Origin of the sequence: Pseudomonas syringae group sp. 26L6 (genome assembly GCF_032587815.1) — a bacterium.
In the GTDB taxonomy this organism is placed as follows: domain Bacteria; phylum Pseudomonadota; class Gammaproteobacteria; order Pseudomonadales; family Pseudomonadaceae; genus Aquipseudomonas; species Aquipseudomonas amygdali.
Genome location: NZ_JAWHPJ010000030.1, coordinates 1 through 57,671, shown reverse-complemented (window position 1 = coordinate 57,671; position 57,671 = coordinate 1). Strand labels below are relative to the sequence as shown.

48 protein-coding genes and 1 pseudogene are annotated in these 57,671 nt (G+C 57.9%); 30 read left to right on the top strand and 19 right to left on the bottom strand.

Annotated elements, in window-relative coordinates; translation table 11 throughout:
• Positions 1-22: 22 nt before the first annotated feature.
• From rnr to RYA97_RS15495, 8 genes are all read left to right on the top strand, one after another.
• Positions 23-2,656, top strand: a complete 2,634-nt coding sequence (rnr, locus tag RYA97_RS15530) for a ribonuclease R (protein ID WP_057405094.1) — start codon at positions 23-25, stop codon at positions 2,654-2,656.
• A complete protein-coding gene (gene rlmB, locus RYA97_RS15525) occupies positions 2,653-3,414 on the top strand; it encodes a 23S rRNA (guanosine(2251)-2'-O)-methyltransferase RlmB (RefSeq protein ID WP_004666402.1) in 762 nt (253 codons plus the stop codon). Before rnr ends, rlmB begins: the two co-directional genes overlap by 4 nt.
• 213 nt (positions 3,415-3,627) lie before the next feature.
• Positions 3,628-4,053 (top strand): 30S ribosomal protein S6, encoded by a 426-nt coding sequence (rpsF, locus tag RYA97_RS15520; RefSeq protein ID WP_002551828.1) that lies wholly within the window; start codon positions 3,628-3,630, stop codon positions 4,051-4,053.
• A gap of 28 nt (positions 4,054-4,081) precedes the next feature.
• Positions 4,082-4,312, top strand: coding sequence for a 30S ribosomal protein S18 (gene rpsR / locus RYA97_RS15515; RefSeq protein WP_002551829.1), 231 nt, complete (start codon positions 4,082-4,084; stop codon positions 4,310-4,312).
• Between the two features lie 39 nt (positions 4,313-4,351).
• Positions 4,352-5,248, top strand: coding sequence for a hypothetical protein (locus tag RYA97_RS15510; RefSeq protein WP_004666401.1), 897 nt, complete (start codon positions 4,352-4,354; stop codon positions 5,246-5,248).
• A gap of 19 nt (positions 5,249-5,267) precedes the next feature.
• Entirely contained in the window at positions 5,268-5,714 is a 447-nt protein-coding gene (gene rplI / locus RYA97_RS15505) for a 50S ribosomal protein L9 (protein ID WP_002551831.1), read from the top strand.
• A 123-nt stretch (positions 5,715-5,837) separates the two neighbouring features.
• Positions 5,838-7,232: a replicative DNA helicase gene (gene dnaB, locus RYA97_RS15500; RefSeq protein ID WP_002551832.1), complete on the top strand. Its 1,395-nt coding sequence runs from the start codon at positions 5,838-5,840 to the stop codon at positions 7,230-7,232.
• Positions 7,233-7,339: 107 nt separating this feature from the next.
• Complete coding sequence (locus tag RYA97_RS15495) at positions 7,340-9,655, top strand: YgiQ family radical SAM protein (RefSeq protein WP_002551833.1); 2,316 nt, start codon at positions 7,340-7,342, stop codon at positions 9,653-9,655.
• Positions 9,656-9,706: 51 nt separating this feature from the next.
• Here RYA97_RS15495 and RYA97_RS15490 read toward each other — a convergent pair whose 3' ends face one another.
• Positions 9,707-12,451, bottom strand: coding sequence for an MFS transporter (locus RYA97_RS15490; RefSeq protein ID WP_316892659.1), 2,745 nt, complete (start codon positions 12,449-12,451; stop codon positions 9,707-9,709).
• Positions 12,452-12,724: 273 nt separating this feature from the next.
• Here RYA97_RS15490 and RYA97_RS15485 point away from each other — a divergent pair, with 273 nt between their 5' ends.
• The 4 genes from RYA97_RS15485 (at position 12,725) to azu (ending at position 20,081) form a co-directional block, all read left to right on the top strand.
• A complete protein-coding gene (locus RYA97_RS15485) occupies positions 12,725-16,003 on the top strand; it encodes a transglutaminase family protein (RefSeq protein ID WP_316892658.1) in 3,279 nt (1,092 codons plus the stop codon).
• Between the two features lie 89 nt (positions 16,004-16,092).
• A complete protein-coding gene (locus RYA97_RS15480) occupies positions 16,093-18,588 on the top strand; it encodes a circularly permuted type 2 ATP-grasp protein (RefSeq protein ID WP_044295550.1) in 2,496 nt (831 codons plus the stop codon).
• Positions 18,588-19,481 carry a transglutaminase N-terminal domain-containing protein gene (locus tag RYA97_RS15475; protein WP_004666395.1) on the top strand — a complete coding sequence of 298 codons (894 nt, stop codon included), beginning with the start codon at positions 18,588-18,590 and terminating at the stop codon, positions 19,479-19,481. Before RYA97_RS15480 ends, RYA97_RS15475 begins: the two co-directional genes overlap by 1 nt.
• 153 nt (positions 19,482-19,634) lie before the next feature.
• Positions 19,635-20,081 carry an azurin gene (azu, locus tag RYA97_RS15470; protein WP_005731138.1) on the top strand — a complete coding sequence of 149 codons (447 nt, stop codon included), beginning with the start codon at positions 19,635-19,637 and terminating at the stop codon, positions 20,079-20,081.
• Positions 20,082-20,439: 358 nt separating this feature from the next.
• Here the strand turns inward: azu and nadE are convergent, their stop codons facing one another.
• From nadE to RYA97_RS15455, 3 genes are all read right to left on the bottom strand, one after another.
• Positions 20,440-21,267, bottom strand: a complete 828-nt coding sequence (gene nadE / locus RYA97_RS15465; protein WP_316892657.1) for an ammonia-dependent NAD(+) synthetase — start codon at positions 21,265-21,267, stop codon at positions 20,440-20,442.
• A gap of 26 nt (positions 21,268-21,293) precedes the next feature.
• A complete protein-coding gene (pncB, locus tag RYA97_RS15460) occupies positions 21,294-22,517 on the bottom strand; it encodes a nicotinate phosphoribosyltransferase (protein WP_316892656.1) in 1,224 nt (407 codons plus the stop codon).
• Between the two features lie 99 nt (positions 22,518-22,616).
• Positions 22,617-23,522: a LysR substrate-binding domain-containing protein gene (locus RYA97_RS15455; RefSeq protein ID WP_004654659.1), complete on the bottom strand. Its 906-nt coding sequence runs from the start codon at positions 23,520-23,522 to the stop codon at positions 22,617-22,619.
• A gap of 505 nt (positions 23,523-24,027) precedes the next feature.
• Here RYA97_RS15455 and RYA97_RS15450 point away from each other — a divergent pair.
• The 6 genes from RYA97_RS15450 to RYA97_RS15425 all read left to right on the top strand — a co-directional run bounded on the left by RYA97_RS15450 (position 24,028) and on the right by RYA97_RS15425 (position 30,625).
• Entirely contained in the window at positions 24,028-25,164 is a 1,137-nt protein-coding gene (locus RYA97_RS15450) for a branched-chain amino acid ABC transporter substrate-binding protein (RefSeq protein WP_054077141.1), read from the top strand.
• A gap of 161 nt (positions 25,165-25,325) precedes the next feature.
• Positions 25,326-26,240, top strand: coding sequence for an ABC transporter permease subunit (locus tag RYA97_RS15445; RefSeq protein WP_002551844.1), 915 nt, complete (start codon positions 25,326-25,328; stop codon positions 26,238-26,240).
• Between the two features lie 2 nt (positions 26,241-26,242).
• Positions 26,243-27,556 carry a high-affinity branched-chain amino acid ABC transporter permease LivM gene (gene livM, locus RYA97_RS15440; protein WP_005742973.1) on the top strand — a complete coding sequence of 438 codons (1,314 nt, stop codon included), beginning with the start codon at positions 26,243-26,245 and terminating at the stop codon, positions 27,554-27,556.
• On the top strand, positions 27,553-28,428 hold the full coding sequence (locus RYA97_RS15435; RefSeq protein WP_004654666.1) for an ABC transporter ATP-binding protein: 876 nt from the start codon (positions 27,553-27,555) through the stop codon (positions 28,426-28,428). Before livM ends, RYA97_RS15435 begins: the two co-directional genes overlap by 4 nt.
• Positions 28,425-29,141, top strand: coding sequence for an ABC transporter ATP-binding protein (locus tag RYA97_RS15430; RefSeq protein WP_003376368.1), 717 nt, complete (start codon positions 28,425-28,427; stop codon positions 29,139-29,141). Before RYA97_RS15435 ends, RYA97_RS15430 begins: the two co-directional genes overlap by 4 nt.
• Positions 29,142-29,860: 719 nt before the next feature.
• On the top strand, positions 29,861-30,625 hold the full coding sequence (locus RYA97_RS15425) for an SDR family oxidoreductase (RefSeq protein ID WP_005742971.1): 765 nt from the start codon (positions 29,861-29,863) through the stop codon (positions 30,623-30,625).
• 42 nt (positions 30,626-30,667) lie between these two features.
• Here RYA97_RS15425 and RYA97_RS15420 read toward each other — a convergent pair whose 3' ends face one another.
• From RYA97_RS15420 to yghU, 7 genes are all read right to left on the bottom strand, one after another.
• Entirely contained in the window at positions 30,668-31,882 is a 1,215-nt protein-coding gene (locus tag RYA97_RS15420; RefSeq protein WP_005778915.1) for an AGE family epimerase/isomerase, read from the bottom strand.
• Positions 31,883-31,954: 72 nt separating this feature from the next.
• Positions 31,955-33,847 carry a 1-deoxy-D-xylulose-5-phosphate synthase gene (dxs, locus tag RYA97_RS15415; RefSeq protein WP_010193554.1) on the bottom strand — a complete coding sequence of 631 codons (1,893 nt, stop codon included), beginning with the start codon at positions 33,845-33,847 and terminating at the stop codon, positions 31,955-31,957.
• A gap of 160 nt (positions 33,848-34,007) precedes the next feature.
• Positions 34,008-34,895, bottom strand: coding sequence for a polyprenyl synthetase family protein (locus RYA97_RS15410; protein WP_002551851.1), 888 nt, complete (start codon positions 34,893-34,895; stop codon positions 34,008-34,010).
• The gene (locus RYA97_RS15405; RefSeq protein ID WP_002551852.1) at positions 34,892-35,137 is read right to left on the bottom strand and encodes an exodeoxyribonuclease VII small subunit; all 246 of its coding nucleotides are present in this window, start codon (positions 35,135-35,137) and stop codon (positions 34,892-34,894) included. Before RYA97_RS15405 ends, RYA97_RS15410 begins: the two co-directional genes overlap by 4 nt.
• 102 nt (positions 35,138-35,239) lie before the next feature.
• Positions 35,240-36,406, bottom strand: coding sequence for a cystathionine beta-lyase (gene metC, locus RYA97_RS15400; RefSeq protein WP_005752806.1), 1,167 nt, complete (start codon positions 36,404-36,406; stop codon positions 35,240-35,242).
• Positions 36,407-36,491: 85 nt separating this feature from the next.
• Entirely contained in the window at positions 36,492-37,508 is a 1,017-nt protein-coding gene (locus RYA97_RS15395) for a YhcG family protein (RefSeq protein ID WP_005778919.1), read from the bottom strand.
• A 200-nt stretch (positions 37,509-37,708) separates the two neighbouring features.
• Positions 37,709-38,551, bottom strand: a complete 843-nt coding sequence (gene yghU, locus RYA97_RS15390) for a glutathione-dependent disulfide-bond oxidoreductase (RefSeq protein WP_005752809.1) — start codon at positions 38,549-38,551, stop codon at positions 37,709-37,711.
• A gap of 312 nt (positions 38,552-38,863) precedes the next feature.
• Here yghU and RYA97_RS15385 point away from each other — a divergent pair, with 312 nt between their 5' ends.
• The 12 genes from RYA97_RS15385 to RYA97_RS15330 all read left to right on the top strand — a co-directional run bounded on the left by RYA97_RS15385 (position 38,864) and on the right by RYA97_RS15330 (position 50,259).
• The gene (locus tag RYA97_RS15385) at positions 38,864-39,640 is read left to right on the top strand and encodes an ABC transporter permease (RefSeq protein ID WP_005742965.1); all 777 of its coding nucleotides are present in this window, start codon (positions 38,864-38,866) and stop codon (positions 39,638-39,640) included.
• Positions 39,637-40,341, top strand: coding sequence for an ABC transporter ATP-binding protein (locus tag RYA97_RS15380; protein WP_005742963.1), 705 nt, complete (start codon positions 39,637-39,639; stop codon positions 40,339-40,341). The genes RYA97_RS15385 and RYA97_RS15380 overlap by 4 nt, the downstream gene beginning before the upstream one ends.
• Positions 40,342-40,400: 59 nt before the next feature.
• Positions 40,401-41,162: a glycosyltransferase family 2 protein gene (locus RYA97_RS15375; protein ID WP_005778922.1), complete on the top strand. Its 762-nt coding sequence runs from the start codon at positions 40,401-40,403 to the stop codon at positions 41,160-41,162.
• 1 nt (position 41,163) lies between these two features.
• Entirely contained in the window at positions 41,164-41,778 is a 615-nt protein-coding gene (locus RYA97_RS15370) for a hypothetical protein (protein WP_005778924.1), read from the top strand.
• Positions 41,779-41,785: 7 nt separating this feature from the next.
• Positions 41,786-42,424, top strand: coding sequence for an HAD family hydrolase (locus tag RYA97_RS15365; RefSeq protein WP_002551860.1), 639 nt, complete (start codon positions 41,786-41,788; stop codon positions 42,422-42,424).
• Positions 42,421-43,152, top strand: a complete 732-nt coding sequence (locus tag RYA97_RS15360; protein WP_005742960.1) for a glycosyltransferase family 2 protein — start codon at positions 42,421-42,423, stop codon at positions 43,150-43,152. The genes RYA97_RS15365 and RYA97_RS15360 overlap by 4 nt, the downstream gene beginning before the upstream one ends.
• Positions 43,149-43,469, top strand: coding sequence for a hypothetical protein (locus RYA97_RS15355; RefSeq protein WP_002551862.1), 321 nt, complete (start codon positions 43,149-43,151; stop codon positions 43,467-43,469). The genes RYA97_RS15360 and RYA97_RS15355 overlap by 4 nt, the downstream gene beginning before the upstream one ends.
• A 3-nt stretch (positions 43,470-43,472) precedes the next feature.
• Positions 43,473-45,248: a hypothetical protein gene (locus RYA97_RS15350; protein WP_010193538.1), complete on the top strand. Its 1,776-nt coding sequence runs from the start codon at positions 43,473-43,475 to the stop codon at positions 45,246-45,248.
• Positions 45,245-45,850: a hypothetical protein gene (locus tag RYA97_RS15345; RefSeq protein ID WP_005742958.1), complete on the top strand. Its 606-nt coding sequence runs from the start codon at positions 45,245-45,247 to the stop codon at positions 45,848-45,850. The genes RYA97_RS15350 and RYA97_RS15345 overlap by 4 nt, the downstream gene beginning before the upstream one ends.
• Positions 45,851-45,892: 42 nt before the next feature.
• On the top strand, positions 45,893-46,936 hold the full coding sequence (locus RYA97_RS15340) for a WavE lipopolysaccharide synthesis family protein (protein ID WP_054077152.1): 1,044 nt from the start codon (positions 45,893-45,895) through the stop codon (positions 46,934-46,936).
• Positions 46,937-47,128: 192 nt separating this feature from the next.
• On the top strand, positions 47,129-49,408 hold the full coding sequence (locus RYA97_RS15335; protein WP_316892662.1) for an autotransporter outer membrane beta-barrel domain-containing protein: 2,280 nt from the start codon (positions 47,129-47,131) through the stop codon (positions 49,406-49,408).
• Positions 49,408-50,259 carry an alpha/beta hydrolase gene (locus RYA97_RS15330; protein ID WP_316892653.1) on the top strand — a complete coding sequence of 284 codons (852 nt, stop codon included), beginning with the start codon at positions 49,408-49,410 and terminating at the stop codon, positions 50,257-50,259. The genes RYA97_RS15335 and RYA97_RS15330 overlap by 1 nt, the downstream gene beginning before the upstream one ends.
• A gap of 92 nt (positions 50,260-50,351) precedes the next feature.
• Here the strand turns inward: RYA97_RS15330 and RYA97_RS15325 are convergent, their stop codons facing one another.
• The 8 genes and pseudogenes from RYA97_RS15325 to RYA97_RS15290 all read right to left on the bottom strand — a co-directional run bounded on the left by RYA97_RS15325 (position 50,352) and on the right by RYA97_RS15290 (position 57,176).
• Positions 50,352-50,594: a helix-turn-helix transcriptional regulator gene (locus tag RYA97_RS15325; RefSeq protein WP_316892651.1), complete on the bottom strand. Its 243-nt coding sequence runs from the start codon at positions 50,592-50,594 to the stop codon at positions 50,352-50,354.
• Between the two features lie 407 nt (positions 50,595-51,001).
• Positions 51,002-51,733 (bottom strand): helix-turn-helix transcriptional regulator, encoded by a 732-nt coding sequence (locus tag RYA97_RS15320; RefSeq protein WP_057402869.1) that lies wholly within the window; start codon positions 51,731-51,733, stop codon positions 51,002-51,004.
• Positions 51,734-52,090: 357 nt separating this feature from the next.
• Positions 52,091-52,618 carry an inorganic diphosphatase gene (gene ppa, locus RYA97_RS15315; protein WP_002551870.1) on the bottom strand — a complete coding sequence of 176 codons (528 nt, stop codon included), beginning with the start codon at positions 52,616-52,618 and terminating at the stop codon, positions 52,091-52,093.
• A 110-nt stretch (positions 52,619-52,728) separates the two neighbouring features.
• Positions 52,729-53,538, bottom strand: a pseudogene (locus tag RYA97_RS15310) (zinc-dependent peptidase).
• Positions 53,539-53,541: 3 nt separating this feature from the next.
• Positions 53,542-54,189, bottom strand: a complete 648-nt coding sequence (locus RYA97_RS15305) for a DedA family protein (RefSeq protein ID WP_011169678.1) — start codon at positions 54,187-54,189, stop codon at positions 53,542-53,544.
• Between the two features lie 190 nt (positions 54,190-54,379).
• The gene (locus RYA97_RS15300; protein ID WP_193600963.1) at positions 54,380-54,838 is read right to left on the bottom strand and encodes a GNAT family N-acetyltransferase; all 459 of its coding nucleotides are present in this window, start codon (positions 54,836-54,838) and stop codon (positions 54,380-54,382) included.
• An 83-nt stretch (positions 54,839-54,921) separates the two neighbouring features.
• On the bottom strand, positions 54,922-55,785 hold the full coding sequence (gene eutC, locus RYA97_RS15295) for an ethanolamine ammonia-lyase subunit EutC (RefSeq protein ID WP_316892648.1): 864 nt from the start codon (positions 55,783-55,785) through the stop codon (positions 54,922-54,924).
• Positions 55,782-57,176, bottom strand: a complete 1,395-nt coding sequence (locus RYA97_RS15290; RefSeq protein WP_316892646.1) for an ethanolamine ammonia-lyase subunit EutB — start codon at positions 57,174-57,176, stop codon at positions 55,782-55,784. The genes eutC and RYA97_RS15290 overlap by 4 nt, the downstream gene beginning before the upstream one ends.
• Positions 57,177-57,671 lie beyond the last annotated feature (495 nt).

Sequence of the window (57,671 nt, the reverse complement as noted above, 5' to 3'; positions counted from 1 at the left end):
TATACAAGGTGAAAACTATCTAATGGCCGATTGGCAGTCCCTCGATCCCGAGGCCGCTCGTGAAGCGGAAAAATACGAAAACCCTATTCCCAGCCGTGAGCTGATCTTGCAGCACCTTGCCGAGCGCGGTTCGCCGGCCAGTCGCGAGCAACTGGTCGAAGAATTCGGCCTGACCACCGAAGATCAATTCGAGGCCCTGCGCCGTCGCCTTCGCGCGATGGAGCGCGACGCCCAGTTGATCTATACCCGTCGTGGCACTTATGCACCGGTAGACAAGCTTGACCTTATCCTGGGTCGCATCTCCGGGCACCGTGACGGTTTCGGCTTTCTGGTTCCAGATGACGGTTCCGATGACCTGTTCATGAGCCCGGCGCAGATGCGTCTGGTGTTCGACGGTGACCGGGCGCTGGCGCGCGTTTCCGGCCTTGACCGTCGCGGTCGTCGCGAAGGCGTTATTGTCGAAGTGATCTCGCGTGCTCACGAAACCATCGTTGGTCGCTACTTCGAAGAGAGCGGCATTGGTTTTGTTGTACCCGATAACCCAAAAATCCAGCAGGAAGTGCTGGTAACACCGGGCCGCAACAATAATGCGAAGATCGGCCAGTTCGTCGAGGTGAAAATCACCCACTGGCCAACGCCGCGCTTCCAGCCGCAGGGTGATGTGGTCGAAGTGGTCGGCAACTACATGGCGCCGGGCATGGAGATCGATGTTGCGCTACGCACTTACGATATTCCGCACGTGTGGCCCGAGGCTGTACTCAAGGAAGCTGCGAAGCTCAAGCCGGAAGTCGAAGAGAAGGACAAGGAAAACCGCGTAGACCTGCGCCACCTGCCGTTCGTGACCATCGATGGCGAAGACGCTCGCGACTTCGATGATGCGGTTTATTGCGAAGCCAAGCCGGGCAAGCTGCGCTTGTTCTCCGGTGGCTGGAAGCTCTACGTGGCCATTGCCGACGTATCGAGCTACGTGAAAATCGGCTCGGCGCTGGATGCTGAATCCCAGGTTCGCGGTAACTCGGTGTACTTCCCCGAGCGCGTCGTGCCCATGCTGCCTGAGCAATTGTCCAACGGCCTGTGCTCGCTGAACCCACACGTTGATCGTCTGGCCATGGTTTGCGAGATGACCATCTCCAAGACCGGCGAGATGACTGACTACGTATTCTACGAAGGCATCATCCACTCCCACGCTCGCCTGACCTACAACAAGGTCAGCACGATCCTGGAACAGCCGAAAACGGCTGAAGCCAAAAGCCTTCGCGGCGAATACGGCGACGTGGTTCCGCACCTCAAGCAGCTTTACGCCATGTACAAGGTGTTGCTGGGTGCGCGTCATGTGCGCGGTGCGATCGATTTCGAAACTCAGGAAACCCGGATCATCTTCGGTTCCGAGCGCAAGATTGCCGAAATCCGTCCGACCACTCGCAACGATGCTCACAAGCTGATCGAAGAGTGCATGCTGGCCGCCAACGTGGCCACCGCGCAGTTCTTGAAGAAGCACGAAATTCCCGCGTTGTACCGCGTCCATGATGGTCCGCCGCCAGAGCGTCTGGAAAAACTGCGTGCATTCCTGGGTGAGCTGGGTCTGACGCTGCACAAAGGCAAGGAAGGCCCGACACCGAAGGATTATCAGGCGCTGCTTGAAACCGTTCGTGACCGCCCGGATTACCACCTGATTCAGACCGTCATGCTGCGTTCGTTGAGCCAGGCCGTTTACAGCTCGGACAACAACGGCCACTTCGGTCTGAATTACGAAGCGTATACGCACTTCACCTCGCCGATCCGTCGTTATCCGGATCTGCTGACGCACCGTGCTATTCGCAGCGTTATCCGCTCCAAGCAGGATACTCCACACGTACGTCGTGCCGGTGCTGCAACGATTCCGAAGGCGCGTATCTACCCGTACGACGACGCGCTGCTCGATCAGTTGGGCGAACAATGCTCGATGAGCGAGCGCCGTGCCGACGAGGCTACGCGCGACGTGGTCAACTGGCTCAAGTGCGAGTACATGAAAGATCGCGTGGGCGAGTCATTCCCGGGCGTGATCACGGCGGTAACCGGCTTTGGCCTGTTCGTCGAGCTGACTGACATCTACGTCGAAGGTCTGGTCCACGTCACGGCTCTGCCGGGTGATTACTACCATTTCGACCCCCTGCATCACCGCCTTGCCGGCGAGCGTACCGGACGTAATTTCCGTCTGGGCGACAGCGTCGAAGTGCGCGTCATGCGTGTTGATCTGGATGAGCGCAAGATCGACTTCGAGATTTCCGAAACCGCAGCGGCTGCAACGCCGGCTGGTCGCAAGCGTCGTGGTCATGACACTGCGCCGCCTGCCGCCACGACAACGACGGAAAAGGAAAAGGCGCCTGCCAAGTCCGGTCGCCGTAGCGCTTCTTCCAAGGAGAGCAGTACCGAAGCGTATCGCCCGAGCGATGCGGCGGCGAAAAACGCAGAAGTGCGTAAAAGCCGCGAGCTGAAAAAAGCCCTTCTGGCAGACGCGAAGGGTGGTAGCAAGGCGTCGTCGGGAAAGTCTGACAGGTCGGGCTCTGCTCCTTCGTCGAGCAAGCCGGCCAGTAAACACCGTAAAGGTCCGTCAAAATCGGGCTCCGCGCCAACCGCGAAAAGCGGTGGCGCTCGTAAACCCAAGGCCAAGTCATGAGTCAGCTGGAAAAAATCTACGGCGTTCACGCCGTAGAAGCGTTACTTCGTCATCACCCGAAACGCGTCAAGCACATCTGGCTGGCCGAGGGTCGTAACGACCCTCGCGTACAGACGCTGGTGGCGCTGGCGGGTGAGAATCGCGTGACCATCGGTCAGGCGGAGCGTCGCGAAATGGATGCCTGGGTCGAAGGCGTGCATCAGGGTGTGGTTGCCGATGTGAGTCCGAGTCAGGTCTGGGGCGAGGCAATGCTCGACGAGCTACTCGACCGCAGCGAAGGTTCTCCGTTGCTGCTGGTGCTTGATGGCGTGACCGATCCGCACAACCTCGGCGCCTGTCTGCGTACCGCCGATGCGGCAGGTGCACTGGCCGTGATCGTGCCCAAGGACAAGTCTGCGACCTTGACGCCAGCTGTGCGAAAAGTCGCCTGCGGTGCGGCCGAAGTCATCCCGCTGGTGGCTGTGACCAATCTGGCGCGCACGCTGGAAAAGCTTCAGCAGCGCGGCTTGTGGGTTGTCGGTACGGCAGGCGAGGCCGAGGTCGAGTTGTATCAACAGGATCTGACCGGCCCGACCATCATCATCATGGGCGCGGAAGGCAAGGGCATGCGTCGCCTGACCCGCGAGCACTGCGATTATCTGGTACGTCTGCCGATGGCGGGCAGTGTCAGCAGTCTGAACGTGTCGGTCGCGACCGGCGTGTGTCTGTTTGAAGCGCTGCGTCAGCGCAGTGTCAAGGCTGCCGGCAAAAAGGCCTGATTTCGGCGCCTGGCCAGAGTGAGCAGGTCGCGCCATGCGATCTGCTCATTAATTCACCAATTGCCTTGCGCCTCCCTCGACCCTTCTCTACAATTGCGCCCCTTGCTGTCACGGCAGGCGCGCATGTGCCTGTCCCTGAGCAAGACCAACAGTGTCATTCACTCCTTGTCTGACCGCTTTTGAGCGGCAGGCTACAACCCGTAAGGAGCATTCATGCGTCATTACGAAATTATCTTTTTGGTCCACCCGGATCAAAGCGAGCAAGTCGGCGGCATGGTAGAGCGTTACACCAAGCTGATCGAAGAAGACGGCGGCAAAATCCACCGTCTGGAAGATTGGGGCCGTCGTCAACTGGCTTACGCAATCAACAATGTTCACAAGGCTCACTACGTGATGCTGAACGTTGAGTGCACTGGCAAGGCTCTGGCCGAGCTGGAAGACAACTTCCGTTACAACGATGCTGTGATCCGTAACCTGGTCATCCGTCGCGACGAAGCCGTAACTGGCCAGTCCGAGATGCTCAAGGCTGAAGAGAACCGCAGTGAGCGCCGTGAGCGTCGTGACCGTCCTGAGCACTCCGACAGCGCCGATGGCGATGACGGCGACAACAGCGACGTTAGCGATAACGCTGACGAGTAATCCACGGACCTTTTGAGGAGCCAATTACATGGCACGTTTCTTCCGTCGTCGTAAATTCTGCCGCTTCACCGCTGAAGACGTCAAAGAGATCGATTACAAAGATCTCAACACTCTGAAAGCCTACGTATCCGAGACCGGCAAAATCGTTCCAAGCCGTATCACTGGTACCAAAGCACGTTATCAGCGTCAGCTGGCCACCGCTATCAAGCGTGCCCGCTTCCTGGCCCTGCTGGCCTACACCGACAGCCACGGCCGCTGAGACCAGGTAGTCGACAAAACGTAACAAAGGATAGAAAGCATGCGTGCCCTGGCTGAATTCATCATGCGCGGCCGTATGCAGGCCACTCTCGTAGTGGCTGGATGTGCGGCATTGCCGCTGTTGTTCTGGTTGAGTGCTGCCGCAGGGTGCCTTGTGCTTCTGCGACGCGGGTTCAGTGATGCCGTTGGTGTCCTGTCCTGGGCTCTGCTGCCGGCTTTGGTCTGGTGGTATTTCGGCGAACCTCGTACAGCCATGGTGCTGGCCGGTTCGCTGAGTTTGGCAATGGTTTTGCGTGCCAGCGAGTCCTGGGTCCGCGTGCTGCTGGTCAGCGTGGCGTTGGGCGTGGTGTATGCAGTAATTCTGGGCACGGTTTTTCGCGAACCTCTGGAAGCAATGTCGCAGGAGCTGCAAAAGCATCTGCCGACAATGCTGGCCGGGCTCTACGAGCAGTTGAACGTAGAAGAGCGAGCGCGTCTGGGAGCACTGATTGCACCCGTCCTGAATGGCCTGATAGCGGCTGTGCTGCAAATCGTCAGTGTGCTGTGCCTGATTCTTGGGCGGTACTGGCAAGCGATGTTGTACAACCCTGGTGGTTTCGGGCGTGAATTTCGCGCTGTGAAACTCCCGCTGGTGCCTGCGTTGGCGCTGTTGGTGTGCATGCTGGTGGGGCCGAATTTCGGTCCGCAGATAGCAATGCTTACACCGCTTTGCAGCGTACCGCTGGTGTTTGCGGGGCTGGCTCTGATCCACGGCCTGGTTGCTGAAAAGCGGCTTTCCCGGTTCTGGCTGGTAGGGATGTACATAACGCTGCTGGTGTTCATGCAACTGATCTATCCGTTGCTCGTGGTAATTGCCATTGTCGACAGCCTGATTGATTTTCGCGGTCGCCGGAGTTCGAAAGATTCCGGCAATGGTCCTGCGAACGGTGAAGGTTAAAAGTTAAGAGGATTTCCACATGCAACTGATCCTTCTGGAAAAAGTCGCCAACCTGGGCAACCTGGGCGACAAAGTAAACGTTAAGGCCGGCTACGGTCGTAACTATCTGCTGCCTTACGGCAAAGCAACCGCTGCAACCGCTGCCAACGTGGCTGCGTTTGAAGAGCGTCGTGCAGAGCTGGAAAAACTGGCTGCAGACAAGAAAGCATCTGCCGAAACTCGCGCTGCCCAACTGGCTGAGCTGGAAGTGACTATCACTGCCACCGCTGGTGACGAAGGCAAGCTGTTCGGTTCGATCGGTACGCACGACATCGCTGATGCACTGACCGCCTCCGGCGTTGAAGTTGCAAAAAGCGAAGTTCGTCTGCCGAACGGCACTATCCGCAACGTTGGCGAATACGACGTAGCCGTGCACCTGCACAGCGACGTAGAAGCGACCGTACGCGTTGTCGTAGTGGCTGCTTAAGCAATACGTAATCGTCTGGCGGCATTGCTGCCAGAGGATTAACATCGGGCACGATCCTGTTCACAGGTCGTGCCCTTTGTCTTTGTGCCATCCCCATTCTGCAAACCTCGAATTGAAGTGGCCATGAACGATATTTCCACCCCCGAGCAATACGATCTGCAAACCGCTGCCCTGAAGGTGCCGCCACATTCCATCGAGGCCGAACAGGCCGTGCTCGGTGGTTTGATGCTGGATAACAACGCCTGGGAGCGGGTGCTTGATCAAGTTTCCGATGGTGATTTCTATCGACATGACCACCGCCTGATTTTCCGCGCCATCGCTCGTTTGGCCGATCAGAACAGCCCGATTGACGTGGTCACCCTGGCTGAGCAACTGGACAAGGAAGGGCAGACCTCACAAGTAGGCGGCCTGGGCTACCTCAGTGAGTTGGCGAAAAACACGCCTTCTGTCGCCAACATCAAGGCCTACGCGCAGATTGTGCGGGCCCGTGCCACATTGCGGCAATTGATCGGCATCAGCACCGAAATCGCCGACAGTGCGTTCAACCCGGAAGGCCGCACCGCCGAAGAAATTCTTGACGAGGCTGAGCGGCAGATCTTCCAGATCGCCGAAGCACGCCCCAAGACTGGCGGCCCGGTCAGCGTCAACGACCTGCTGACCAAGGCCATCGACCGTATCGATACCTTGTTCAACAGTGATAACGCCATTACCGGCCTGTCCACCGGGTATACCGACCTCGACGAAAAGACCAGCGGAATGCAGCCCGCCGACCTTATTATCGTTGCCGGACGTCCGTCGATGGGTAAAACCACGTTTGCCATGAACCTTGTCGAGAACGCGGTGCTGCGCAGTGACAAGGTGGTTCTGGTCTACTCGCTGGAGATGCCAGGTGAGTCGCTGATCATGCGTATGTTGTCGTCACTGGGGCGTATCGACCAGACCAAGGTGCGCGCGGGTCAGCTCGACGATGATGACTGGCCGCGGCTGACGTCTGCGGTCAATCTGCTCAATGATCGCAAGCTGTTCATCGACGATACGGCCGGTATCAGCCCGTCCGAAATGCGTGCGCGTACACGGCGGATCGTACGTGAGCACGGCGATATCGCCATGATCATGATCGACTATCTGCAATTGATGCAGATTCCCGGATCGAGCGGTGACAACCGGACCAACGAAATTTCCGAGATTTCGCGCTCGCTGAAAGCGCTGGCCAAGGAATTCAACTGCCCGGTCATTGCCCTGTCGCAGCTCAACCGCTCCCTGGAGCAGCGGCCGAACAAGCGTCCGATCAACTCCGACCTTCGGGAATCCGGAGCGATCGAGCAGGACGCCGACGTGATCATGTTCGTCTACCGGGACGAGGTGTATCACCCGGAAACCGAGCATAAAGGCATTGCCGAGATCATCATCGGCAAGCAGCGTAACGGGCCGATCGGCACCACGCGCCTCGCATTCATCGGCAAATACACGCGTTTCGAGAACCTGGCACCGGGCAGTTACAACTTCGACGACGATTGACCCGAGGTCAGGCCCATCAAATCCGACCACTGTCGTCGGGTTTGATCAAAAAATGTGCTATATTCCGCGCCCGCGATTTTTCCAACGTGCAAACGTAGGTCCTGAACATGCAAGCAGCCAAGCCGTTATTTGACTATCCCAAGTACTGGGCCGAATGTTTCGGACCAGCACCTTTCCTGCCCATGAGCCGGGAAGAGATGGATCTGCTTGGCTGGGATTCCTGCGACATCATCATCGTTACCGGTGATGCGTACGTCGATCACCCGTCTTTCGGCATGGCGATCATCGGCCGTCTGCTTGAGTCCCAGGGCTTTCGGGTCGGGATCATTGCGCAGCCAAACTGGCAGTCCAAAGACGATTTCATGAAGCTCGGCGAGCCGAACCTGTTCTTCGGTGTCGCTGCAGGCAACATGGACTCGATGATCAACCGCTATACCGCGGACAAGAAAATTCGCTCCGATGACGCTTATACCCCTGGCGGCATGGCCGGCAAGCGTCCGGATCGCGCAAGTCTGGTCTACAGCCAGCGCTGCAAGGAAGCTTACAAGCATGTGCCTATCGTGCTGGGCGGCATCGAAGCTTCCCTGCGTCGTATTGCCCACTATGACTATTGGCAGGACAAGGTTCGCAACTCGATCCTGATCGATGCCTGCGCCGACATCCTGCTGTACGGCAACGCCGAGCGTGCGATTGTCGAAGTCGCTCAGCGCCTGTCCTACGGCCACAAGATCGAAGACATCACCGATGTGCGCGGCACCGCGTTCATTCGTCGCGACACGCCGCAGGGCTGGTACGAAGTCGATTCCACGCGTATTGACCGTCCGGGCAAGGTCGACAAGATCATCAACCCGTACGTCAACACCCAGGACACGCAGGCCTGCGCCATCGAGCAGGAAAAAGGCAACGTCGAGGACCCCAACGAAGCCAAGGTGGTGCAGATTCTTGCCAGCCCACGCATGACCCGGGACAAGACGGTCATCCGCTTGCCATCGGTGGAAAAAGTCCGCAACGACGCCGTGCTGTATGCCCACGCCAACCGCGTCCTGCACCTTGAAACCAACCCGGGCAACGCCCGTGCGTTGGTGCAGAAGCATGGAGAGGTCGACGTCTGGTTCAACCCGCCGCCCATTCCGATGACCACTGAAGAAATGGACTACGTGTTTGGCATGCCTTACGCGCGCGTCCCGCACCCTGCGTACGGCAAGGAAAAGATCCCTGCGTACGACATGATCCGTTTCTCGGTAAATATCATGCGCGGCTGCTTCGGCGGCTGCACCTTCTGCTCTATCACCGAGCACGAAGGGCGGATCATTCAGAACCGCTCCGAAGAGTCGATCATTCGCGAAATCGAAGAGATCCGCGACAAGGTGCCGGGCTTTACGGGCGTGATTTCCGACCTGGGCGGGCCGACCGCGAACATGTACCGCATCGCCTGCAAAAGCCCGGAGATCGAATCGGCCTGCCGTAAGCCGTCCTGCGTGTTCCCTGGTATCTGCCCGAACCTGAACACCGATCACTCATCGCTGATTCAGCTGTATCGCAGCGCCCGCGCCCTGCCGGGCGTGAAGAAAATCCTGATCGCCTCTGGCCTGCGCTACGACCTGGCGGTCGAGTCGCCGGAGTATGTCAAAGAGCTGGTAACGCACCACGTGGGTGGTTACCTGAAGATCGCCCCGGAACACACCGAGGAAGGTCCGCTCAACCAGATGATGAAGCCGGGCATTGGCAGCTACGACAAGTTCAAGCGCATGTTCGAGAAGTACACCAAGGAAGCCGGCAAGGAGCAGTACCTGATTCCTTACTTCATCGCCGCACACCCGGGCACCACCGATGAAGACATGATGAACCTGGCGCTGTGGCTCAAGGGCAATGGCTTCCGCGCGGATCAGGTGCAGGCTTTCTACCCGTCGCCAATGGCCACTGCCACGGCCATGTACCACTCCGGCAAGAACCCTTTGCGCAAGGTCACCTACAAGAGCGACGCAGTCACGATTGTGAAGAGTGAAGCGCAGCGTCGTCTGCACAAGGCCTTCCTGCGCTATCACGACCCTAAAGGCTGGCCGATGTTGCGCGAGGCCCTTGAACGCATGGGCCGTGCCGATCTGATCGGGCCTGGCAAGGATCAACTGATTCCGTTGCATCAGCCGGCGACCGACAGCTATCAAAGTGCGCGCCGCAAGAACTCGACGCCAGCCGGCAGCCACAAGGTTGCCAAGAACGCGAAGACTACGCTGATCCAGACCCAGCATACTGGCCTGCCACCGCGTGGCAGCGATGGCAGCAAGCCGTGGGACAAACGCGAAGAGGCCAAGGCCGCCGCAATGGCGCGCAACAAGCAGGCCGCCAAGGAGCGCATGGATGCAGCCAAGGGTGGCAAGGGCAAAGGCGGCAAGCCAGCCCGCAAGCCTGTAGTGCCTCGCTGATAGCTATGGGCCGCAGGTACGCTTGTACCTGCGGCTCGGCTGTTCTTCAGGTCAGGTAGCCTTTTGCTCTTCAGCTTGAGGCTCCTGCGTGCCCATACTGGCGGCCAGTCTGCGACTGTAACCCTTACCTACGCGTATCGCCAAAAACTTCCAGGTGACGTGCTTCACGACGAATTGCGAGACGCCAGTCAATACTTTCCCCGTCACGTCAGGGGCTGGCCGGATATTGATCGAGGTGGTACCTCTGAGCGTAATGCGCGTTTTCATGAGCAATTTCGAAACATGAACTTTGCCAACTCGGGCTATCAGCTTTTTGCCTAAACGCGTGGCGACCTTTGCAGTGCCTGCAAGCAGCTTTCCGGCGAAGCCACCGTACGGAATCATGTAGACCGACAGCCCTAGTGCTCCTGCCCTCATGCGGTTTTTCTCTCCGGACAGGAGGCTTTTGAATTCGGGCCAGGGCGTCAGAGATATCAGGATATTGGTTATCTCTTCGATAGCCCCGGGCGCGCTTTTGTCCTTTTCTATTTTGGTAATGCCTTTGCATTGTGCATAAAGGTCATCCTCATTAACGTAGAACAACTGGCTGCAGACAATACTGGCAATGCCGGTACAGCGTTTTGAAAACGTGGTTATGGGCATATGCAGGGCTGTCTCAGTGTTCGATGGGCCGAATGGCTCGCCAACAATTTCTGCAATCATGGTGGCGGTCGCGCCATCACGCGGTTCATCGCCGCGCAGGTAGGCGTTTTGATCAAACGGCAATGTTCTTCCCTTATTGACAATCACCGGCGTCGGGATTGTGGATGTAATCGTCCAGAACTCGATCCCGGGTACACCATTCTCGATAAGCGCCTTCAGATCAGGGCGATAACGCACCCTCATCAACAGCGGGAAAACTTCGTAGAACCTTGTTTTGCCTTCGTAGACAGCCTCAATGATAAAACCGGCGCGGCCTCGCAGTGGTTCTCGATGCTTCTCGCTTTCTGCAACAGCCATCAGGTCTTGGGTCGATAGTCTGAGCGAGTAGAGTGATACGGAACCATTTTCGATGGCCAGGCGATGCTTGAAAGGCAGTTGAGTCAGCAACTTTTTAATGATTGTCGCGTAAGCCTTGCGGGCATCAGCCAGATAAGCCTGAAACTCATGCTCGAATTGTTGATTGATGTCTGGCAGCGCCTTGTACAGCAACTGCATTTCACGGTTTATGGGAAGTAGGCCTTCCGTGCTGTCGCGCCCCGGCAGTCTCCAGTCATCAATGTTTTCACCGGCCATGTAGACCTCCAGCAACGACGACGAATCGTGTTTTATGCCGTAAGCGTTATAGGGCAGATTGGATGCTGAGAGGGTGCCTTTATGATCGCGATAGACGGGCGTATGGCTTTTCCGTAGCACCGCCAGCCTGGGGCGTAGATCAATGGGCGGGAATGGATAATCTTCCTGCTTAAGTATCTGTTGAATTGCAGGCGTCCTTCGCGCTTCTGTCATGGCGACGATGGCCATCGCCTTGCGTTCTGGCGCTGTGCGAACCAGTGCATTCACAGCTTCAAGTGATTCGGTTTCGGATTCTTCGAACGCGCTGACTGCCTGTGCTATCTCTTGTTCGGAATAAGGCAGGTTGCCCTGAATACGGATATGACCGTTGGCCTGCGCCCATGCCAGAAGGATGGGCAGGCGGGTTGTGAGATAGGCTGCCTGCTGTTCTTCGGTGTCCATCTTTTTGTTGAAGATCACTGGCAGTTCGATCAGGTCGTCAAAGCTCATCCAGCGTGAAGAACCAAACTCGATGGCTTCCGCAAGGGTGACCCCATGCTGAAAATTGACCCACACTTCAGTACAACCATATGGCAGATCGTCGGGAACACCGTTGACCAGCCATTCAGGGCAGTTCTCCAGTGCCAGTATGAAGCGTACGAGTATTGCTTCGTTGATCGACGCCGCCTTGCCCGTGTTGATCAGGTGGCTGTGCATATCGTTCAGGATGTCAGCGTGGCTACGCCCCAGGTTTTCTGTTCTGGAGAATGTGTAGCCGGCAATTTCTCCAGGCTTTCGATCCTCAGGTTGCTGAAGATCGCTGCTGATGGCATGCCATAAAATCCGGTCCATGAGTGTCATCAGGGACGCGGACGTTTCTCCCTCAGGCCGATCAAGTTGTGCCAGCAGCGTTTGTCCCAATGCCCTTGCCGGTCCGGATCTGAGAACCCGGGCCATAACCGCCACTGGGGAGTCCTGAACATGTGCCAGTGGACAGGAGGCAATGATTTCAGCACCCAGCTTGCTTAGCAGCGTGCCACCTTCGTTGCCCAAGTACTCGGTGCAGGCTCGTTTCAGGTCCTGCAGATTTTTCGGTGTCAGCATGGCCTTGATGTCGAACTGATCAATAAGCCCCAATTCCTGACTGGCGCGAAGTTCTGCCAGCGTATTGAGCAGGGTTTTGATTGCCGTTTTGTCAGGCGATGGTGGAAGCGACAACCCGTAGTTGTAGCTCAGCATCAATGCCAGGCTGACGCTGCCATCGCTGTCTATCTGAAACGGCAACTCCTGCTTTTCGGCTTGGAGCGGTGCAGGCAGAGCCGCTTTCTCAGCGCAGTATTCGCCGAATCCGGACGCTGGATCTGGCTTGATTCGAATGTCTTCAAGGCTGATAGGGGCATTGCTGCTCTGCATTACCGCAAGCAATGCTTTTCGTGTCGTCTCGTAGTCAGCACTTTCGGCCGGATCCATGAGGTCGATGTGAGCGTCGACAGCCGGGGTCGGTTCTGAAAGCGGTTGTTGCGCGGGATTTAGCTGTGTCATTACAAGTGCTCCGATAATGGTTAATCATTGGAGGACGATGTAATCAGGCATCAATCTGTCTGTGGCACTAAGTAAATATTGCGTGCGGGTCCAACCTTATTGCCCTGTGCGCCCCGTTTCCGTGCGACCCTTGCACCTTCAGTTCAGGCGAGCACAATTTTGGTGCTGCGCCTGATCGGGCGGGGAATGTCACTCTCGTTGGCGCACGACTTTGACCGGATGGCATAAGTCTTGCGCGGCTCAATTACCGTTCAGGCTCGCAGGAGGCACGCCGTGTCGATTCATATTGCCTTGCACCATGTCACGCACTATCGCTACGAACGCGCGGTCGAACTGGGTCCTCAGATCGTTCGCCTGCGCCCGGCCGCTCACAGCCGCACGCGCGTACTGTCGTATTCGCTGAAAGTCCTGCCCGAAAACCACTTCATCAACTGGCAGCAGGATCCTCAAGGTAATTACCTGGCGCGTCTGGTCTTCCCGGAAAAGACCAGGGAATTTCGCGTCGAGGTCGATCTGGTCGCCGAGATGGCGGTGTTCAATCCGTTCGATTTCTTTCTGGAGCCTTACGCCGAAAACATCCCCTTCAACTATGCCAGCGAAGAACAGCGCGAGCTGGCGCCGTACCTGGAAAAACTGCCGCTGACCCCAAGATTTCAGGCGTATCTGGACAGCATCAGTCGCGAGCCGATACCCGCCATCGACTTTCTGGTGGGCCTCAACCAGCGCCTGAGTCAGGACGTCGCTTACCTGATCCGTATGGAACCGGGTGTGCAGACCCCGGAATTCACCCTGGAAAACGCTTCAGGCTCTTGCCGTGACTCCGCGTGGCTGCTGGTGCAGCTGTTGCGCCATCTGGGTATGGCGGCGCGATTTGTATCGGGCTATCTCATCCAGCTCAAGGCCGATGTCGAGGCGCTGGACGGGCCGTCGGGCACTGATGTCGACTTCACCGACCTGCATGCCTGGTGCGAGGTCTATCTGCCGGGTGCTGGCTGGGTCGGTCTGGATGCTACTTCCGGCCTCTTTGCAGGCGAAGGGCATATTCCGCTGGCGTGCAGCCCGGAGCCGTCTTCCGCAGCGCCGATCAGCGGTCTGGTCGAGCCGTGCGAAACCGATTTCAGCCACGAAATGTCGGTCGAGCGCATCTGGGAGGCCCCGCGGGTCACCAAGCCGTACACCGAAGAGCAATGGCAGGACATTCAGTCCCTCGGCCGACAGATCGACGCGGACCTGACGCGTGACGACGTGCGCCTGACCATGGGCGGCGAACCGACGTTCGTGTCCATCGATGATCGCGACGGTGCCGAATGGAACACGGCTGCGCTGGGGCCTCGCAAGCGCGAGCTGTCTGCCGAGCTGTTTCAGCGCATGCGCGCGCATTACGCGCCACTGGGGATCGTGCATTTTGGCCAGGGCAAATGGTATCCGGGCGAACAGTTGCCACGCTGGTCACTGAACTGTTTCTGGCGCAAGGATGGCAAACCGGTCTGGCGCAACAATGCGCTGATAGCCGATGAAACCCAGGATTACGGCGCTACCGCCGAGCTGGCCGGGCGCTTTCTGGCCAGCGTTGCCGAGCGTCTGAAACTACCGGCCCGTTTCGTTTTTCCGGCTTACGAAGACAATTTCTACTACCTGTGGCGCGAAGGCGCATTGCCGGTCAACGTGACTGCCGAAGACTCGCGGCTGGGTGATGAGCTGGAGCGCGCGCGTCTGCGCAAGGTCTTCGCTCAGGGGCTGGACAAGATGATTGGTCAGGTCCTGCCGTTGGCCCGTAATGCAGGCGGCGATAGCTGGCAGAGTGGCCGCTGGTACTTGCGTGACGAACACTGCCGTCTGGTGCCGGGTGATTCCGCGCTGGGCTATCGCCTGCCATTGGCCTCGCAACCCTGGGTCAAGGCGGCGGAGTACCCGTTCATTCATCCGACCGATCATAACCAGGACTTCCCGGAGCTTGCCGACAGCGACTCGCTGACCTCGGCGCTCAAGTCCACAGATATCGACGCCGAACGCTCACCGAAAATCGATGAGTCGGCCGACTGGCTGACTCGTACGGCGCTGTGTGCCGAAGCGCGCGACGGGCGTCTGTATCTGTTTATGCCGCCACTGCAAAAGCTTGAGGAATACCTTGAACTGGTGGCCGTGATCGAAGCGACCGCTGAAGAACTGCAATGCCCGATTCTGCTGGAAGGCTACGAGCCACCGAGCGATCCGCGTCTGTGTAACTTCCGCATTACCCCGGACCCTGGTGTGATCGAGGTCAACGTGCAGCCGTCCGCCAGTTGGGACGAGTTGGTCGAGCGCACCGAGTTTCTTTACGAGCAGGCGCGTCTCACACGTCTGACCACAGAGAAATTCATGATCGACGGCCGCCACACCGGCACAGGCGGCGGCAACCACTTCGTGCTGGGCGGTGCGACACCGGCGGATTCGCCGTTTTTGCGTCGTCCAGACCTGCTGCGCAGTCTGATCAGCTATTGGCACAACCATCCTTCGCTGTCGTATCTGTTTTCCGGCCTGTTCATCGGCCCGACGTCCCAGGCACCACGCATCGATGAGGCGCGCAACGACTCGCTTTATGAAATGGAAATCGCCTTCGCACAGATGCCGGAGCCTGGTGAAGAAGTCGCGCCGTGGATCGTCGATCGTCTGTTGCGCAATTTGTTGATCGACGTCACCGGCAACACCCATCGAGCCGAATTCTGCATCGACAAGCTGTACTCGCCCGATGGTGCGACCGGGCGTCTTGGCCTGCTGGAGCTGCGTGCCTTCGAGATGCCGCCGCATGCGCGCATGAGCCTGGCGCAGCAGTTACTGCTACGCGCACTGGTGGCGCGTTTCTGGCGTGAACCCTATGCACCGGCCAAGCTGGCACGCTGGGGCACGCAATTGCATGATCGCTTCATGCTGCCGCACTTCATCGAGCAGGATTTCGCCGATGTGGTCGCCGACCTCAACTCGGCAGGCTACCCGGTGCAGGCCGACTGGTTCTCTGCGCATTTGGAGTTTCGCTTTCCGAAAGTGGGTGATTACGCCGTCAATGGCATCGAGCTGGAGCTGCGGCAGGCGCTGGAGCCCTGGCACGTTCTGGGTGAAGAAGGCTCGGCCGGTGGCGCGGTGCGCTACGTCGATTCGTCGCTGGAGCGCTTGCAGGTGCATCTCAGCGGGCTACCACCGCAGCGCTACGTATTGACCTGCAACGGCGTCGCGGTGCCTTTGCAGCCCACTGGACGGGTTGGCGAGTTCGTCGCGGGTGTGCGTTATCGCGCCTGGCAACCGGCCAACTGCCTGCAACCGACCATCGGCGTGCATGCGCCACTGGTTTTTGATCTGCTCGACACCTGGATGCACCGCTCGCTGGGTGGCTGCGAGTATCATGTCGCCCATCCGGGCGGCCGTAACTACGAAACCTTGCCGGTCAACGCCAACGAAGCGGAAAGTCGTCGCCTTTCACGTTTCTTCCGCATCGGTCACACCCCGGGCAAACTGGACGTTCCGTCGCTAAACATTAACGACGAGCTGCCGATGACGCTGGATATGCGTCTGCATTAGAAAAACAGTGGCTCTGTGCGTCAGATGCACACGGACGTGACATCTGACTGCACTAATCTGAAGTCCTTACGTTGCCTGCCGAGCCTTCCATGCCCGACCTGCTTGACCATTACCCGCTGTCCGAGGGTACTTACCACGAAATGCTCGATGCCGACGGTGCCGTCCGCCCGCACTGGCGTCGTCTGTACGAACACATGCAGCGCAGCACCTCGGCGCAGCTGATCCAGCGCCAAGCCTTGCTGACCCGGCAGATCCAGGAAAACGGTGTCACCTATAACGTTTACGCCGACCCCAAAGGCGCGGACCGCCCATGGGAGCTGGACCTGTTGCCGCACATCATTGCGGCCGATGAGTGGCAGCACGTGGCGGCAGGGATTGCCCAGCGTGCACGGCTGCTCAACGCAGTGCTTGCGGACCTTTACGGCCCGCAGACGCTGATTGCCAATGGCTTGCTGCCCGCTGAACTGGTATTTGGCCATAACAACTTTCTGTGGCCGTGTCAGGGCGTAAAACCTCCCGAAGGCACGTTCCTGCATATGTACGCGGTCGATCTGGCACGCACCCCGGACGGGCGCTGGTGGGTGACTGCCGACCGCACCCAGGCGCCTTCGGGTGCCGGTTATGCACTGGAAAATCGCCAGAGCGTCGCGCGTGCCTTGCCGGAAACCTATCGTGACCTGCAAGTCCGGCACCTCTCGGGTTTCTTCGACGCGTTGCAGCAGACGCTGGCCCGTCAGGCGCCCACCAGCAACGAGGCACCGCTGATCGTCCTGCTGACGCCGGGCCGTTTCAACGAAAGCTACTTCGAACACTTGTACCTGGCGCGACAACTGGGCTATCCGCTGGTCGAGGGTGGTGATCTGACGGTGCGCGATGCCACTGTTTACCTGAAAACCCTCAGCGGCTTGCGTCGGGTTCACGCGATCATGCGCCGTCTGGACGACGACTTCTGCGATCCTCTGGAATTACGTACCGATTCCGCGCTCGGTGTGCCGGGGCTGCTGGAGGCTGTGCGTCAGGGCAATGTGCTGGTCGCCAACGCATTGGGCAGTGGTGTTCTGGAGTCGCCTGGCCTGCTGGGCTTTTTGCCGAAAATCAGTCAGTACCTGTTCGGCGAAGATCTGATCTTGCCATCGGTCGCAACCTGGTGGTGCGGAGAGCCGCCCGTGCTGGCGCAAGCGCTGGAGAAACTGCCTGATCTGTTGATCAAACCTGCATTTCCTTCGCAGCACTTCGCCCCGGTGTTCGGTCGCGATTTGAATGAGGAGCAGCGCAACGCGCTTGCCCTGCGCATGCAGTCGCGCCCCTATGCCTACGTCGCCCAGGAGCTGGCGCAGTTGTCTCATGCACCGGTGCTGCAGGCCGATGGTACCGGTTTGCAGCCGCGCGCCATCGGCATGCGTGTCTACGCAGTGGCCAGCCTCGACGGCTATCGCGTGCTACCGGGCGGCCTGACCCGAGTGGCCGCCGAAGCCGATGCCGACGTGGTGTCGATGCAGCGCGGCGGTGCGAGCAAGGACACCTGGGTGCTGGGCGAACGCTCGCACCTTGGCGAGCCCTGGAAGGGGCAGCGCACGCTGGGTGTCTATGACCTGATTCGCCGTGACCCTTACCTGCCGTCGCGGGTGGTGGAGAACCTGTTCTGGTTCGGGCGTTACTGCGAACGTTGCGACGACAGTGCTCGCCTGCTGCGCATCATGTTGACGCGCTATGTCGATGACGACGATCCCCTCGCGTTGCAGGCGGCCGTCGCGCTGGCCGAGAGCCTGGGCATGCTGCCCGAAGCCGAGGAGGGCGAAGAGTTGAAGGATCGCCTGCTGGTTGCTCTGCTGGGCGACGAGTGGCCGTTCAGCCTGCGCGCCAATTTGCAGCGTTTGCAGTGGGCCGCTTCGCAAGTGCGCGGCAAGCTCTCACGGGAAAACTGGCAGGCGCTGGTCGAATTGCAGCGCGAAGCCTCAAGCCTGGAAACCGAAGAGCCGGATTTTGGCGAGCTGCTGGATTTTCTCAACCGTCTGGTGATGTCTCTGGCAGCGCTTTCCGGTTTTGCGCTGGACGACATGACCCGCGACGAAGGCTGGAGCTTTTTGATGATCGGGCGACGTATCGAGCGCCTGAAGTTTCTCAGCACCAGTCTGGCAGCGTTCTTGCGCGGCTCGGCAGTCTCGGAGAAAGCCGGGCTGGAGTGGTTGCTGGAGCTGGGCAACAGCAGCATCACTTATCGTTCGCGGTACATGGCCGTACCGCACCTGATTCCGGTGCTGGACCTGTTGCTGCTTGATGAGCAGAACCCGCATGCGGTGCTGTTTCAGCTCAAGCTGGTGCAACGCTCGCTGCGCCGCCTGAACGACGAGTTTGATGCGCCGCGTGACAGCAGCCTGGCGGTGCTGGCTCAGCGTCTCGCCGCATTTGACCTTGGCAGTCTGGAGAACCCGCTGTTCGGTCAGAGCAGCATCGACGCTGTTCTCGACGGGCTGGCCGATCTGCTGCAGAGCATTGGTGACAGCAGTGGGCAGGCCTCCGACCGCCTGGCGCTGCGCCATTTTGCTCACGTCGATGACGTCAGCCAACGCACGGTATCTGTCTGATGAGCGCCTTCTACCAGATTTTTCATGACACGCATTACAAGTACGACAGCCCGGTTTCGCTGGCTCAGCAACTGGCGCATCTCTGGCCGCGCAGCAGCCCGTGGCAGCGTTGCACCGAGCAGGCACTCGAGATTTTTCCGGAGCCTACCACGCGCCGTGATGAGCTGGATGTGTTTGGCAACCCGCTGACCCGACTGGCGTTCGAGCGTCCGCACGACGAGTTGCAAGTCAATGCGCGGTTGCGTATCGAGGTCATGGAGAAGCCGTTTCTGGACTTCAATCTGTCGCCGGAATGGGAAGTGACCCGCAGTGCGCTGACTTACAGCGCCAAGCCGATGACTGCTGATATTCTGGAGGCCTGCCGCTATCGCTTCGAATCCCCCTATGTTCACCTGAAGCGTTCGTTCGTCGAATTCTCGCAGGTCTGTTTCCCGCCGGGCCGCCCGTTGTTGCTGTGCGTACAGGCCCTGATGGAAAAGATTTTCGACGAATTCACTTTCGATGACGAGGCGACTCAGGTCGCCACGCCCCTGGTGGAAGTGCTGGAGCGGCGACGGGGGGTGTGTCAGGACTTCGCCCACTTGATGCTGGCGTGCCTGCGCTCTCGAGGTCTGGCCGCGCGCTACGTAAGTGGCTATCTGCTGACCCAGCCACCACCGGGCCAGCCCCGCTTGATCGGTGCCGATGCCTCGCATGCCTGGGTATCGGTGTTCTGTCCGGCTTCGGGCTGGGTCGACTTCGACCCCACCAACAATGTGCAACCTGCGCTGGAGCACATCAGCCTGGCCTGGGGGCGTGACTTCTCTGACGTCTCGCCTTTGCGCGGCGTGATTCTGGGCGGCGGCACGCATGATCCCGATGTCCGGGTGACGGTGATGCCGGTCAGCGCCTAATTACCTGCTCCCGTGAATCGTTCTTCAGAAGGGCGCTCCGTCGCGAGCGCCCGAGGGACCATTTGACGCACGTCCTTGGAACCCCGGCCCTGATCGGGCACTCTCTTCTTACGTCAGTTATCACGTTAATCAAGTCCTGCCCTGGAGATTCAAATGATTCGCAAGCTTGTAGCGATTTCGCTGTTGTCGTTGGCCAGTAGCCAGTTGCTGGCTGCCGAGTGTTCGGCCACAGTCGATTCGACCGATCAAATGATGTACAACACCAAAGCCATTGAGATCGACAAGAGCTGCAAGGAATTCACCGTCAACCTGACGCACTCCGGCAGCCTGCCGAAGAATGTCATGGGCCATAACTGGGTGCTGAGCAAGAAGTCCGATACCCAGGCAATCGTTACCGACGGCATGGCTGTCGGCATCGACAAGGATTACCTGAAGCCCGACGACAGCCGCGTCATCGCCCACACCAAAGTCATCGGCGCTGGTGAAAAAGACTCGGTTACCTTTGATGTATCGAAGCTGGACCCGGCACAGGAATACCAGTTCTTCTGCACATTTCCAGGGCACATCAGCATGATGAAAGGCGCTGTGACCCTGAAGTAACGACACGCCCCCGAACGAGGACGCGGAGCGTCCAGAACGGCATGCCGACGCAGAGCGTCGCACGATAGTTGAGATTATCGTTCCGCACGCTGCAGCGTGGGGATGCCTTGGGTGACGCTCCGCGTCGCAGATATGCGCCGCGCCGCAAACGCAAGACCAGACGCGGAGCGTCGCACGATAGTTGAGATTATCGTTCCGCACGCTCCAGCGTGGGAATGCCGTGGGTGACGCTCTGCGTCACAGAACTGTGCCGCGCCGCACATTCAGAAACGGGCGCAGAGCGTCCAGAAAGGCGTACCCACGCGGAGCATGGGCACGATGGTGTGGCTGCTCTCTCGTTCCGCACGCACCCACCCACTCACGGCGCGTACGGCAGCTCGCGTTTGTGCTGGGTCTTGGCGTATGTTTCGCAGATGATCTTGAAGGCTTCCTCACGCACTGGTTCACCGTGCAGGAACGCGTCGATCTCGGCGTAGGTCACGCCGTGCGAGGCTTCGTCCGGTTTGCCGGGGGACAGGTCTTCCAGGTCCGCCGTCGGTACTTTCTCGACCAGTGATTCCGGTGCGCCGAAATGCCGGGCGATGGCGCGTACCTGGTTTTTTACCAGACCGCTCAACGGTGCCAGATCGCATGCGCCGTCGCCGAATTTGGTGAAGAAGCCCATCACCGCTTCGGCAGCGTGGTCAGTACCGATCACCAGCCCCTGATAAGCGCCGGCGACGGTGTACTGCGCGACCATGCGCATGCGCGCCTTGGTGTTGCCGAGAACGAAATCCACCGAGCTGGCTGGAAGACCGTCAAACGCCTTCACCTCGGCAGCCAGCGCCCTGACGCTGCTACCGATGTTGATGGTATGGCGCTCGTCCGGCTCGATGAAGTCGACCGAGGCCTGGGCTTCGTGCTCATCGGCCTGCACGACATAGGGCAGACGCACGGCGATAAAGCGGTAGCTGTTATCGCCTGTGCTCGCGCGCAATTCCTTCACCGCACGCTGAGCGAGCAAGCCGGCCGTCAGTGAGTCGACCCCGCCGCTGATGCCGAGCACCAGGGTCTTAAGCCGTGCGTTCTGCAGGCATTCCTTGATGAAACTGACGCGGCGGGCGACTTCGGCCTGTAGCGCGTTCTGGTCCGCGAAAGGTGGCTGGACCTTGAGCTGTTCAGCAATCTGGCGCTGTACGGCGTGCATGATTCACTCCTCGTAAATAGGACAATTCAAGCTGGTTTTTCAGGGCTCGGCAAATCCGGCACCTTGAACACATGTCGCAGGTAGGCGACAAAGTTCGGGTCCTTGCACTGCGTCTTGCCGGGCTCGTCGGAAATCTTTGCCACAGCCTGACCGGCGCATGCGGTCATTTTCAGCACAATGTTCATGGGCGCGATGCCGGGTATGTCGGCGGTCAGGTTGGTGCCGATCCCGAAGCTGACATTGATGCGTCCGCGCAACGCCCGGAAGATGTCGAGTGCCTTGGGCAGGTTCAGCCCGTCGGAAAACACCAGCGTCTTGCTCATCGGGTCGATACCGAGCTTCTGGTAATGCGAGATGCATTTTTCGGCCCACTTCACCGGGTCGCCCGAATCATGGCGCAAACCGTCGAACAGTTTGGCGAAGTACAGATCGAAGTCATTCAGGAATGCGTCAGTGGTGATGCAGTCTGTCAGCGCGATACCCAGCAGGCCGCGGTACTCGCGGACCCAGCAATCAAGCGCGGCGATCTGACTGTCGATCAGGCGCGGTCCCAGTTGCTGGTGGGCCATGATCCATTCGTGAGCCATTGTGCCCAGTGGTTTCAGGTCAAGCTGACGGGCCAGATGAACGTTGCTGGTGCCGACAAACTGGCCTGGGAAATCGTTTTTCAGGACGCCAAGCATTTCTTCCTGCACACGATAGGAAAAACGCCTGCGCGTGCCGAAGTCCGCCACTTTCAGCTCGGCCAGTTCATCGGCCGTGGCATGCGTGGTCAGCCATTCGAACTTGTCATACAGACGATCCCGCGCCTGACTGAGCAGGGTGTCAGGATAGCGGTGCCGGTTACGCACCTCACTGACGATCGCCAGCAGTGGCACTTCGAACAGAATGACGTGCAACCAGGGGCCGTGCAGGCGAATGCACAGCTCATCGTTTTCGATGCTGGTTTTCACATAGCGGGTGTTAAAGCGGAACAGTCCCAGAAACCTCAGAAAGTCCGGTTTTATGAACGTGATGCGCTCCAGAAAAGCCAGGTGTTCCGGGCTCAGGGACAGCTCGCACAGCAACTCGATCTGGTGTCTGATCTCGTCCAGGTAGGGGCGAAGATCCTCCCCATTGCGGCACCGAAACTCCCACTCAACGTCGACGTTGGGGTAGTTGTGCAGCACCGCCTGCATCATGGTCAGCTTGTAGAAATCGGTGTCGAGCAGGCTTTGCACGATACGATTTGAAAAGGCGCTCTCGCTCATTGAATCGGGCTCTCCAGAGCAGCCGGATAATGTCGGACCCGCGACTTCCTGTCTGTCACCACGGAAAGCTCACGGCCGGATGGGTGGGCATTGTCGCCCTTAACGGGCCGGTTGATCCAACTGTTCCAGCATCCACTGCAGAAAAACCCGGATTTTGGGCACGTCGGCAGTGTGTTCCGGATAGGACAGGTAGTACGCACTGTTAGTGCTGGGCAATGCGTAATCCCAGGCAATCACCAGTTTGCCCTCGGCCAGTTCCTCCTCGACCAGAAAGCGTGGCAGCAGCGCAACGCCGCAGCCAACCTGGGCTGCGCGGATGCACATATAGAACGTCTCAAAACGCGGCCCGTGATAGCTATGGTCGGTGTGATACCCCTGGCTTTCGAACCATTCGTGCCAGGCCTCGGGGCGGAAGGCATTCTGTAGCAGGACCAGTTCGCTCAACTGAGTCGGGTCGCTGAGGGGTTCAACCGGCAGGCTCTCGGGTGAACACACCGCTACCAGTTCTTCGCCAAACAGCTTCACGCTTTCCGCGCCCGGTATGGCGGCCTGACCGAAGTAGAACGACACGTCGCAACGTCCCTTGATCAGGTCGTCGGACTCCTGTTCGTTGATCAGGTCCAGGTGAATATGCGGATGACGCAAGCGCCAGCCCTTCAGGCGTGGCACCAGCCACCGGGCACCGAACGTCGAGGGCGTGGACACCCGCAGTACCTCGGTTTCTCCGCCGTAAGAGCGCAGGAAGTGAGTGGACATCTCTATCTGGGTCAGGATCTTGCGCACTTCGGCCAGATACAGCGCCCCGGCTGGCGTCAACTGCAAACGGCGGCGGACGCGCTGAAACAGCAGGTGCTGAACCAGCTCCTCAAGCTGCGCAACCTGTTTGCTGACGGCGCTCTGGGTCAGGTTGAGTTCTTCGGCCGCGCGGGTGAAGCTCAGGTGCCGGGTCACCGCCTCAAAGCATTGCAATGCGGCTATCGAGGGCAGATGACGTTTGTTCAGCATGATGGTTTCTCTGTTCGAGGCGCGAGGGTGCAGACACGGGCACTATGAATAATCGGAATGATATCTCGCTTAAAGGTCGTTTGTCGGTCGCATGCGGGAAGGTTATTACTGCGCTTGCGTGACGTGCGTTTCAGATTAAGGCGTTGATTCCGGCAGTTGCGGCTGAATCCGCTAGCCTCAAATGGTGCGTCTCGTAGCGTTCGCGCACCGGGCGTGTGCAATTCGGTGACGCGTGTTGTTACAGGTGGGTTGTCCAAAGGTATTGGGTCGGGTTGCTATTTGATCTGGCTTGGGTTGCCCTTTTTATGGGGAGGGTTGCACCTTTGGCGTCTCAAGCGGTTGTACGGCCTGCGACTTGAGCAGTCGTGTTACTGAATGGCTGGAAACGCATGACATTTTCAATAAGAAAAAAGTGATGGCACGGGCCTTGCTCTAAGCAAACGCGTATCCGGGCAATCATGTAACCGCACTGCTAATTAAAAAAATATCCTCAGGAGCACCACTCATGTCGCATACGTTTTACAGGAAAGGTTTTCTGGCAATCGCAGTGGCAACTGCATTGGGCGTGTCTTCGTTTGCACAGGCGGACGTGAAAATCGGCGTTGCGGGTCCGATGACCGGCGCGAACGCATCATTTGGGCAGCAGTACATGAAAGGTGCGCAGGCTGCGGCCGACGCGATCAACGCGGCGGGCGGTGTGAACGGGGAAAAAATCGTGCTGGTCGCGGGCGATGACGCCTGTGAGCCGAAACAGGCCGTGGCAGTGGCCAACCGTCTGGTTGACCAGGACAAAGTGATCGGCGTGGTCGGGCACTTCTGCTCATCGTCGACCATTCCTGCTTCAGAGGTTTACAGCGATGCGGGAGTAATTGCCATCACGCCGGGTTCGACCAATCCGACGGTGACCGAGCGTGGCCTGAAGGAAATGTTCCGCATGTGTGGCCGTGACGATCAGCAAGGTGTGGTCGCCGGTGATTACATCGTTGATGTGCTCAAGGGCAAGAAAGTCGCGGTCATCAATGACAAGGACACCTACGGTAAAGGGCTTGCTGATGCCACTGCCAAACAACTGGTAGCGCGTGGCGTGAAGCCGGTACTTGAGGAAGGTCTGACCCGCGGCGAAAAGGATTTCAGTGCGCTGGTAACGAAAATCCGTTCGACCGGTGCCGACGTTGTGTACTTCGGTGGCCTGCATCCGGAAGCCGGTCCACTGGTTCGCCAGATGCGCGAGCAGGGCCTCAAGGACGTCAAGTTCATGTCTGATGACGGTATCGTGACTGACGAACTGGTCACCACTGCCGGTGGTGCGCAATACGTTGACGGCGTGTACATGACCTTCGGTGCCGACCCGCGCGTACTGCCGGACAGCAAGGCAGTCGTGGACCAATTCCGCAAGTCTGGTTACGAGCCTGAAGGCTATACCCTCTACGCGTACGCTTCGATACAGGCCCTGGCTGCCGGTTTCAATGGTGCCAAATCCAACAAGGGCGACAAAGCCGCAGAGTGGCTTAAAGCGCACCCGGTCAAGACCGTCATGGGTGAAAAAGCCTGGGATGCCAAAGGCGACCTGAAAGTTTCCGACTACGTGGTTTACCAGTGGGACGCCGCTGGCAAATACAAGCAACTCGAAAAACAGAAGTGAGATAGACCTCGTGTCAGTTCTGCCCGGCAGACGCTGACCCGGTGATGGGCTCGCCCATGAGCGAGCCTGCATCTCTTTTATTGTTTTCGGACCTGTCGGTCGCACCTCACGAGGGTGTGATCGGCAGGGTGCTGAGCTGCCTTTCAGTGTGAGCGTGCGTGATGGATGGGATCTTCCTGCAACAAATGGTCAACGGACTCACCCTCGGGTCTGTCTATGGCCTCATCGCCATCGGCTATACGATGGTCTACGGCATCATCGGCATGATCAACTTCGCCCACGGCGACGTTTATATGATTTCCGCCTACCTGGCCGCTATCGGTCTGGCGGTTCTGTCTTTCTTCGGACTGGAATCCTTTCCATTCCTGATTCTCGGCACACTGGTCTTCACCATCGTGGTGACGGGGGTATACGGGTTTGTCATCGAGCGCGTGGCCTACAAGCCGCTGCGCAACTCGACCCGGCTGGCACCGCTGATCAGCGCCATCGGTATTTCCCTGATCCTGCAAAACTACGCGCAGATCAGTCAGGGCGCTCGCCAGCAGGGCGTGCCCACGTTGCTTGAAGGTGCGTGGCGCTTCGAGATCGGCAGCGGCTTTGTGCAAATTACCTACACCAAGATCTTCATTCTCATTGCCGCTTTTGTCGGCATGGGCGTGCTGACCTACATCATCAAATACACAAAGCTGGGCCGCATGTGCCGCGCCACGCAGCAGGACCGCAAGATGGCGTCGATTCTGGGCATCAACACTGATCGGGTCATCTCCTACGTGTTCATCATCGGTGCTGCCATGGCGGCGCTGGCCGGTGTGCTGATCACCATGAATTACGGCACGTTCGACTTCTATGCCGGCTTCATCATCGGCATCAAGGCGTTCACTGCCGCAGTGCTGGGCGGGATCGGCTCGCTGCCGGGTGCCATGTTGGGCGGCTTGATCCTGGGGGTTGCCGAGTCGCAGTTCTCCGGCCTGATCAACTCCGATTACAAAGACGTGTTCAGTTTCGGCCTGTTGGTGCTGATCCTGATTTTCCGTCCTCAAGGCCTGCTGGGTCGCCCACTCGTGGCGAAGGTATAAGTATGTCCGCTCCTGTTGCTGCTCCTGTCGTCAAACCTGTTGAAATCAAGAAAAGCCTGATAGATGCCGTGGTCGCGGGGCTGCTGGCGCTGATCGTGTTCGGTCCCATCGTCGGGATAGTGCTCGATGGCTACAGCTTCAACCTGCAACCCACTCGCGTGGCCTGGCTGGTGGCCGTAGTCATGGTCGGTCGTTTTCTGATCAGCCTGTTTCTGCAAACACCCAAAGGCATACGTGTTTCCCAGAGCTTCGAAAGCTCCGACTCCGGGGTGCATGTGCTCAAGCCTGATCACAAGTCCCGCCTGTACTGGATCATTCCGCTACTGATCGTGATTGCCATCGTGTTTCCGATCTTCGCCAACAAGTACATTCTGACCGTGGTTATTCTCGGGCTGATCTACGTATTGCTGGGGCTGGGCCTGAATATCGTGGTCGGCCTGGCCGGCCTGCTCGATCTGGGCTACGTGGCGTTCTATGCCATCGGAGCCTATGGTCTGGCGCTTGGCTATCAGTACCTTGGCCTGGGCTTCTGGTCGGCGCTGCCGCTGGCGGCAATTGCTGCGGCACTGGCCGGATGTATTCTGGGCTTTCCGGTGTTACGCATGCATGGCGATTATCTGGCCATCGTGACGCTGGGGTTCGGGGAAATCATCCGTCTGGTGCTGAATAACTGGCTGTCGTTCACGGGCGGTCCGAATGGTGTTCCGGTGCCGTCACCGACCTTTTTCGGCCTGGAGTTCGGGCGTCGTGCCAAGGACGGTGGCATTCCGATTCATGAGTATTTCGGCTTCGATTACAACCCGGACCTGAAATTCCTGTTCATCTACACCGTGCTGTTTCTCGTCGTGCTGGCCGTGTTGTTCATCAAGCATCGTCTGACTCGCATGCCGATCGGCCGCGCCTGGGAAGCCCTGCGCGAGGACGAGATCGCCTGCCGTTCGATGGGCCTCAATCATGTTCTGGTCAAGCTCTCGGCGTTCACCATCGGTGCTTCGACGGCCGGGCTGGCTGGAGTTTTTTTCGCCAGCTATCAGGGCTTCGTCAACCCGACGTCATTCACCTTCTTCGAGTCTGCACTGATTCTGGCGATTGTGGTGCTGGGCGGTATGGGTTCGACTGTAGGGGTGGTTATCGCTGCGTTCGTGCTGACCGTTGCGCCTGAACTGTTGCGCAGCTTCTCTGAGTACCGCGTGCTGCTGTTCGGCATCCTGATGGTGTTGATGATGATCTGGCGCCCACGCGGGCTGATCCGCATCAGCCGCACTGGCGTAAAACCGCGCAAGGGTGCGCTGGTGACAGAAGGAGGTGAGCGATGAGCAATGAAGTGATTCTTTCCGTCGAGCACCTGATGATGCACTTCGGCGGCATCAAGGCTCTCAGCGATGTCAGCCTCAAAGTCCGCCGCAACTCTATCTTCGCTCTGATCGGCCCCAACGGCGCAGGCAAGACCACCGTGTTCAACTGCCTGACCGGCTTCTACAAGGCCACAGGCGGACGTATCGAGCTGCACACCCGCGACAAGACCACCAACGTGATCAGGTTGCTGGGCGAGCCGTTCAAGGCGACCGACTTTGTTTCGCCGAAAAGCTTCTTCAGCCGGGTGTACTACAAAATGTTCGGCGGTACCCATCTGGTCAACAGGGCAGGGCTGGCGCGCACGTTCCAGAACATTCGCCTGTTCAAGGAAATGTCGGTCGTTGAAAACCTGCTGGTTGCCCAGCACATGTGGGTCAACCGCAGCCTGATCAGCGGGATCCTCAATACCAAAGGCTATCGCAAGGCTGAAGAGGATGCGCTCAATACGGCGTTCTACTGGCTGGAAGTCGTGGACCTGGTGGACTGCGCCAATCGTCTGGCCGGAGAGCTGTCCTACGGGCAGCAACGTCGTCTGGAAATCGCCCGGGCCATGTGCACGCGTCCGCAGGTGATCTGCCTGGATGAACCGGCTGCCGGTCTCAACCCGCAGGAAACCGAGGCGCTCAGCGGCATGATCCGACTGCTGCGCGATGAACACGACATGACCATTGTGCTGATCGAGCACGACATGGGCATGGTGATGGGGATTTCCGACGATATTGTGGTGCTCGACCATGGCAACGTGATTGCCGCGGGCGGGCCGGAACAGATCCGCAACGATCCGAAAGTGATTGCTGCGTACCTGGGCGCTGATGAAGAGGAGCTGGTATGAGCAAGCCGATCCTCGAACTGAAAGAGATCGATGTGTTTTACGGGCCGATTCAGGCTTTGAAGAAGGTCTCGCTGCACATAAACGAGGGCGAAACAGTCAGCCTGATCGGCTCCAACGGTGCAGGCAAGTCGACGCTGTTGATGTCGATCTTCGGCCAGCCGCGCGCCGCCAGCGGGCAGATCATCTATCAGGGCACCGACATCACCCAGAAGTCCTCGCATTACATCGCCTCCAACGGCATTGCGCAGTCGCCGGAAGGGCGGCGGGTGTTTCCCGACATGTCGGTCGAGGAGAACCTGATGATGGGCACCATACCGATTGGCGACAAACATTCGGCTGAAGACATGCAGCGCATGTTCGAACTGTTCCCCAGGCTCAAGGAACGCCGCAACCAGCGCGCCATGACCATGTCCGGAGGCGAGCAGCAAATGCTCGCCATCGCCCGTGCGCTGATGAGTCGTCCCAGGCTGTTGTTGCTCGATGAGCCGAGCCTTGGGCTGGCGCCGATCATCGTCAAACAGATCTTCTCGACCCTGCGGGAACTGGCAGCGACTGGCATGACCATCTTTCTGGTCGAGCAGAACGCCAACCATGCGCTGAAGCTGTCTGATCGCGCCTACGTGATGGTTAATGGCGAGATACGGCTGTCCGGCACAGGCAAGGAATTGCTTGTAAATGAAGAGGTCAGGAACGCTTATCTGGGCGGACACTGAGTTCGTCAAAACCCTGCCGTTTTCGACGCGCGCCCCGAATGTGCAAACATTCGGGGCGTCACTTTTTGCGATTGTGGAAAACAATTTTGACGGGGCTGCCAAGTGCGACATAAAACCGCTGCAAATGGTTGTTTTGTCACCGTTTTGACTTGTTCAGGTTTACTGTGGAGCCGGCTGTTAATAACTTGGGAGTATGTGCCTGAAGCCCTTTATGCATAAGGCTTGCAGGCAATTGATTAAATTTTGATCAAGGGTTTTCGACCGGTTTTCAGGGGTGTTTGTCAACAGTATTGAAGCTGGTCGTTCATACAGCTTTTCCAGTTACACAGCCTGTGGATAAGTCTGTTAACAAGCCTTGGAAATAGTGATCCAGCCGTTACTGCGTCTGGGCTACAGGCCATTACGGTTTTCTGACGCCTCGTGGCGTCCTGGCAGTATCGGGCAAAGTCAAGGTCAAAACTTCTCCATACCTGCTGGAAGCCCCGAACTACGGGACTTTCAGCGTTACCGACTTGCCCCCAGAGATTGTGTGTCTGACTGTGGATAAGGTGGGCAAAACTGCCTGCAAGGCCCGTGGCGTGTGGCTCGGCTTGAGTTGGTTGTTTTTTGTACAAATACACTGGGTTGTTGCATCGACGTGCCGCTGACGGGCATTCTGCTGCCCTTGTCAGAACTTATTAACAGGTGCGCTGTTTTTCGCGCCAGGTCAGGAGAACGAAATGACTTCCACTGTATTCATCACGGGCGCTACTTCCGGTTTCGGTGAGGCCTGTGCCCGCCGTTTTGCCGAAGCAGGCTGGTCGCTGGTATTGACTGGCCGTCGCGAGGACCGTCTTGCCGCGTTGAGCGCCGAGCTGTCGAAGCAGACCAAGGTGCATACGCTGGTACTGGATGTGCGTGACCGCAAGGCAATGGAGAGTGCTATCGCAGATTTGCCTGAAGAGTTCGGCAGCATTCGCGGGCTGATCAACAACGCCGGTCTGGCGCTGGGGATCGACCCTGCGCCCAAGTGCGATCTGGATGACTGGGACACCATGATCGACACCAACGTCAAAGGTCTGGTCTACACCACACGCCTTTTGCTTCCACGTCTGATTGCGCATGGTCGCGGGGCAAGTATCGTCAACCTGGGCTCGGTAGCCGGCAACTATCCTTATCCGGGTGGTAACGTCTACGGTGGCACCAAGGCGTTTGTCGGGCAGTTCTCGCTGAACCTGCGCAACGATCTGATCGGCACTGGCGTACGCGTCACTAACCTGGAGCCGGGGCTGTGCGAGAGCGAGTTCTCGCTGGTGCGTTTCGGCGGCGACCAGGCCAAGTACGACGCCACTTACGCGGGCGCCGAGCCAATTCAGCCGCAGGACATCGCCGACACTATCTTCTGGATCATGAACACGCCAGCGCACGTCAATATCAACAGCCTGGAACTGATGCCTGTCAGCCAGACCTGGGCCGGTTTTGCGATTGATCGTAACCGCGGTTGATTGTTTGCTGATCGGGCCGCACAGGTGGTGCGGTTCGATCGATCAGTCTTCTACAGGCGTGGGTGGCGGGAAAGCGTTCACGAAGCGGTTCTCGACAAAGTCGGCCAGCCCGATGTAACAGGTTGCCAAGTGGTAAGGCGTGGTCGACGGCATGTCACTGCGGCTGACCGCGCCATCGGGCTCTACGCACTCGTTCCAGCCTTTGGCATGCAGGAAGCGCTGCGCAAAGGCTGACATTTGCGCAGCCAGGTTCGCCTCGCACTCTGGCCGCATGGCCATGGCTCGCAGGTATTCCGCCTGAGCCCAGATACGCTGGGTGGCGTCGCTTACCGTGCCATCAAGTGTCAGCATTGCAGTCACCGCGCCGCTCTGTGGCTCGACACCCTGTGCCTGAGCGTAGGCAAACGCGCGGGTCATGGATTCGTGCAGCTCACGTCCATGCAGCTCTGGCGACGATTGCAGCAGGAAGAACCATTCGAACTGATGACCTGGCTCGTACCAGTTATCCACAGCGCCCAAGGGTTTCTCCAGCATCACGCCGGTGGCGGTGTCGACAAAGCGACGCTGCATGTGGATAACCAGAGCGTCCAGCGCTGACTGGGTTGCAGGGTCGGCGCGCACCGACAGCGTTGCCAGAAAGGCCTCTGCCAGATGCATCAAGGGGTTCTGGAGCGGGCCGCTGCCCAGCGTCGACCAGTCCTCATCGAGTTGCGCTTCGTACAGCCCGTCATCGTCGGCAAAGCGCTCCGCTACAACGCTGAGCGCCGCATTGAGCACTGACTCTGCCAGCGGGTCCTGCACCTTCGCCCAGTAATGTGCGCAGGCGAAAATAATGAAGGCGTGAGTGTAGAGGTCCTTGCGGCGATCCAGAGGTTTGCCCTGTGGATCGATGCTATAGAACCAGCCGCCATGCTCGGCATCGTGGAAGTGCTGTTGCAGGGAGCGAAACAGCTCACCGGCCCGCGCCCGAGCGTTCGGCACTTCGACGTTATCGATAAGGCTGGAAAACAGAAACAGCTGACGTGCGCAGGCCATGGCTCGATAGCGTTGCGGCGGTAGAGGCTGATCGTTGGCGTCTAGCGCTTCGTAAGGCAATGCCAATTGTGCGTTCCAGCCAGGGCCCTGCCAGAGCGGAACGACGACCTGCAGAAAATGCTGCTGCAGGGCAGCGAACACCGAAGTCAATTCAGGCGTGGAGGCGGAGCGGGTCACATGAGGCATCGGCTGGCATCGCGGCAGTGTCGAAGTGCGCAGCATGTTATCAGGATTGCTGCATGCGGGGTCGGGGCGATCGTTCCTCACGCTCGGCGCGTGAGGAACCTCTGCCATTCAGCCAATCAACGTCAGCCGCTCATTGATCGCCGCTTCGATCCCTTGGGCGTCCAGCCCGCACTCAGCCAGCATCTGCGCAGGCTTGGCATGCTCGACGTAGGTGTCCGGCAGGCCCAGGTGGAGTACCGACTTGAGGATATTGGCGCGTGCCAGAAACTCACTGACCGCAGCACCGGCACCGCCCATCACTGCGTTCTCTTCCAGTGTGACCAGTAACTCGTGGTTGGCAGCAGCTTCGCTCACCAAGGCTTCGTCCAGTGGCTTGACGAAGCGCATATCGATCACCGTCGCGTCGAGCTTCTCGGCCACCACCAGCGCATCGGCCAGTTGCACGCCAAACACCAGAATCGCAACGCCCTGGCCCTGACGACGCACAACGCCCTTGCCGATTTCGACCGGGTCAAGGCCTGTCTCGATCAACGCGTTCGGACCGGTGCCGCGTGGGTAACGCACTGCCGCGGGGCCTGTGTGCAGGTAACCGGTGTTGAGCAGCTTGCGCAGTTCGTTTTCGTCACTCGGCGTCATGACCACCATGCCGGGGATGCAGCGCAGGTAGGACAGGTCGAAGCTGCCTGCGTGGGTCGGGCCGTCTTCGCCCACAAGCCCGGCGCGGTCGATGGCAAACAGTACGTCGAGGTTCTGCACCGCGACGTCATGCACCAGTTGATCGTAGCCGCGTTGCAGGAAGGTCGAGTAGATAGCCACGACCGGCTTGCTGCCTTCGCAGGCCATACCGGCAGCCAGTGTTACAGCGTGTTGTTCGGCGATGGCAACATCGAAGTAGCGTTCTGGAAAGCGTTCGCTGAATGCCACCAGGTCCGAGCCTTCCTTCATGGCTGGCGTGATGCCCACCAGCCGTGAGTCAGCCTCGGCCATGTCACAGATCCACTGGCCAAACACTGCGGAATACTTCGGCGCGCTGATTTTTTTCGGGGCGACAGGCGCATTCAGCGGCTCAAGCTTGGTAATGGCGTGATAACCGATCGGGTCGACTTCGGCTGGCGCAAAACCTTTGCCCTTCTTGGTGACCACGTGCAGAAACTGCGGGCCTTTCAGATCACGCATGTTGCGCAGAGTGGCGATCAGAGTCGGCAGGTCGTGGCCATCGATAGGGCCGATGTAGTTCCAGCCCAGCTCTTCGAAAAGCGTGCCCGGGACCAGCATGCCTTTGGCATATTCTTCGGTGCGACGTGCGATTTCCCAAGCGCCGGGCAGGCGCGAAAGCACCTTTTTGCTGCCTTCGCGCATGCTGCTGTACGTGCGGCTGGAAAGAATCTTGGCCAGGTAATTCGACAGACCGCCGACATTGCGCGAGATCGACATGTCGTTGTCGTTGAGAATTACCAGCATGTTGGCTGCCACTTCCGGCGCGTGGTTCAACGCTTCGAAGGCCATGCCGGCAGTCAGCGCACCGTCGCCGATCACGGCAATGGATTTACGCTCGCTGCCTTGCAGGCGCGAGGCAATCGCCATGCCTAGTGCGGCGCTGATCGAGGTGCTGGAATGCCCGACGCCGAAGGTGTCGTACTCGCTCTCGCTACGACGCGGAAAGGCCGCCACCCCATCCTTCTGGCGCAGGGTGGACATGCGCGCGCGACGGCCGGTGAGGATCTTGTGCGGATAGGCTTGATGACCCACGTCCCACACAAGGCGATCGTCCGGGGTGTCGAAAACGTAATGCAGCGCGATGGTCAGCTCGATGACCCCAAGACCGGCACCAAAATGCCCTCCGGTCTGGCCAACGGAATACAGCAATTCCAGGCGCAGCTCATCGGCCAGGGTTTCCAGCTCGGCTTCGCCCAGACGGCGCAGGCCGTGCGGGGTATCGGCTCGGTCGAGCAGCGGCGTGACCGGGCGCTCGCGGGGGATCTCTTTGAACGTCGTGGGCATCAGGCGAATCGTTATAAGTAAAAGAGGCGGCAGTTTACCTTATGCATCGCAAGCTGCCCATGAAGTGAGTCGGCGGATAGTCCGCCGACTGACACGCTTAATGACTGAGACCTGACGAACCGTGGTTGATTCAGCAGATTTCCGGCTTCGGTGACGGTGATCAGTGGCGACGTTCGACGATATAGCGTGCCAGCTCGCGCAACGGTTCTGCGGCGGCATCGAACGTGCTCAGCGCTGTTAGCGCCTGATCACGCAGTTCCAGTGCATAGCGCTTGGCCGCTTCCAGGCCCAGCAACGCAGGGTAGGTCGGCTTGTCGCGGGCGATATCGGCACCCTGACGCTTGCCGAGGGTCGCAGTATCGCTTTCGACATCGAGAATGTCGTCCTGAACCTGAAAGGCCAGACCGACCGCGCGCGCATAAATCTGCAAGGCGTCAAGACGGGGCTGATCGGCTTGACCACTGGCCAGTGCGCCAAGGCGGACGCTGGCTTCGATCAATGCACCGGTCTTGTGCCGATGCATGTATTCCAGCGCCGCCTGATCAAGCTTCAGCCCCACAGAGCCCAGATCGATCGCCTGCCCGCCCACCATACCTGCCGGGCCGGCAGCGGCTGCGAGGGTATTGACCATCTGCAGACGCGTTTCAGCATCGCGTGAGGTCAGGTGCGGCGCGAGCAGTGCAGTGAACGCCAGGCTTTGCAGGCCGTCACCTGCGAGGATCGCGCAGGCTTCATCGAAAGCCTTGTGCGTGGTGGGCTGGCCGCGACGCAGGTCGTCATCGTCCATCGCCGGTAAATCGTCGTGCACCAGCGAGTAAGCGTGAATCAGTTCAACCGCACAGGCGGCACCGTTGGCATCCTCGGCTACGCCGCCCAGCGCTTCGCAGGCCGCGTAGGCCAGCAGCGGGCGCACGCGCTTGCCGCCGTTCATCACGCTGTAGCGCATGGCTTCGTAAAGCCGGTTCAGCTCAGGGCTTGGTGCCTGAAACAGTTTTTCGAGTGCTGCGTTGACGCGAGTCTGGCTTTGCGCTTGATAGCTCGCGATCATTCGGGAAGTTCCGCATCGTCGAACGGCTCTTCGCTCAGTTCGCCATCGCGCTCCAGCAGTACCTGGACCTTCTGTTCGGCTTGGGTAAGGGCGCTTTGGCAGTCGCGGGTCAGGCGTACACCTTGCTCGAAGGCGGTCAGGGAGTCTTCCAGAGACAACTCGCCATTCTCCAGCCGCTCTACCAGCGCTTGCAGGTCAGCGAGTGACTGTTCGAAATCCAGTGCAGCTTTCTTGCGGGCCATGGGGGCATTTCCGGTAGAGGTTAAACCGCGCGACACTAGCAGAGCGAGGGCTTCTGGGCAAATAACGGCGACGGAGCAATGCAAGGGCAGCAACTATCAGGATTAACCCGCAGCGAACCCGTTCTGCAGGTCTGCAATCAGGTCTTCCGGGCTTTCCAGGCCAACCTGCAGCCGCAGCATCGGGCCGGTGCCGCGGTCAGGACCATATTGCTCGACTTCAGTGATCAGGCTTTCAAAACCGCCCCAGGAGTAACCAATCCCGAACAGTTTCAACGCGCCGGTAAATCGGTCCAGCACCTGCCGGTCAACGGCATGGAATTCGAAACTGAGCAAGCCGTTGCAGCCATGGAAATCGCGCTTCCAGATGGTATGGCCCGGATCGTCCGGCAATGCGGGATACAGCACGCGGGCAACCTGAGGCTGGTCCTGCAGCCATTGTGCAATTTGCATCGCGTGGCGTTCATGCATGGCCATGCGTGCCGCCAGACTGCGGGCACCGCGCAGCACCAGATACGCATCGTCGGGGCTGACGGTATTGCCCACGGCGGTGTTCATGGTCTTGAGGGTTTTCCAGTGCGCTTCGGTGGTGCTGACGCTGCCCATCATGACGTCGGAATGCCCGGCCACGTACTTGGTCAGGGCCATCAGGGAAATGTCCGCGCCCAGTTCCAGCGGCTTGAACAGAATTCCCGAGCCCCACGAGTTATCCACAGCCAGCAGTAGATCCCTGGCCTTGCACACCTGTGACAGTGCAGGCAGGTCGCACATGTCGAACGTCAGCGAGCCGGGCACTTCAGCGTAGATCATCCGTGTGTTGGTCTTGATCAGCGATTCCACATTACTACCGTCGGCCGCGTAGAAATCGAACTGGATGTCGAAGGCGGTCAGCATCGTTTTCGCCAGGCGCCGAACGGGGCCATACACCGATTCAGTAATCAGCACATGGTCGCCTGGGCGCAGAAACGATTGAAACATCTGCGCCACTGCCGCCAGCCCGGTCGGGTACAGGCAAGTACCGTGTGCACCCTCAAGCCCGGAAATCAGATCCTGCAAGGCAAACGCCGTCGGGTTGCCGTTGGCACCGTAAGTCAGCGAGCGCTCAGGCCCCGTGGTGCGAATTTCCGCCTCGCGCAAACTCTCCAGACTGTCGAACAGCACCGTACTCAGACGCACGACCGGCGGGTTGACCGCCAGCCCTGGCCCGCTGCTGGCGCTACGGCCGCGTTGCGACAGGGCGGTGTGGGCGCGAGGGTCCTTATCGTGCGGCATTGGAGGCTCCAGTCAGGGAAAGGGCAAGCAGGCAGACTGCCGCTCAGGCATGCACAAGCGTAATGCATCGTGCGTCTGGCAGGTATCACTGATCGCTCAGCACAGCGCTCGCATAGAACTCATGCAGCTTCGCCTGCAATAGCTGCCTGTCCGGCAAGCGGGTCTGGTACTCGGCAATCAGCGCGGGTGAAAGCGAGCGATTCAGGGCGTACTCGACCACTTCATCGTTTTTGCTGGCGCAGAGTAAAACGCCGATGGCCGGGTTTTCATGGGGTTTGCGTACATTCCGGTCCAGCGCTTCAAGATAAAAGTCCAGCTTGCCCAGGTATTCGGGTTCAAAGCGGCCGACCTTGAGTTCGATGGCAACAAGGCAGTTGAGGCCGCGATGGAAAAACAGCAGATCCAGCGCAAAATCCTGGCCGCCGACCTGCAACGCGTACTCGGAGCCGACAAAACAGAAGTCGCGGCCCAGCTCGATCAGAAAATCCCTCAGGCGTTGCAGCAAACCGCGGTGCAGGTCAGCTTCGGCGTGTCCCGATGGCAGCTCGAGAAACTCCACCATGTAGGCATCACGGAACACATCCAGTGCTGCCGGTCGGGTTTCCTTGAGCATCGCCGAGGCCTTGGCTGGCTGGGTGATACTGCGCTCGAACAAGGCTGTCTTGAACTGGCGCTCCAGCTCGCGTTTTGACCATCCCTCCTGAGTTGCCATCTTCAGGTAAAATTCGCGCTCTTCAGGGCGCTTGCTCTGGCTGAATATGATCAGGTTATGGGACCAGGATAATTGTCGCGCCAGTGGTGCGACTTTCTCTTCTGCGCGGTAAATCTCATAGAACTGACGCATGCGAAACAGGTTACTGCGCGTAAACCCGCGCAGTCCTGGCTGGGTTACAGCCAGATGCTCGGCAAGCTGGCTGACCACCGCGTCACCCCATTCGGCGTTTTCAATCTTGCGGCTGATGTAAGCGCCTACCTGCCAGTAAAGCTCGATCAGGCGAGTGTTGACCGCCTGTGCAGCTTGCTGTCGAGCGCCCTGAATCATTGCGAGCACTTCATCAAAGCGATCATTTACAGGCGTATGCGGTGCATTGGGAGTACTCATGCTGCAAGTACTCCACTGCGTGGGAAACCGGTGTCGAGTTGCAAGTGAAAATCTGGATGGGCAGTTGTCCGGCTCATAGGGCGCGTCCTTGGGCAGTGGCTAAGGACGCTACTTTACGTTCAGATCACGACTGTCCGACCCAGAATCTCTTTTGAGTGTGTAGCAACAGGTTTCTGTTTGCGCAGGCCTTGACTTGCGTCTTATTTATCCAGGTCGGATGCCTGATGCCGCTCCGGCACCTGATCCGCCTCTTCGCCCCAGGTGCGGTTGACCTTCTGGCCTTTGATGACAGCAGGGCGCGTGGCGATTTCTTCCGTCCAGCGAATCAGGTTCGGGTATTCGTGCACCGACAGGAACTCGGCGGCCGAATAAACCTTGTTCCTTACCAGCGCGCCATACCATGGCCAGACCGCGATATCGGCAATCGTGTAGGTATCGCCAGCCAGGTAGCGGTGCTCGCCCAGTCGGCGGTTCAGCACATCGAGTTGGCGCTTGGCCTCCATCGCGAAGCGATTGATGGGGTATTCGAGTTTCTCCGGCGCGTAGGCGTAGAAGTGCCCGAACCCGCCACCCAGGTAGGGCGCCGCGCCCATCTGCCAGAACAGCCAGTTCAGCGTTTCGGTACGGCCTGCCGGGTCGGCGGGCAGGAAACTGGAAAACTTCTCAGCCAGGTACAGCAGAATCGAACCGGACTCGAATACCCGAACAGGTGTTTCATGGCTTCGGTCCAGCAATGCAGGGATCTTGGAGTTGGGATTGATCTCGACAAAGCCGCTGGAGAACTGATCGCCCTCGGAAATGCGGATCAGCCAGGCGTCGTATTCCGCCCCGCTGTGCCCCAGTGCCAGCAGCTCTTCGAGCATGATCGTGACCTTCACCCCGTTGGGCGTGGCCAGTGAGTAAAGCTGCAGCGGATGCTTGCCGACGGGCAGTACCTTGTCATGCGTGGGACCGGCTACGGGCCGGTTGATGCTGGCGAACGTACCGCCTGCTTTTGTTTCCTGCTGCCATACCTTCGGCGGGGTGTAAGGGGTTTGGGTCATGAGTAGCCTCGCTTGTTCAAGGGTGATCGCTGGACCAGTCGTATTGCGAATGACCATTGACGTTATAGATCAACGTGCGCGGATGGAAGTGCCTTGCGATTCTGATCGAGCGTGGCGAGGCCTCGAAAGGGCTATTTAGCTGCCGCCGGTAGTTTGTGGAATATTCCTACAGTAACTAAGGCGTCGTCCTATAGCTGTAACTCTATGAAAGAAGAGAACATGTGCCCGCAGCAGGAGGCCATAAGGTTATCCATTTATGATCTTGATTGTCAAAATCGTTCTCTGATCTACCTGTCAATAGCTGGATACCGTATGTCGTCATCTCGCAGCACAAGCTTTATAAAATGGCGTGACCTGATCATCAATCTCGTGTCCAAGGAAATTAAAATCCGTTACATGGGTGCGACGCTGGGCTTCGTTTGGTCATTGGGAAATCCGCTGGTTGTTACACTCACGTATTACACGGTTTTTACCTATATCCTGCCCAGCAGTCAGGACCGTTTTGCACTTCATCTGGTAACGGGTGTTGTCCACTGGATGCTTTTGGCGCAAATAGTTTCACAGAGCGGGGAATGGCTCATCAATAACGGCAATCTCATTCGAAAGTTACGGTTCCCGCGTATATTGCTACCCCTCTCCGGAGCATTGTCGATTGCTGTGTTCTGGGCGGGCTGCATGATCGTGTATGCATCGTTATTTCCCATGCTGGGTGGCGTGTTTTCACGCGCTCTGTTTTTTTATCCCATTGTACTGATTGCGTTCATGGCGCTGATTATGGGGTTCGGTCTGGCGCTTAGCGTCATTCAGGTAACTGTGAGGGATGCAAAACACTTCATCGATGTGTTTCTGCCCTTGCTGTTCTGGTTGACGCCAATTGTGTGGGTCACCTCCGCGCTGCCCGAGGGTGTCGCCAGCATAGCGGCCTACAACCCGGTAGCTCTTTATTTCGATAGTTTCAGCAGCATTTTGCATGCTGGTGTGGTTCCAGACACCCGTGATCTGCTGCTTTGCGTGTTGATGGGGGCCGCCTCGTTGCTCATCGGCCTGCTGATATTCAGAAAGGTCGACGACGTGGTGGAGTATTTATGAGCCGCGTCGTCATCAAGGCGGAAAACCTTACCAAGCAGTTCACTCTTCGCCACAACAGGGGCGGTTTGAAAAGCAAGTTTCTAGGTCTGTTCGATGCTCGATACCGTGAGCATGCCGAAACGTTCATGGCAGTCAGCGACGTGTCGTTCACCTTGCATAAAGGGGAGTCGCTTGCACTTGTGGGACATAACGGTTCAGGTAAAAGCACGCTCTTACAGCTGGTTTCACGCATCCTTGTTCCCACCAGCGGACGTTTGACTACGGTGGGTCGTGTAGCCCCTTTAATAGAAATCGGTGTGGGCTTTCACCCTGATCTGACAGGGGAGGAGAATATCTATCTTAACGCCAGCCTGTTCGGGTTAAGTAACAGGGAAGTGCGTTCGCGTTTCAACGAGATCGTGGATTTTTCCGGGCTGGGAAACTTCATTGATACTCCGGTCAAGAACTATTCATCGGGTATGTATATGAGGCTGGGTTTTTCGGTGGCGGTTCATGTTGAGCCACAGGTTTTGCTGGCTGACGAAGTGCTCGCTGTGGGGGACGAAGAGTTCAAGCGCAAATGCCACGAGCGAATTCGCACTTTGCAGGATGACGGCATGGCCCTGATTCTTGTTACCCACGCGGTAGAAGAGGGTAAAGAGTTTTGTCAGCGCTATTTGACGCTTGAGCGTGGCCGGATGATTGAACACGGTTGTTATTGATTCATTGCAGTCAATGCCGCTTCGTCAACTTCAAAATCACCCATTCAAAAGGGATTTTCATGCTGCAAATTATCGTTCCAATGGCGGGTGCCGGGAGTCGCTTTGCGGTCGCGGGCTACACCGATCCCAAGCCGTTGATCCCTGTACATGGCGTACCGATGATCAAGGTCGTGATTGACAACCTGACGCCGGATTGTCCGCACCGATTCATCTTCATCTGTCAGGCGGATCAGGTCGCAACCTATTCGCTGAAGGAAAAGCTGAATGCGTGGGCACCTGGATGCGACATCGTCGAGCTTGGTGGGCTGACGGGGGGCGCCGCGTGCTCCGTTTATGCCGCCAGGCACCTGCTCGACTATAGCCAGCAAGTGATGATTGCCAACAGCGACCAGTATGTCGATGTGGACATAAACGCTTATCTGCAGGCAATGAACGAGAGTGACGCAGCGGGCTTGATCATGACGATGAAAGCCAGCGATCCGAAGTGGTCGTTTGTGGGCTTCAGCGCAGAAGGCCTCATCACCCGCGTAGTGGAAAAAGAGGTCATCTCTGACGAAGCCACTGTCGGCATCTACAACTTTCGCAATGCAGGTCAGTTGATATCGGCCATCGAGACAATGGTCATGAAAGATCTTCGCGTCAATGGCGAGTTCTATGTTGCCCCGGCGTACAACGAGATCATCGGACGCGGCGCCAAAGTGATTCATTACAGTATTGGCGCAGAGGGTCATGGCATGTACGGCCTGGGTATACCGGCAGACCTGAACCAATTCCTGTCGTTGCCGCTAAGCAGGCAGGCAGCCTCGGGAAGGCAGGCCTGACATGCAGATCATCAGCCATCGTGGCTATTGGCTGCAAAAGCCGCAGCGCAATTTGCCCGAAGCATTTCACCGATCATTCGACCTTGGTTTCGGCACAGAAACCGATGTCCGTGATGTAGCGGGTCAATTGGTTATTTCTCACGACATGCCCGTTGGTGGCGAGCTGACGCTTGAGGAGCTGCTCGCCATCATGGCAGGTCGTAACTTGCCACTGGCCATCAACATCAAAGCTGATGGAATGGCGCAGGCGCTCGCCAAAACCTTCGCTCGATATGGTCATACCAACTGGTTTGCCTTCGATATGGCGGTACCGGACATGCGCAGTTACTTTCACGCGAACGTTATTACTTACACCCGGCTCAGCGAAGTTGAACCGTCCCCAGCCTGGATCGAAAAGGCAGCAGGTGTCTGGCTTGACGGTTTTGAGGGGGAATGGTTTTCCAGTCAGGTTATTGGCGATCTTCTATCTCAGGGCAAGCAGGTGTGTGTGGTATCTCCCGAGTTGCACGGGCGTGACCATCGCAGCCTGTGGCAGCAATTGCTTGAGCTCGAAGCGCACGACGGTTTAACGATTTGCACTGATATTCCCGCAGACGCAGCCACTTTCTTCAAGTGAGGCAATCATGATCAAGGCAGTGATATTCGATATGGATGGCGTCCTCATTGAAGCCAAGGAATGGCATTACGATGCACTGAACAAAGCCCTCAGCCTGTTCGGTTACAACATTAGTCGCCATGAACACCTCACCGCCTACGACGGTCTGCCCACCTCGCGCAAACTCGACATGCTGAGCGTAGAGCGCGACCTGCCGGTTGCGTTGCACGCATTCATCAACGAAATGAAGCAGCAGTACACCATGGAAATCGTGTACGCCCAGTGCAAACCGACGTTTGTGCATCAGTACGCGTTGTCATCGTTGAAAACAATGGGCTACAAGCTGGCGGTTGCATCCAACTCCATTCGCAACACCGTGGAGGTCATGATGAACAGGGCAGACCTGGAGCGATACCTCGATTTGCAGCTCTCCAACGAGGATGTCAAACATGCCAAGCCAGCTCCCGATATCTATACCAAAGCCATCAGGCAACTGGGCCTGATGCCCGAAGAGTGTCTGATCGTCGAAGACAACGAAAATGGTATCAAAGCCGCCAGAGATTCCGGTGCCCATGTTCTGGTCGTGGCTGAAACCTGCGATGTAAACCTCAATAACATCCTCGGCAAGGTCGATGAGATCAACGTCGACAAGGTGGCTAGCCTGTGAGCGCATTGAACATCATTCTTCTGTCGGGAAAGAAGGGAGAGACGTCGCTCGACGACGGCGAGTACCCCGAATATCTGTGCGAATGCAATGGCAAGCCACTGATCCATACGCTGATCGACAACTGTGCTGCGCTTGAGCCGCGCAGGATCATCTGCACATTCTCGAATGACGATGTCACTCGGCTGCACCTTCGCAACATGGTCCAGCAAATGCACCCTGCGGCCAGTGTTCTGCCCATTAACAAAGTCACCCGGGGTGCCGCCTGCACGGCACTTCTGGTGAGCGGGCAAATCGACAACGATGATGAGTTGTTGATTCTCAGTGTCAGTGATTTTCTGGATATAGAGCTGCGTGACGCCGTACGTGCGTTTCGGGACAACGATGAAGATGCCGGCGTGGTTATCTTCAATTCACTGCACCCTCGCTATTCATTCGTACGTCTGGATAGCCACTGCCGGGTCATTGAAGCTGCCGAAAAAAATCCGATCAGTCCCCACGCCATTGCAGGTGTGTACTGGTTCAAATCCGGCTCGCTGTTCGTGGCGGCGGCGAAAGAGATGATTCGCAAGGATGCCAGGGTCAATGACAACTTCTACATAGCACCCGCCCTCAATGAGCTGGTGCTGTTACAGAAAAGGATCGGTGCCTACCGAATCGAACCCAGTCAGTACCGGCCACTGAAAACCAATAGTCAGCTTCACGCTTTCGAAGCAGGAGAAATGCGATGAAAACGGCAAGACTGCAAGACATGGTCAAAGGCTGGTTTGTGGGCGGCTTCGAGCCTGCTGCTTTCAATACCGAGTCCTGTGAGGTCGGGGTCAAGATTTACCAGGCAGGCGAAAAGGAAGCTGCCCATTATCATAAGGTTGCCACAGAGATAACCGTGCTCATTTCCGGGTCCGTCAACATGCGCGATCAGGTCTGGCATGCAGGCGACATCATCGTTCTGGAGCCGGGCGACATCACTGCGTTCGAAGCGCTCACTGATGCAACCACCGTTGTCGTTAAGGTGCCCGGCGCGCTTGCCGACAAGTACGTCGTCTGAACCATGAAAACGACCCATCTCCAGCACCATCCAAGCCTTGGTTACCTGGCGGCGGACAGCCTGCGTAAGCTCCCGGTTGGCCTGCTGCTGCCCCATGAATGTTCGGGTTTTGTTTCGTTCCGCGCCCATCCGTTTCGCAAGCCGGAGCGGGTAATCAAAAACCTGCATGCCGCACTGCGTCCGTTATCCATGTACGACTCGGGTAGTTACTGCTTTTATGGGGTCCAAAGTGATTCACCGCTGGCGCCACTGCTGCTGTGGGACGGTGTCCATTTTCTGAATGTTGGCGAGAAGATTACAGTTATCGAAGACACTGAGTTTGAGTGCTATCTGGACCGTGAATATTTTGCCGGATCACTCAAGGTAATCGAACGCTCGGCCACCTCTGTCACCTACAAAAAGGTAGCAAGGCTGGCGGCGGAGTCCGATGACGATCTTGATGGCTGGAGCTTTTGCCTTCCTGTAGGGCCAGGAGACGCCACGGTCCTGAATGCGGTAGTGAAGCGCATTCTGGAAATTGACGTCCCGCGCAAGGAGATACTTCTGTGTGGCACACCGGGAAGCAACTTCGCCTATTTCGACAAGGTCCGCATCGTGGGGCAGGACATTACCGCTCCGCCAGTGCAGATCTGCAAGAAGAAAAATCGTCTCGCTCTGGAGGCCGGATTCAGCAATCTCGTGATCCTGCATGACCGCGTATTTCTACCCAGGAATTTTGGAGAAATCGTACGTCGCTTTGGTCCGCGCTATCCGTTGATGACACTGCAAAGCATGTTTTTCGACAATCGGCTTAGTATGCACCCTCGCCGCTATTCGGATTACGGCATGGCTTTGGGCACGATAGCCAACGGTCTTCAGGGGGTGAGCCGAAACTGCAGCGATGCAGCGAGTATCGCCCCGTCGATTTTTCCAGAGATCGAGCGGACCGGTTTCAGTTATGCCAGTGCCATGCGTTACAACAGCGACTCCTGCTACGCGACCGGCAGTCTCTACATCTGCCGGAAGGAAGTGTGGAATGCCTTCCCGTTGGACGAGTCTTTGTATTGGGTTGAATTTGAAGACATTGAACACGGTATGCGCCTGTCAAAAGCTGGCGTACCTTGCAGGGTCAATCCATTCGGCATTACGCAATCAATCACCTCCCGTGCGCTATTGGGATCAGAGACTTTGGTGCAATCAGCAAGTGGCAAACTCGGACGCATAGGCCCGCGTTACTTCTCGGTTCTGAACAAGAAGCCTCTGATCAACATCTCCAGCAAAACGGCTCTCGCCAGGCTGCACCAGTTCGCAAGTAAGTACCTCGTCAGCCGGGCAGCAGTGAGTATACCGACCGGGGTTTGTCATATAAGTGTTCGAGCCTGGATCGAGCTGATCAATCATGTCGTTCAGCAGTCCACGTTCAAAAACGATATTGGAACGGTCAGAGAATTTATCAGCGACTTTGAGAGGCTGGTGTTGTTTGACCAGCTCCCAAGTACGCGGCAAGAGTTTCTGGTCAATCGCTTCCTTGCAGACCCTGTGCTGGCCAAACAGACGCTGATCACCCAGAGCTGTGAAGTGCGCAATATGTTGCGTCAACGCAGTACGCAGACATGGTTTGTTCGTCAGCAGGATGATTACTTTCATCACCTCCTCCTGTCGCTCCCGGGTATTTTGATTTCGGCGGTTCGTGCTTGCAGAAACAACGGGAAAATCTTCTATTTTGAAAGCGTGTGGGCTGCGGTGAAGGCTATCTATAACTCCACTCCCTTCAAGTCCTATGCCAGAGGTTCAAAATGAAGATATTCGTCGTGTCTCATTTGAGCCCCAGGCCGGCCAGTCATGAGCTGATCTGTCAGCTGTCCCACATCCAGCACGCGTATAGAAAGACTATCCCGGTGCTTGTCATCGATGACCGCTACAACCTGACCGAACTGCCCATCAGCGATCTACCGACGGACCACGTCCAGTTCAGTCTGGAAGACTTCCTTCACGAAAATGGCCTGAGCGGCATCGTGGCGAACAGCGTTGCGCGTCATATGGATAAAGTCGAGAGCGCATGGGTACTGATTGATTTTGGTCAGCATGACTCGGCTACCTGCATGGACTTCATCCAGAAAATGGCTCGCTACAACTATTTGAGCCCAAGGCTTCGAAACCGAAACATCGTGATCATGGTGCCTGCCATGCACCTGGGTATCTATTCGCGAACCCTCAATGCCTCGTTCAATAACCTGCCTTCAATCACAACAGCTGCAGCTCGTTCGGCTCAAATCGGGAGGTTATTCATGGTCACCCGTCTTGAGACGGTGCTGATCAGCCTGCCAATGCTGGCTGGAGTCCTGCGTCGCATGCATCGTCTTTTTTTGCGCGTCTTTCGGCGTGCTGCGAGATTTATCTGAATGATCTGTTCTCGTCGTCATTCCTCATTAAAGGTTAAGAACATGCCTCATCTTGTGGCCGTTGATTCCAGAAAAATCAGCGTGGTTATCCAGGGACCTCTTTATCGCAACCTGAGCCCCCAGCGGAATATCTTCGCCTGTATCGCATCGGTCAGGACACACCTGCCACATGCCGAAGTTATCGTCTCTACCTGGTGTCATGAAGATACTTCTGCGGTTGAAGCGGATCAGCTCATCATGTCGGATGATCCGGGTGCCTTCGTCGACGATGCCGGTAATCAGATCAACATCAATCGCATGCTGCGATCGACGTTGTGCGGTATTCAGGCCGCCTCAAGACCGTATGTCATGAAGATGCGCGCCGACCACAACCTGACCAGCCCTGCACTGGCCGTCATAGGCCAGTCAGATGATGCCGAGCCTGGCGAAACAAAGCTGTTCGAGACGCCCATTACCACCACGACGCTCTACATTCGTGACCCTGAACGGTTACCGATGTTGTTCCACATATCGGACCTTGTTCAGTTCGGCACACGCGATGCGATGCTCGCCATGTGGGAGCAACCACTGTTTGAAAGGAGTGCGCTTTTCAATGACAAGCCGTCTCGCAACCCGTTTGGCAACTTCATTGGCTACACGTCTGCGCGCCTGGTGACCGAGCAGGCGCTGATGCTGGGTGTCATGCGCAGGAAGGGCATTGACGCCCGGCTTGGACGTCCCTGCGAGGTAGGGCTGAGCAATCTGAAGTTATGGGACAACGTCTTGAGGCGCAACTTCAGAGTCCTGAATCACTCCGAGGCTGGCGTAGACTTCCCGGAACGCTTTCTAACCAGCCGCCGCGTATTGAGCACACTCTACAAAGCTTCTGCGATAGAGCAATTGCGGGGTATTGATCCGAAGCGCTACAGGCTGAGAATCGCGCGCATCTGGCTCAATCAGTACCTGCTGACCTGCCTGCGCCCCGGCTGGTGGGTGTCCTTTGCGACCATCGTATTGTTCAGCAGTTCGCCGACCTTTGCCAAGCGCGTTCGCTCGTACTGGCGCACGCTCAGGAAGGTAGCGCATGCAGAGTCCTATCGGGTCTAGCCATCCCGACCCTGAGCACTTGCTCGACTTTAGCGAAGTGCGATTGCGCCGATAATAGTTGATGTTATTTCAAGTCGGTTACTTTATTCTCGCCGCGCTCTTCTGTGTGGCCAATGGCCACTTTTCGCTGCGGCAGGTTCTCGACAAGCATGGCAGCGCCCCCAACATAAGGAATGAATCTTGAACTCTGTGATGTTTCGCAAGACCCTTCTCGCCATGGCTGTGGCTGCAACTGCCGTTCCGGCTTTTGCTGAAACAGTCCAACTGACCAACGCTGGCTACAAAAGCGAGCGTCAGACCCATACCGGCAATCTTGAAATCAACGGTGCCTATTCGGGGAGTGCGGTTAAAGATGCGATTCAGCTAAGTGGTTCGACCGTTGAAAAGAACCTTATCCTCAACGGGAACATCAGTGGCTCCGGCACCTTTGCCAGTGGTGAAGGAGCCAAAGGCATCAGCCTGGAGGGCGGTAAGATCAACGGCAACGTCATCAACCATGGTCTGGTTGAAGTTTCCGGTCAAGGCGCGACGGCCCTGGACGTCGCCACGAGCCTGAAATTCTTCGAAAACCATGGCAGCCTCTCCGCTAGCGGCGCGGGGTCTCAAGGTCTTCGAATCGACGGGGCCACTATGATAGGCAATAGTGCGGACATAACCAACACCGGGACGATCCGCGGCGAGAGCGCTGCTATCGTGATGGGCACTACTAAATTCTCTATGATCGGCGCTCAGCCTTGGTACATCGAACGGGGCGACTTCAATATCTATAACGAGGGTTCGATCATTTCCGCTGACAGGGCTATCGACGCTTCTGGAAGCAATCGTCCGATCGAGCTGATCCTGAGAAAGGGCAGCGTCGTTGTCGGTAACCTGATCGACGTGAGCAATATCGAGCTGGAGGGGGATACTTCCTTCACAGGTACTGACAGCCGTAAAGATGGCTACAACATTCGCCTCAAGAGCGGCGGATCGGTTTATGTTGGTGGCACCTCCGACAGTCCTACTACCATGACTTTCGAGTCCGCACACAGCAGCATTGGCGGCGATCTGTATGTCGACGGCAATTCGGCGCTCGGTCTGAATCTGAGTAAGGCCACTGATGCTAAAACTGCGGTACTGAAAGTTACCGGCACTACTCAGTTCGAACCGGGAGCGCAAGTAAAGCTCGCGGCCAAGGGTGACGACTTCAATGCCAACGGCACTGCTTACACGCTTATCGAAGCAGGCAAGATCGAGCTGCTGACCAAGGATGGGCGCGCGGTCGATCCTGCTGGCAAACTGGATGTAGTCAGTACCTCGGCGCTGCTTAAAATCGACAGCTATACCGTTGACGGCAAAGACGTTGTAGCTGTGGTCACCGCCAAGGGCAAGGAAGAGGTCGCTCAGGTAGTTGCCAACAACGGCGGCTCAGTTAATGAACAGACCACACTGGTCAACCTGACCGGCGACAGCATCATCAGCAAGCTGAACGACAGCGATGCGTTCAAACAGCTTTTGCTGAACGCTGACGGAGGGCAGCTTGCCAAGCTGGCCTCGCAGCTGTCGCCGGAGGTCAACGGCGGGGCCAGAAGCGCCGCTACTACCAGCCAGGGTCTGATCAGCAACGTAACGGGCAGCCGCACCAGCTCGATACGCGGCGCGTCTTCTGGCGAAGGTTTCAAGAATGCCGGGGTTTGGGTCCAGTCGCTCTACAGCGACGCCACTCAAGGCCAGCGTGACGGAATTGCTGGCTATAACGCGTACAGCAGCGGAGTCGCGGTGGGCGCTGACGGCAAGCTCAACGACAACCTGACGCTGGGGTTGGCGTACAGCTTCATCAATACCGACGTGAATGGCAAAAGTGGTAACAAGACCGAAGTCGATAGCCATGCATTCACGCTGTACAGCGGCTTCGAACAAGGCAATTACTTTGTCGATACAAGCCTGACTTACGGCCTCAACGACAACCAGGGCAAACGCAGCATTGCAGGTACGCGTGCCAAGGCAGATTACGACAGTGACCTGTTGGGCCTGAATCTGGTGGGTGGCTACACCTATCACGTCAACCCGCAAGTATTGGTCGAACCACGCCTGGCGGCGCGTTACAGCCAGGTGAACATCGACGGCTATCGTGAGAAAGGCTCGTCGGCTGCGTTAAAGGTTGAAGACCAGCGTTATGAAACCATTGAGCTGGGCGCAGGCATGCGCGTGGCTGGCAGCTTCCTCTTGGGCGCCGGAACGCTGGAGCCACAAGCCAAACTGATGGCTTACCACGACTTCGCCGCCGACGAAGCGCAGAGCACGTCCACCTTTTTGCTCGGCAGTACACCGTTTGTAACCAGCGGTGCCAAGGCTGTGCGTGACAGTTACGAAGCGGGGGTGGGTGCCGATTACAAACTGGGTGCCGTCACACTGGGCGTCAACTATGACTACATCGGTAAATCAGGCTTCGATGCCGATGTGTTCTCTGCAAAAGTGCGTTACGACTTTTGATGTGGAGTTACCGCCTCGGTCGAAAACGCTTGGGCGGTACCCTTGCAGTCGTGATGGCGCTGCTGTTGAGCGGAGCCATCGCCGGTTGTCAGTCTCCGCGCGCTGATCTGCAGCAATTGGCCAACCAGCATGGCCGACAGATGCAGATTCTGCCGGCACAGCCCTTTCCACTGGCGGCGCTATTGCCGCCAGAGACCTTCAGAACAACTCGCCTACGAGTCTATCTGGAAGGCGACGGCCATGCCTGGGCCACCGCCACTCAACCCAGTATCGAGCCGAGCCCACGTAAGCTGTTCGTGCCGCAGATGGCAGTCAGCGACCCGACGCCCAGCGCCTATCTGGCACGACCTTGTCAATTCATCACAGCCCCGGCCTGTAGCGCTGCCCTTTGGACCAATCGCCGTTTCTCCCAGGCAGTGGTCACCAGCCTCAGCAGCGCGCTGGACCATATGAAACAACGTTACGGTAATAACGAGTTCGAGCTGATTGGTTATTCAGGCGGCGCAACCCTCGCGTTGCTACTGGCGGGACAACGAAACGACATCACCCTGATTCAGACCATCGCTGGCAATCTCGCCCCGAACCAGTGGACAGAACTAAAAGGACTTTCGCCTCTCAATGGCTCGTTGGATCCACTCGATTACACCCAGCGCCTGGCATTGGTACCTCAGCGTCACTTGTCGGGAACAAGTGACGAAATGATCCCGACTGAATTGGCGAAGCATTACATCAAGCAGCTAGGTAACAGTGCGTGCAGTCAGCTGGTTATTGTCTCGGGTCCGAGTCATGAAGACGGTTGGGAAGAGGTCTGGGAGCTGTGGAGAGGACGGGGCGTAGATGTGTGTCCGTGAGAGTCCTATAGCTGACCAAAACGCACTGCATTGAATCGCTATGAGTCATTTTTCACGCAAGCGCTCATCCAGCAAAGCTTCGCGATTGTAGATTACAGGCGAGCCATAGAGTCCAGCTTGCTGAGCAGCGCATACGGGTCAGTCCCGATCCCCCGACAGACATCCATGAACTCAATGACATCGAGCCTGCGCTCGGCGTTCTCCGTCTTTGAGACAAATGACTGCGGCCGCCCTAGCCTGACGGCCAATTCTTTTTGCGTCATACCGGCTGCGTTGCGCGCTTCCAGCAAAAGATCAAGCAACGCTTGGTAGCGGGCGTTATGGATGGTTTTCACGTGGCAAACCCTCTAATAGTCCGGTTACCTGAATAAACCTGACTTGGGATTATCCTAAAGTGGGTTTCGACCGGGACAACCAGCAAAGTACTGTCAACGGCTGATTTGGCGGGAAGTTTCTCAAGTAGATGATATCCACTGCCCAGCCGCGAGAAGAACGCGGGAGGCATTAAAAAGCCGGCTTGTGGCCGGCTTCTCGTAGGCGGTTCCGATCTATTTTTGATAGACCGCAATCGCCTTCAACAGATGCGCCTCTTGAAGAAGCGCGAATAGGCAACAGGGCAAACGGATCACATGCCCCATTCAAACACCGCATCGCATGACTGCGTCAGGTGCTCTGGATGGCGCACAGAATACTGAAATTCTCCGCCAATGCCCAGCCCGAATGCCTTTCAACCCCAAACGCCTCACAACAGCAGCATCGCATTGCGCCGACTGTTGAGTGTCGACCACCAGAATATCCAGCCCAGGATCCGTATTTTCTCCCGGTCGATGTCTTCGGCACTGAACAGTTCGTCCGGGTATTCGGCGTCGTTATGGCTGCGCAGGCGCAGACCGCCATTGGGCATGCGGTAGAGGTAGCGCACGCGCAGGATGCCGCCGTGCTCGAGGGCGTAGATTTCGCCGTCGATGACCTGGGTCAGTTCGCGGTCGACGCCGAGAATCGAGCCGTCCTGGATCTTGTCGGCCATGCTGTTGCCGACCATGGCGACACACATGCAGTTTTTCGGGTCGATGCCCATGGTTTGCAGAACTTGCACGGGCAGGCGGATTTTTTGTCCGGGGGCTTCGGAAAGGACGGTTTTGCCGACGCCATGAGTGGATTCAACCTCCGTGTAGATCTGAATTTCCACATCGCCGCGCAGCACGTTTCTGGTCTGCTGGATGACCATTCGAGTGTCGTCACCGGTGTTTTCATTGGCCGATTCATTGGGATGTTTGGGCCCGTCGCCCGTGCGCAGCCAGCGTGCGTTTACGGTTAACAGTTCAGCCACCTCATCGATCCGCGCCATGGGCACGCCACGCTTGAACCAGTTATTGACGTGTTGCGGCGTGATTTTGCGGTTGGCCGCAAAGTCAGTCGCTGTGAGATGGCACTCCCGAAGGAGGATGCGGAGTCGATCGCCTGATGTATTCATAGGGCGAAGTCTACGGACGTCGCTTGGGCGTTTAAATGAACGAGGTGTTGAGATCGACGTTATCCCAAGGGGGGGGCGGCTATTCGGACTACGGATGGAATGAATATCGTGTAGGCAGATTCCGTAATAGCGCTTTTTTGGCTAAACGACGTATCGGGCGTTTACCCTTGCTATACGGGAATTAACGAACTGTTTATCGAGCGCCTAAAAGTCGAACGCATTTTTAAACGTGTGCGCTGCAAAAAAAATGGATAGGTGTGTCTCAAGGAACGGTATTGGCGGGGAGCAGCGGCAGGGAAGGGGTCAAGCGTGTTTCAGGGCACGTGTGTGGCGTGCCCTGAAACACCAGATCAGTGATCAGCCTTTGAACGCTGCAACCGATTTGGTGATCTCGGCGCGGGCAGCGTCAGCATTGCCCCAACCTTCGATTTTTACCCATTTGCCTTTTTCGAGATCCTTGTAGTTCTCGAAGAAGTGCTTGATCTGTTCAAGCAGCAGGGCTGGCAGATCGGTGTACTCTTTGACGTCGACATACAGCTGGGACAGCTTGTCGTGTGGCACTGCGATAACCTTGGCATCGCCACCGCCGTCGTCAGTCATGTGCAGAATGCCGACCGGGCGGGCACGGATGACCGAACCTGGGGACACCGGGTAAGGCGTCACCACCAGCACGTCCAGCGGGTCGCCGTCGTCAGCCAGCGTGTTAGGGATGAAACCGTAGTTGGCCGGGTAGAACATCGGGGTGGCCATGAAACGGTCAACGAACAGGCAATCGGTTTCTTTGTCGATTTCGTACTTGATCGGCGCATGGTTGGCCGGGATTTCGATCGCGACGTAGATGTCGTTCGGAAGGTCTTTGCCTGCCGGAATCTTGCTGTAGCTCATTGGGCATTGCCCCCATAGTTGACCAGACAGATTTTGGCGCGAACCGCCAAAAAGTGGTCCGGATTATAGGCATATTCTGTTTTGGTTGCCACGCATGGCCTTGGCGGCTGTCAGTTGTCCCGGTAAGCCGGGTCCTGCTGACGCAGCAGGTTCAGTCTGGCGAGAGTGTCTTGCCGGTAAAACGCCTTCAGTTGTTCGTAGACTGCCGGGTAACTGTCGTGCAGCAGGTCGGGTGCGCTGAAGAAGTATTCGCTGGTCACGGCGAAAAACTCGGCAGGGTCTTCTGCGGCATAGGGATCGATGGCGGGCTCGGCGTCGGGGTTGTGGTCCAGTTGCCGGTTGAGATCATCGAACGCGCTTTGCATGACGCGAGCCCATTCGGTCACCTGCATATCGCTGTGCAGCGGCGGCAGGCCATTGGCGTCGCCGTTGAGCATGTCGAGCTTGTGCGCCAGTTCATGGATCATCAGGTTGTAGCCATCCCAGTGGCCGCTGCTCAACACGCCCGGCCAGGCCAGAATCACCGGGCCCTGCAGCTAGGCTTCGCCGCTGTGTTCGCCGTCCCACTCGTGCTCCACGCCACTGGCATCGCGGTGGCGCTGCGGGCTGACGAAGTCGTCGGGGTACAGCACGATCTCGTGAAAGCCCTGATACCAGTTCAGTTCGCCCAGATTCAGCAGAGGCAGTTGCGCCTGGGCGGCGAGAAACAATCGCTGCTCGTCATCCAGATCAACGCCCGGCAGTGCACTGAGGTGTTTGTCATTCAGAAACAGTACGCAGGCGTCACGCAATTGCGCATGCTGCCCGCTGCTCAGCCCATCGAGGATCGGCAGACGTCCACGCACCTTCTGCCACAGCTCGTCAGCAATCGGGTGTCTGGCGAGCGTGCGCTGCCTGCGCCAGTTGCTGAACGACCACATGATTCAGCGTGCGTCTGCCGGAGGCGCGCTACGGCTGCGAACCACACCAATGATCATCGGCACCAGCGACAGCAGGATGATTGCCAGCACCAGCAAGGTCAGGTTGTGCTTGATGAACGGCACGTTGCCGAAGAAGAAGCCCAGTGTCACCAGGCTGCCGACCCACAGCACTGAGCCCAATACGCTGAAACCCACGAAGCGTGGATAGGACATTCTGCCTACACCGGCCACGAATGGAGCAAACGTGCGGATGATCGGCAGGAAACGCGCGAGTGTTACGGTTTTGCCGCCGTGGCGCTCATAGAAGTCCTGGGTGCGCAGCAGGTAGTCGCGGCGGAAGATGCGCGATTTGGGGTTGCTGAACAGTTTTTCGCCCGCAGTGCGGCCAATGACGTAGTTGGTACTGTCGCCCAGAATCGCCGCCAGCATCAGCAGCCCGGCCAGCAGGACCGGGTCCATGCCGCCGCCGGCAGCCACGGCTCCGGCGATGAACAGCAGCGAGTCGCCTGGCAGGAAGGGCATGATCACCAGCCCGGTTTCGCAGAAAATCACCAGAAACAGAATCGCGTAGACCCACGTACCGTAGTTGGTCACCAACAGGTCAAGGTAGACGTCGAGATGCAGAATAAGGTCAAGCGGGTTGAAATCCATTAAGGCACCTGAAGCGAGAACCCTGTACGGGGTCGCATGCGGAAGAAACGACTGTTCAGTATGCGCGGCATTATAGAAGCAGAATGCGCAGAAGGGGTTTGGGAATAAACGCTGGGTTTTTGATGTGTGACGACTGGAGCTTTATGTTGCGCTGACGCGGCTTTGCTGCCGCGTGCTGGCGAGCGGGTGATCAGTCCTGGTTGATGGGCAGCACGTAGTTTTTGAACTGCGTGTCTTCCTTGAAACCGATGGACTCATAGACTTTTTGCGCCACCTCGTTATTGCTGCTGGTCGACACGCGCAGTCGCACCGCATGTGTTTCCTTGGCCATCTTCTTCGCCTGTTTCATCAAGTGATCGGCGACCAGTTGGCGGCGCGCGTCCTCGGCAACATAGATGTCGTTGAGAATCCATACCCGCTTGAGCGACAGCGATGAGTAGCTGGGATACAGCTGGCAAAAGCCCAGCAGTTTGCTCTCGTCATCCTTGGCCAGCGCCAGATAGATCACTGACTCGTCACGACGCAGGCGTTTTTCGAGAAAGTCCCGTGAGGAGTCCGGGAACGGTGACTCGCCGTAGAACTCGCGGTATTTGATGAACAATGGGCAGAGCAGGTCCAGGTGTTCGAGAGTCGCTTTGATGATCCGCATGGTTGGCCTCAACTTCCCTATGGGCTGATGCAGTGCGCCGGGATGATTACGCGATCCTGCCCGGCGACTTTAGAAAGCACAATCTAATGTGGTGCGGCCGGGCCGTCGAGCAGGAAATTGCCGATCGGCTTGTCTGAATGCTCGGCAGAGCCGTCTGAATCAAGGGTCTGCAGTTGCGCTTCGTCTTTAAGATTGACCCCCGAGATCTGCCGCCTGCAGGCCTCGCGCATCAGGTACAGCAGCCGATGGGCTGCCATGCCGTAGCTCAAGCCCTCCAGGCGCACGTTGGAAATACAGTTGCGGTGCGCATCATTCAGCCCGACCTTTGGCGCGTAGGTGAAATACAGCCCCAGACTGTCCGGTGAGCTCAGGCCCGGGCGCTCGCCAATAAGGATCACTACCATTTTCGCGCCGAGCAGTTCGCCCACCTCGTCAGCCACGGCGACGCGGCCCTGCTCGACCATTATCACTGGCGACAGGGACCAGCCCTCGACGTTTGCCTGCTCCTCCAGGCGAGTGAGAAAAGGCACAGCATGTCGATGCACGGCCAGGGCTGACAGACCGTCGGCGACCACTACCGCCAGATCAAGACCGCCCGGATGAGCCGCCGCGTACTCGTGCAGTGCCTGCGCAGACTCTTCATTCAGGCGTCGGCCCAGGTCCGGGCGTTGCAGGTAGCTGTCGCGGTCGGCAGCAGCGCTGTGCAGCAAAATGGTTTCACGACCTTTCTCGGTCAGTTGCGCGCTGATCGCGGCATGATCGAAGGCCAGATGCACGGCATCGCGCGCCTGGGCATGCGCCGCTTGAAAGTCGAGCTGCGCGGAGGTGGGCAGGCTGGTGCCGGTTCGCCCCAGCGCGATGCGTGCGGAGGTCAGGCGGCGTAGCTCCAGCCAGGGGTTGGCTGGTGCGGCGTTGTCTTGTATTTCGTTCATCGGCTGATCACTCATGCGAGGTGCGCCAGTGCCTGGCGGAACGCAGGCGGCAGGCTGTCACCGAAGCGGACACGGCCGTCGGTCTGGGTAAAGATGCCCATTTTCTCCAGCCAGGCCTCGTATTCCGGTGCGGGACGCAGGCCCAGGCTTTGCCGGGCATACAGCGCGTCGTGGAACGAGGTGGTTTGATAATTGAGCATGATGTCGTCCGAGCCGGGGATGCCCATGATGAAGTTGATCCCGGCGACCCCCAGCAGCGTCAGCAGGGTATCCATGTCGTCCTGATCGGCTTCTGCGTGGTTGGTGTAGCAGATGTCGCAGCCCATCGGCACACCCAGCAGCTTGCCGCAGAAGTGATCCTCCAGACCGGCGCGGATGATCTGCTTGCCGTTGTACAGGTACTCGGGGCCGATGAAACCGACCACGGTGTTGACCAGAAACGGATTGAAATGCCGAGCGACGGCATAGGCGCGGGTTTCGCAGGTCTGCTGGTCGACGCCGTGATGCGCGTTGGCCGACAGCGCGCTGCCTTGCCCGGTCTCGAAATACATCAGGTTTTTTCCGAGGGTGCCGCGGTTCAGGCTCAGGCCTGCTTCGTAGCCTTCCTGTAACAGCTTGAGGCTGATGCCGAAGCTTGCGTTGGCGGCCTCGGTGCCGGTGATCGACTGGAACACCAGGTCCACCGGTACGCCACGGTTTATCACTTCGATGGACGTGGTGACATGGGTCAGCACGCAGGATTGGGTCGGGATTTCATAGCGCTGGACGATGGCGTCGAGCATTTCCAGCAAGGCGACGATGGACGAGGTGCTGTCGGTTGCCGGGTTGATACCGATCATGGCATCGCCATTGCCGTACAGCAGGCCGTCGAGCACGCTGGCGGCAATGCCGGACGGGTCGTCGGTGGGATGATTGGGTTGCAGGCGTGTCGACAGCCGCCCGCGCAGGCCCATGGTGTTGCGAAAGCGCGTCACCACCCGGATCTTCTGTGCCACCAGAACCAGGTCCTGCACGCGCATGATTTTCGACACGGCAGCGGCCATTTCCGGTGTCAGGCCGGGAGCCAATGCGCGCAGGCTGGTTTCATCGGCCTGATCGCTGAGCAGCCAGTCACGAAAGCCACCGACCGTCAGATGGCTGACCGGGGCGAACGCCGGTTTGTCGTGAGTATCAATGATCAACCGGGTGACTTCGTCCTGTTCGTAAGGGATCAGGGCTTCTTCAAGAAAGTGCTTGAGCGGAATATTCGCCAGCGTCATCTGTGCTGCAACGCGCTCGCCGTCGCTTTGCGCCGCAACCTCGGCCAGATAATCACCGGAGCGCGCGGGGCTGGCCTTGGCCATAACTTCTTTGAGGCTGTCGAAGCGGTACGTCTGTGCACCGACAGAATGGGAAAAGCTCGCCATACAGATTCTCCATGACGCCGCGCTGCTTGCGTCGGACGTAGTCTTTCGGGTGAACCGGTGACGTCCCGGTTCAAACGACTGTGGGAAGCGATGCAAGCAATTAATACTCCATCCCGGCCGGGAGTGCGAGTTTGCAAACCATGAACAGGGGATTCAGAGCAAAGATGCATCACGCCAAGGCGGTGTGCCAAGGCACGATGCACAAGGTTGGTGCGCGATGCTTTTTGAGATGACTATTGTGCTGCCAGCGCGCATTTGAGATCGGACGCAGAGCGTCCAGAAAGGCATTCCCACGCGGAGCATGGGAACGATGAACATCCTGAAGCGACTATCGTGCCGATGCTCCGCGTCGGCATGCAGTTCGTGACGCTCTGCGTCACAAGCTCGTGCTGCCAGCGCGCATTCAGGATTGGACGCAGAGTGTCCAGAAAGGCATTCCCACGCGGAGCATGGGAACGATGAACATTTTGAGACGACTATCGTGCCGATGCTCCG

Excerpts from the sequence above, each read along its gene's own strand:
- rpsF (WP_002551828.1), top strand. The coding sequence starts at position 3,628 with ATGCGTCATTACGAAATTATCTTTTTGGTCCACCCGGATCAAAGCGAG.
- RYA97_RS15355 (WP_002551862.1), top strand. The coding sequence starts at position 43,149 with ATGAAAACGGCAAGACTGCAAGACATGGTCAAAGGCTGGTTTGTGGGC.
- RYA97_RS15320 (WP_057402869.1), bottom strand. The coding sequence starts at position 51,733 with ATGAATACATCAGGCGATCGACTCCGCATCCTCCTTCGGGAGTGCCAT.
- RYA97_RS15410 (WP_002551851.1), bottom strand. The coding sequence starts at position 34,895 with ATGATCGCGAGCTATCAAGCGCAAAGCCAGACTCGCGTCAACGCAGCA.
- RYA97_RS15300 (WP_193600963.1), bottom strand. The coding sequence starts at position 54,838 with ATGCGGATCATCAAAGCGACTCTCGAACACCTGGACCTGCTCTGCCCA.
- RYA97_RS15335 (WP_316892662.1), top strand. The coding sequence starts at position 47,129 with ATGTTTCGCAAGACCCTTCTCGCCATGGCTGTGGCTGCAACTGCCGTT.
- metC (WP_005752806.1), bottom strand. The coding sequence starts at position 36,406 with ATGCCGCACGATAAGGACCCTCGCGCCCACACCGCCCTGTCGCAACGC.
- RYA97_RS15450 (WP_054077141.1), top strand. The coding sequence starts at position 24,028 with ATGTCGCATACGTTTTACAGGAAAGGTTTTCTGGCAATCGCAGTGGCA.
- RYA97_RS15425 (WP_005742971.1), top strand. The coding sequence starts at position 29,861 with ATGACTTCCACTGTATTCATCACGGGCGCTACTTCCGGTTTCGGTGAG.
- rlmB (WP_004666402.1), top strand. The coding sequence starts at position 2,653 with ATGAGTCAGCTGGAAAAAATCTACGGCGTTCACGCCGTAGAAGCGTTA.
- ppa (WP_002551870.1), bottom strand. The coding sequence starts at position 52,618 with ATGAGCTACAGCAAGATTCCGGCAGGCAAAGACCTTCCGAACGACATC.
- RYA97_RS15330 (WP_316892653.1), top strand. The coding sequence starts at position 49,408 with ATGTGGAGTTACCGCCTCGGTCGAAAACGCTTGGGCGGTACCCTTGCA.
- RYA97_RS15480 (WP_044295550.1), top strand. The coding sequence starts at position 16,093 with ATGCCCGACCTGCTTGACCATTACCCGCTGTCCGAGGGTACTTACCAC.
- RYA97_RS15495 (WP_002551833.1), top strand. The coding sequence starts at position 7,340 with ATGCAAGCAGCCAAGCCGTTATTTGACTATCCCAAGTACTGGGCCGAA.
- eutC (WP_316892648.1), bottom strand. The coding sequence starts at position 55,785 with ATGAGTGATCAGCCGATGAACGAAATACAAGACAACGCCGCACCAGCC.
- livM (WP_005742973.1), top strand. The coding sequence starts at position 26,243 with ATGTCCGCTCCTGTTGCTGCTCCTGTCGTCAAACCTGTTGAAATCAAG.
- yghU (WP_005752809.1), bottom strand. The coding sequence starts at position 38,551 with ATGACCCAAACCCCTTACACCCCGCCGAAGGTATGGCAGCAGGAAACA.
- RYA97_RS15455 (WP_004654659.1), bottom strand. The coding sequence starts at position 23,522 with ATGCTGAACAAACGTCATCTGCCCTCGATAGCCGCATTGCAATGCTTT.
- RYA97_RS15435 (WP_004654666.1), top strand. The coding sequence starts at position 27,553 with ATGAGCAATGAAGTGATTCTTTCCGTCGAGCACCTGATGATGCACTTC.
- RYA97_RS15305 (WP_011169678.1), bottom strand. The coding sequence starts at position 54,189 with ATGGATTTCAACCCGCTTGACCTTATTCTGCATCTCGACGTCTACCTT.
- rpsR (WP_002551829.1), top strand. The coding sequence starts at position 4,082 with ATGGCACGTTTCTTCCGTCGTCGTAAATTCTGCCGCTTCACCGCTGAA.
- RYA97_RS15380 (WP_005742963.1), top strand. The coding sequence starts at position 39,637 with ATGAGCCGCGTCGTCATCAAGGCGGAAAACCTTACCAAGCAGTTCACT.
- RYA97_RS15375 (WP_005778922.1), top strand. The coding sequence starts at position 40,401 with ATGCTGCAAATTATCGTTCCAATGGCGGGTGCCGGGAGTCGCTTTGCG.
- RYA97_RS15370 (WP_005778924.1), top strand. The coding sequence starts at position 41,164 with ATGCAGATCATCAGCCATCGTGGCTATTGGCTGCAAAAGCCGCAGCGC.
- RYA97_RS15345 (WP_005742958.1), top strand. The coding sequence starts at position 45,245 with ATGAAGATATTCGTCGTGTCTCATTTGAGCCCCAGGCCGGCCAGTCAT.
- RYA97_RS15350 (WP_010193538.1), top strand. The coding sequence starts at position 43,473 with ATGAAAACGACCCATCTCCAGCACCATCCAAGCCTTGGTTACCTGGCG.
- RYA97_RS15340 (WP_054077152.1), top strand. The coding sequence starts at position 45,893 with ATGCCTCATCTTGTGGCCGTTGATTCCAGAAAAATCAGCGTGGTTATC.
- dnaB (WP_002551832.1), top strand. The coding sequence starts at position 5,838 with ATGAACGATATTTCCACCCCCGAGCAATACGATCTGCAAACCGCTGCC.
- pncB (WP_316892656.1), bottom strand. The coding sequence starts at position 22,517 with ATGAGCGAGAGCGCCTTTTCAAATCGTATCGTGCAAAGCCTGCTCGAC.
- RYA97_RS15475 (WP_004666395.1), top strand. The coding sequence starts at position 18,588 with ATGAGCGCCTTCTACCAGATTTTTCATGACACGCATTACAAGTACGAC.
- RYA97_RS15490 (WP_316892659.1), bottom strand. The coding sequence starts at position 12,451 with ATGACACAGCTAAATCCCGCGCAACAACCGCTTTCAGAACCGACCCCG.
- rplI (WP_002551831.1), top strand. The coding sequence starts at position 5,268 with ATGCAACTGATCCTTCTGGAAAAAGTCGCCAACCTGGGCAACCTGGGC.
- RYA97_RS15365 (WP_002551860.1), top strand. The coding sequence starts at position 41,786 with ATGATCAAGGCAGTGATATTCGATATGGATGGCGTCCTCATTGAAGCC.
- RYA97_RS15510 (WP_004666401.1), top strand. The coding sequence starts at position 4,352 with ATGCGTGCCCTGGCTGAATTCATCATGCGCGGCCGTATGCAGGCCACT.
- RYA97_RS15385 (WP_005742965.1), top strand. The coding sequence starts at position 38,864 with ATGTCGTCATCTCGCAGCACAAGCTTTATAAAATGGCGTGACCTGATC.
- RYA97_RS15430 (WP_003376368.1), top strand. The coding sequence starts at position 28,425 with ATGAGCAAGCCGATCCTCGAACTGAAAGAGATCGATGTGTTTTACGGG.
- RYA97_RS15420 (WP_005778915.1), bottom strand. The coding sequence starts at position 31,882 with ATGCTGCGCACTTCGACACTGCCGCGATGCCAGCCGATGCCTCATGTG.
- azu (WP_005731138.1), top strand. The coding sequence starts at position 19,635 with ATGATTCGCAAGCTTGTAGCGATTTCGCTGTTGTCGTTGGCCAGTAGC.
- dxs (WP_010193554.1), bottom strand. The coding sequence starts at position 33,847 with ATGCCCACGACGTTCAAAGAGATCCCCCGCGAGCGCCCGGTCACGCCG.
- RYA97_RS15445 (WP_002551844.1), top strand. The coding sequence starts at position 25,326 with ATGGATGGGATCTTCCTGCAACAAATGGTCAACGGACTCACCCTCGGG.
- RYA97_RS15395 (WP_005778919.1), bottom strand. The coding sequence starts at position 37,508 with ATGAGTACTCCCAATGCACCGCATACGCCTGTAAATGATCGCTTTGAT.
- nadE (WP_316892657.1), bottom strand. The coding sequence starts at position 21,267 with ATGCACGCCGTACAGCGCCAGATTGCTGAACAGCTCAAGGTCCAGCCA.
- rnr (WP_057405094.1), top strand. The coding sequence starts at position 23 with ATGGCCGATTGGCAGTCCCTCGATCCCGAGGCCGCTCGTGAAGCGGAA.
- RYA97_RS15290 (WP_316892646.1), bottom strand. The coding sequence starts at position 57,176 with ATGGCGAGCTTTTCCCATTCTGTCGGTGCACAGACGTACCGCTTCGAC.
- RYA97_RS15405 (WP_002551852.1), bottom strand. The coding sequence starts at position 35,137 with ATGGCCCGCAAGAAAGCTGCACTGGATTTCGAACAGTCACTCGCTGAC.